This window comes from Rhizobium sp. BK418, from assembly GCF_004341105.1.
Taxonomy (GTDB): domain Bacteria; phylum Pseudomonadota; class Alphaproteobacteria; order Rhizobiales; family Rhizobiaceae; genus Rhizobium.
Map to the genome: position 1 here is coordinate 704177 of NZ_SLZK01000002.1, position 56426 is coordinate 760602.

Annotated in this window: 56 protein-coding genes and 1 pseudogene (2 of these 57 running past the window's edge); 35 read left to right on the top strand and 22 right to left on the bottom strand. The window is 59.5% G+C overall.

Features of this window, described 5'->3' with window-relative positions:
* Window positions 1-1358: the 5' portion of a methyl-accepting chemotaxis protein gene (locus EV281_RS09475; RefSeq protein WP_132652828.1), read on the bottom strand. It extends 634 nt beyond the left edge of the window; 1358 of the gene's 1992 nt are visible here — the first part of the coding sequence; its start codon is at window positions 1356-1358; its stop codon lies off the left edge, out of view.
* A gap of 453 nt (window positions 1359-1811) precedes the next feature.
* Between EV281_RS09475 and rpmH the strand changes: the two genes are divergently transcribed.
* From rpmH to yihA, 4 genes are all read left to right on the top strand, one after another.
* Window positions 1812-1946 carry a 50S ribosomal protein L34 gene (rpmH, locus tag EV281_RS09480; protein WP_016552555.1) on the top strand — a complete coding sequence of 45 codons (135 nt, stop codon included), beginning with the start codon at window positions 1812-1814 and terminating at the stop codon, window positions 1944-1946.
* Window positions 1947-1964: 18 nt separating this feature from the next.
* Window positions 1965-2366, top strand: a complete 402-nt coding sequence (gene rnpA / locus EV281_RS09485; protein WP_132652829.1) for a ribonuclease P protein component — start codon at window positions 1965-1967, stop codon at window positions 2364-2366.
* Window positions 2366-4156, top strand: coding sequence for a membrane protein insertase YidC (yidC, locus tag EV281_RS09490; protein ID WP_132653226.1), 1791 nt, complete (start codon window positions 2366-2368; stop codon window positions 4154-4156). Before rnpA ends, yidC begins: the two co-directional genes overlap by 1 nt.
* Window positions 4157-4286: 130 nt before the next feature.
* Window positions 4287-4940: a ribosome biogenesis GTP-binding protein YihA/YsxC gene (gene yihA, locus EV281_RS09495; RefSeq protein ID WP_132652830.1), complete on the top strand. Its 654-nt coding sequence runs from the start codon at window positions 4287-4289 to the stop codon at window positions 4938-4940.
* A 45-nt stretch (window positions 4941-4985) separates the two neighbouring features.
* Here the strand turns inward: yihA and EV281_RS09500 are convergent, their stop codons facing one another.
* The 3 genes from EV281_RS09500 to EV281_RS09510 form a co-directional block, all read right to left on the bottom strand.
* On the bottom strand, window positions 4986-5543 hold the full coding sequence (locus EV281_RS09500) for a fasciclin domain-containing protein (RefSeq protein WP_132652831.1): 558 nt from the start codon (window positions 5541-5543) through the stop codon (window positions 4986-4988).
* 108 nt (window positions 5544-5651) lie between these two features.
* On the bottom strand, window positions 5652-6371 hold the full coding sequence (locus EV281_RS09505; RefSeq protein WP_132652832.1) for an anti-sigma factor: 720 nt from the start codon (window positions 6369-6371) through the stop codon (window positions 5652-5654).
* Window positions 6368-6904, bottom strand: a complete 537-nt coding sequence (locus EV281_RS09510; protein WP_132652833.1) for a sigma-70 family RNA polymerase sigma factor — start codon at window positions 6902-6904, stop codon at window positions 6368-6370. The genes EV281_RS09505 and EV281_RS09510 overlap by 4 nt, the downstream gene beginning before the upstream one ends.
* A gap of 154 nt (window positions 6905-7058) precedes the next feature.
* Here EV281_RS09510 and argB point away from each other — a divergent pair, with 154 nt between their 5' ends.
* A complete protein-coding gene (gene argB / locus EV281_RS09515) occupies window positions 7059-7946 on the top strand; it encodes an acetylglutamate kinase (protein ID WP_037100983.1) in 888 nt (295 codons plus the stop codon).
* Here the strand turns inward: argB and EV281_RS09520 are convergent, their stop codons facing one another.
* Together EV281_RS09520 and EV281_RS09525 are read right to left on the bottom strand one after the other, a co-directional pair.
* Entirely contained in the window at window positions 7947-8720 is a 774-nt protein-coding gene (locus EV281_RS09520; protein WP_132652834.1) for an isocitrate lyase/phosphoenolpyruvate mutase family protein, read from the bottom strand.
* Window positions 8717-9787, bottom strand: a complete 1071-nt coding sequence (locus EV281_RS09525) for a trifunctional transcriptional activator/DNA repair protein Ada/methylated-DNA--[protein]-cysteine S-methyltransferase (protein ID WP_132652835.1) — start codon at window positions 9785-9787, stop codon at window positions 8717-8719. Before EV281_RS09525 ends, EV281_RS09520 begins: the two co-directional genes overlap by 4 nt.
* A 104-nt stretch (window positions 9788-9891) precedes the next feature.
* On the opposite strand from EV281_RS09525, the gene EV281_RS09530 reads away from it, so the two are divergent.
* Complete coding sequence (locus EV281_RS09530; RefSeq protein WP_132652836.1) at window positions 9892-10599, top strand: pyrimidine 5'-nucleotidase; 708 nt, start codon at window positions 9892-9894, stop codon at window positions 10597-10599.
* A gap of 102 nt (window positions 10600-10701) precedes the next feature.
* Entirely contained in the window at window positions 10702-11328 is a 627-nt protein-coding gene (locus EV281_RS09535; protein ID WP_132652837.1) for an EF-hand domain-containing protein, read from the top strand.
* A gap of 133 nt (window positions 11329-11461) precedes the next feature.
* On the opposite strand, the gene EV281_RS09540 is transcribed toward EV281_RS09535, so the two are convergent.
* Complete coding sequence (locus EV281_RS09540) at window positions 11462-12343, bottom strand: LOG family protein (protein ID WP_132652838.1); 882 nt, start codon at window positions 12341-12343, stop codon at window positions 11462-11464.
* Between the two features lie 195 nt (window positions 12344-12538).
* On the opposite strand from EV281_RS09540, the gene dapD reads away from it, so the two are divergent.
* The 3 genes from dapD (at window position 12539) to EV281_RS09555 (ending at window position 15291) form a co-directional block, all read left to right on the top strand.
* Window positions 12539-13396, top strand: coding sequence for a 2,3,4,5-tetrahydropyridine-2,6-dicarboxylate N-succinyltransferase (gene dapD, locus EV281_RS09545; RefSeq protein ID WP_132652839.1), 858 nt, complete (start codon window positions 12539-12541; stop codon window positions 13394-13396).
* Between the two features lie 102 nt (window positions 13397-13498).
* Window positions 13499-14692 carry a succinyl-diaminopimelate desuccinylase gene (gene dapE / locus EV281_RS09550; RefSeq protein ID WP_132652840.1) on the top strand — a complete coding sequence of 398 codons (1194 nt, stop codon included), beginning with the start codon at window positions 13499-13501 and terminating at the stop codon, window positions 14690-14692.
* A gap of 2 nt (window positions 14693-14694) precedes the next feature.
* A complete protein-coding gene (locus EV281_RS09555) occupies window positions 14695-15291 on the top strand; it encodes a hypothetical protein (protein ID WP_132652841.1) in 597 nt (198 codons plus the stop codon).
* Window positions 15292-15429: 138 nt separating this feature from the next.
* Here EV281_RS09555 and EV281_RS31580 read toward each other — a convergent pair.
* The 5 genes and pseudogenes from EV281_RS31580 to EV281_RS09580 form a co-directional block, all read right to left on the bottom strand.
* A pseudogene (locus EV281_RS31580) lies at window positions 15430-15495 on the bottom strand (arsenate reductase (glutaredoxin)); the annotation flags it as partial.
* Window positions 15473-16279, bottom strand: coding sequence for a tRNA pseudouridine(38-40) synthase TruA (gene truA, locus EV281_RS09565; RefSeq protein ID WP_132652842.1), 807 nt, complete (start codon window positions 16277-16279; stop codon window positions 15473-15475). The gene truA and the pseudogene EV281_RS31580, both read right to left, overlap by 23 nt.
* On the bottom strand, window positions 16279-17214 hold the full coding sequence (gene fmt / locus EV281_RS09570; protein ID WP_132652843.1) for a methionyl-tRNA formyltransferase: 936 nt from the start codon (window positions 17212-17214) through the stop codon (window positions 16279-16281). The genes truA and fmt overlap by 1 nt, the downstream gene beginning before the upstream one ends.
* 96 nt (window positions 17215-17310) lie before the next feature.
* Complete coding sequence (def, locus tag EV281_RS09575; RefSeq protein WP_132652844.1) at window positions 17311-17826, bottom strand: peptide deformylase; 516 nt, start codon at window positions 17824-17826, stop codon at window positions 17311-17313.
* Window positions 17827-17923: 97 nt separating this feature from the next.
* Window positions 17924-19423, bottom strand: coding sequence for a globin-coupled sensor protein (locus EV281_RS09580; RefSeq protein WP_132652845.1), 1500 nt, complete (start codon window positions 19421-19423; stop codon window positions 17924-17926).
* 191 nt (window positions 19424-19614) lie between these two features.
* On the opposite strand from EV281_RS09580, the gene EV281_RS09585 reads away from it, so the two are divergent.
* The 3 genes from EV281_RS09585 to EV281_RS09595 all read left to right on the top strand — a co-directional run bounded on the left by EV281_RS09585 (window position 19615) and on the right by EV281_RS09595 (window position 24361).
* Window positions 19615-20838, top strand: coding sequence for a DNA recombination protein RmuC (locus tag EV281_RS09585; RefSeq protein ID WP_132652846.1), 1224 nt, complete (start codon window positions 19615-19617; stop codon window positions 20836-20838).
* Window positions 20839-20881: 43 nt separating this feature from the next.
* The gene (locus tag EV281_RS09590; RefSeq protein WP_132652847.1) at window positions 20882-21781 is read left to right on the top strand and encodes a ribokinase; all 900 of its coding nucleotides are present in this window, start codon (window positions 20882-20884) and stop codon (window positions 21779-21781) included.
* Window positions 21782-22021: 240 nt separating this feature from the next.
* Complete coding sequence (locus EV281_RS09595; RefSeq protein ID WP_132652848.1) at window positions 22022-24361, top strand: methyl-accepting chemotaxis protein; 2340 nt, start codon at window positions 22022-22024, stop codon at window positions 24359-24361.
* A gap of 74 nt (window positions 24362-24435) precedes the next feature.
* On the opposite strand, the gene ptsN is transcribed toward EV281_RS09595, so the two are convergent.
* The 6 genes from ptsN to lptC all read right to left on the bottom strand — a co-directional run bounded on the left by ptsN (window position 24436) and on the right by lptC (window position 29714).
* Entirely contained in the window at window positions 24436-24900 is a 465-nt protein-coding gene (gene ptsN / locus EV281_RS09600) for a PTS IIA-like nitrogen regulatory protein PtsN (RefSeq protein WP_132652849.1), read from the bottom strand.
* A 72-nt stretch (window positions 24901-24972) separates the two neighbouring features.
* Window positions 24973-25554: a ribosome-associated translation inhibitor RaiA gene (raiA, locus tag EV281_RS09605; RefSeq protein ID WP_132652850.1), complete on the bottom strand. Its 582-nt coding sequence runs from the start codon at window positions 25552-25554 to the stop codon at window positions 24973-24975.
* Window positions 25555-25872: 318 nt separating this feature from the next.
* The gene (rpoN, locus tag EV281_RS09610; RefSeq protein WP_132652851.1) at window positions 25873-27417 is read right to left on the bottom strand and encodes an RNA polymerase factor sigma-54; all 1545 of its coding nucleotides are present in this window, start codon (window positions 27415-27417) and stop codon (window positions 25873-25875) included.
* Between the two features lie 156 nt (window positions 27418-27573).
* Entirely contained in the window at window positions 27574-28287 is a 714-nt protein-coding gene (gene lptB / locus EV281_RS09620; RefSeq protein ID WP_210288308.1) for an LPS export ABC transporter ATP-binding protein, read from the bottom strand.
* Window positions 28288-28393: 106 nt separating this feature from the next.
* Complete coding sequence (locus EV281_RS09625) at window positions 28394-29035, bottom strand: LptA/OstA family protein (protein ID WP_132652854.1); 642 nt, start codon at window positions 29033-29035, stop codon at window positions 28394-28396.
* 13 nt (window positions 29036-29048) lie between these two features.
* Window positions 29049-29714, bottom strand: a complete 666-nt coding sequence (gene lptC, locus EV281_RS09630) for an LPS export ABC transporter periplasmic protein LptC (RefSeq protein WP_132652855.1) — start codon at window positions 29712-29714, stop codon at window positions 29049-29051.
* A 223-nt stretch (window positions 29715-29937) separates the two neighbouring features.
* On the opposite strand from lptC, the gene sppA reads away from it, so the two are divergent.
* The 3 genes from sppA (at window position 29938) to EV281_RS09645 (ending at window position 31651) form a co-directional block, all read left to right on the top strand.
* Window positions 29938-30888 (top strand): signal peptide peptidase SppA, encoded by a 951-nt coding sequence (gene sppA / locus EV281_RS09635; RefSeq protein ID WP_132652856.1) that lies wholly within the window; start codon window positions 29938-29940, stop codon window positions 30886-30888.
* A gap of 30 nt (window positions 30889-30918) precedes the next feature.
* The gene (locus EV281_RS09640; protein WP_003544934.1) at window positions 30919-31218 is read left to right on the top strand and encodes an integration host factor subunit beta; all 300 of its coding nucleotides are present in this window, start codon (window positions 30919-30921) and stop codon (window positions 31216-31218) included.
* Between the two features lie 100 nt (window positions 31219-31318).
* Window positions 31319-31651: a LapA family protein gene (locus EV281_RS09645; protein WP_132652857.1), complete on the top strand. Its 333-nt coding sequence runs from the start codon at window positions 31319-31321 to the stop codon at window positions 31649-31651.
* Window positions 31652-31657: 6 nt separating this feature from the next.
* Here the strand turns inward: EV281_RS09645 and EV281_RS09650 are convergent, their stop codons facing one another.
* Entirely contained in the window at window positions 31658-32101 is a 444-nt protein-coding gene (locus tag EV281_RS09650; protein ID WP_132652858.1) for a GNAT family N-acetyltransferase, read from the bottom strand.
* 57 nt (window positions 32102-32158) lie between these two features.
* A complete protein-coding gene (locus EV281_RS09655) occupies window positions 32159-32611 on the bottom strand; it encodes a carbon monoxide dehydrogenase subunit G (protein WP_132652859.1) in 453 nt (150 codons plus the stop codon).
* Window positions 32612-32726: 115 nt separating this feature from the next.
* On the opposite strand from EV281_RS09655, the gene EV281_RS09660 reads away from it, so the two are divergent.
* The 5 genes from EV281_RS09660 to EV281_RS09680 all read left to right on the top strand — a co-directional run bounded on the left by EV281_RS09660 (window position 32727) and on the right by EV281_RS09680 (window position 38455).
* Entirely contained in the window at window positions 32727-33824 is a 1098-nt protein-coding gene (locus EV281_RS09660; RefSeq protein ID WP_132652860.1) for a class I SAM-dependent methyltransferase, read from the top strand.
* On the top strand, window positions 33821-34678 hold the full coding sequence (locus tag EV281_RS09665; RefSeq protein WP_132652861.1) for an RNA methyltransferase: 858 nt from the start codon (window positions 33821-33823) through the stop codon (window positions 34676-34678). Before EV281_RS09660 ends, EV281_RS09665 begins: the two co-directional genes overlap by 4 nt.
* Window positions 34675-35181, top strand: a complete 507-nt coding sequence (lspA, locus tag EV281_RS09670) for a signal peptidase II (RefSeq protein WP_132652862.1) — start codon at window positions 34675-34677, stop codon at window positions 35179-35181. Before EV281_RS09665 ends, lspA begins: the two co-directional genes overlap by 4 nt.
* A 55-nt stretch (window positions 35182-35236) precedes the next feature.
* On the top strand, window positions 35237-37471 hold the full coding sequence (locus EV281_RS09675) for an ATP-binding protein (protein WP_132652863.1): 2235 nt from the start codon (window positions 35237-35239) through the stop codon (window positions 37469-37471).
* Window positions 37472-37579: 108 nt separating this feature from the next.
* The gene (locus EV281_RS09680) at window positions 37580-38455 is read left to right on the top strand and encodes a GNAT family N-acetyltransferase (RefSeq protein ID WP_132652864.1); all 876 of its coding nucleotides are present in this window, start codon (window positions 37580-37582) and stop codon (window positions 38453-38455) included.
* A gap of 81 nt (window positions 38456-38536) precedes the next feature.
* On the opposite strand, the gene EV281_RS09685 is transcribed toward EV281_RS09680, so the two are convergent.
* Window positions 38537-40822, bottom strand: a complete 2286-nt coding sequence (locus tag EV281_RS09685) for an NADP-dependent malic enzyme (RefSeq protein WP_132652865.1) — start codon at window positions 40820-40822, stop codon at window positions 38537-38539.
* A 113-nt stretch (window positions 40823-40935) separates the two neighbouring features.
* On the opposite strand from EV281_RS09685, the gene mutS reads away from it, so the two are divergent.
* The 4 genes from mutS to murJ all read left to right on the top strand — a co-directional run bounded on the left by mutS (window position 40936) and on the right by murJ (window position 48534).
* Entirely contained in the window at window positions 40936-43662 is a 2727-nt protein-coding gene (mutS, locus tag EV281_RS09690) for a DNA mismatch repair protein MutS (RefSeq protein WP_132652866.1), read from the top strand.
* Between the two features lie 13 nt (window positions 43663-43675).
* The gene (locus EV281_RS09695) at window positions 43676-43951 is read left to right on the top strand and encodes a hypothetical protein (protein ID WP_132652867.1); all 276 of its coding nucleotides are present in this window, start codon (window positions 43676-43678) and stop codon (window positions 43949-43951) included.
* A 114-nt stretch (window positions 43952-44065) separates the two neighbouring features.
* Window positions 44066-46957, top strand: coding sequence for a [protein-PII] uridylyltransferase (locus EV281_RS09700; RefSeq protein WP_132652868.1), 2892 nt, complete (start codon window positions 44066-44068; stop codon window positions 46955-46957).
* A complete protein-coding gene (murJ, locus tag EV281_RS09705; RefSeq protein WP_132652869.1) occupies window positions 46954-48534 on the top strand; it encodes a murein biosynthesis integral membrane protein MurJ in 1581 nt (526 codons plus the stop codon). The genes EV281_RS09700 and murJ overlap by 4 nt, the downstream gene beginning before the upstream one ends.
* 42 nt (window positions 48535-48576) lie before the next feature.
* On the opposite strand, the gene EV281_RS09710 is transcribed toward murJ, so the two are convergent.
* The gene (locus tag EV281_RS09710; RefSeq protein ID WP_132652870.1) at window positions 48577-49005 is read right to left on the bottom strand and encodes a DUF882 domain-containing protein; all 429 of its coding nucleotides are present in this window, start codon (window positions 49003-49005) and stop codon (window positions 48577-48579) included.
* 187 nt (window positions 49006-49192) lie between these two features.
* Here EV281_RS09710 and EV281_RS09715 point away from each other — a divergent pair, with 187 nt between their 5' ends.
* From EV281_RS09715 to EV281_RS09760, 10 genes are all read left to right on the top strand, one after another.
* Window positions 49193-49588 carry a VOC family protein gene (locus tag EV281_RS09715; protein ID WP_132652871.1) on the top strand — a complete coding sequence of 132 codons (396 nt, stop codon included), beginning with the start codon at window positions 49193-49195 and terminating at the stop codon, window positions 49586-49588.
* 100 nt (window positions 49589-49688) lie between these two features.
* The gene (gene trpS / locus EV281_RS09720; protein ID WP_132652872.1) at window positions 49689-50753 is read left to right on the top strand and encodes a tryptophan--tRNA ligase; all 1065 of its coding nucleotides are present in this window, start codon (window positions 49689-49691) and stop codon (window positions 50751-50753) included.
* A 75-nt stretch (window positions 50754-50828) separates the two neighbouring features.
* A complete protein-coding gene (locus EV281_RS09725; protein ID WP_132652873.1) occupies window positions 50829-51320 on the top strand; it encodes a universal stress protein in 492 nt (163 codons plus the stop codon).
* Window positions 51321-51427: 107 nt separating this feature from the next.
* Window positions 51428-51994: a NifU family protein gene (locus EV281_RS09730; protein ID WP_112541816.1), complete on the top strand. Its 567-nt coding sequence runs from the start codon at window positions 51428-51430 to the stop codon at window positions 51992-51994.
* Window positions 51995-52081: 87 nt separating this feature from the next.
* Complete coding sequence (tsaB, locus tag EV281_RS09735; RefSeq protein ID WP_132652874.1) at window positions 52082-52741, top strand: tRNA (adenosine(37)-N6)-threonylcarbamoyltransferase complex dimerization subunit type 1 TsaB; 660 nt, start codon at window positions 52082-52084, stop codon at window positions 52739-52741.
* Window positions 52738-53238: an N-acetyltransferase gene (locus tag EV281_RS09740; protein WP_184327293.1), complete on the top strand. Its 501-nt coding sequence runs from the start codon at window positions 52738-52740 to the stop codon at window positions 53236-53238. Before tsaB ends, EV281_RS09740 begins: the two co-directional genes overlap by 4 nt.
* Window positions 53239-53272: 34 nt before the next feature.
* Entirely contained in the window at window positions 53273-53701 is a 429-nt protein-coding gene (locus tag EV281_RS09745; protein ID WP_132652876.1) for a Fur family transcriptional regulator, read from the top strand.
* A 27-nt stretch (window positions 53702-53728) separates the two neighbouring features.
* Complete coding sequence (locus tag EV281_RS09750; protein WP_132652877.1) at window positions 53729-54526, top strand: 1-acyl-sn-glycerol-3-phosphate acyltransferase; 798 nt, start codon at window positions 53729-53731, stop codon at window positions 54524-54526.
* A 48-nt stretch (window positions 54527-54574) separates the two neighbouring features.
* Window positions 54575-55984 (top strand): tRNA (N6-isopentenyl adenosine(37)-C2)-methylthiotransferase MiaB, encoded by a 1410-nt coding sequence (gene miaB, locus EV281_RS09755; RefSeq protein ID WP_132652878.1) that lies wholly within the window; start codon window positions 54575-54577, stop codon window positions 55982-55984.
* 18 nt (window positions 55985-56002) lie between these two features.
* A protein-coding gene (locus EV281_RS09760) for a PhoH family protein (protein ID WP_132652879.1) crosses the window boundary here: on the top strand, window positions 56003-56426 show its beginning. The gene runs 629 nt beyond the window's last position; 424 of the gene's 1053 nt are visible here — the first part of the coding sequence; the start codon lies at window positions 56003-56005; its stop codon lies beyond the right edge, outside the window.

A 56426-nucleotide genomic window follows, 5' to 3' on the forward strand; every position in this document is an offset into this window, starting at 1 on the left:
CGGCCCATGGCATCGACTGCGTTGCGCACGACGACGCCGGAGCGCCCAGCGTTTTCCTTTGCCTCCGAAACCATGACGGTCGCTTCCTGGGCACGTTCGGTAGAGTTCTGCACGACGGCAGTGATCTCGTCGAGAGCGGCGGAAGTCTCCTCGAGTGCCGCAGCCTGCTGTTCCGTGCGCTTGGAGAGATCGTCGCTGGCATTCCTCAGCTCGTTGGTGTTGCCGTTGATCGCTTCCGTCGTCTCGCGCACTTCGCGCATGGTCGTCTGCAGCGTTGCCAGCGTGTTGTTGACGTTTTTCTGCAGTTCGGCGAAGGCGCCCTGGAACTGGCCACGCATGGTCTGCGTAAGATCACCTTCGGCAAGGCTTGCGATAACACGGCGGGTTTCGTTGATACCGGAATCGACGCTCGACAGCAGCGTGTTGATGTTGCCGGCGAACTGATTGAGGCTCTCGTCCTCATAGTCCTTGTTGATACGATGGCTGAAATCACCGGCAGCAGCGGCGGCAACGACGACGGACATACTGGACTGCAAGTCGTCGCTCTTGGCGCGCATCGCCGCCTCCTGGGCGTTCATGCGCTTGATGACGAGACCGTTTTCCTTGAAGACGGCAACGGCAGCCGCCATTTCGCCAATCTCATCCTTGCGGCCGGCAAAAGGCACCTCGGCCTGGAAATTGCCGTTTGCGACTTCCTTGATCGCGTGTGTCACCTTCTTGATCGGCCGGCTCAGGTGGCTCGTGCCGATATAGAAGCCCATGCCGACGCCGGCTGCGATGCCGATACCGGTGATGCTGAGCACCAGCATCAGGATCCAGCTGCGGAAATCCTCGATCTCATCGTTGACCGCCGTCAACTCTGCCTTGTCGGTGTTGACGATGGCATCGATCTCGGCCTGGAAGGCCTTGCGGTTGGCGCGGTTGGCGTCGTTGTTGCCCTGCTCGTTAGCCGCCTGCGGGCCCACTTGCGTGCCGAGGCGAGCCGTCTCGGTGCGGAAGGTGCGGAATTCCCTGGCGCGGTCCACAAGCTTGGCGAAGGAAGCCTTCTGGCTGTCGGGCACCAGCGGCGCCCAGCCGGCGATGACCTTGTCGATCTCATCCAGATCGGCCATCAGGCCCTTGGCGAAGGCCGGCGTTTCCTGAAGGGTCTTTGCGGCGTAGATGCCGCGCGATTCCATGACGACAGCGGTGACGAATCGGTTGAGGCGCTCGCCAGCATAGGCGCGGGCCGCCGCATGTTCGTAAGCGGTCAGGTTTTCATTGTATTTGTGCATCGCAGAAAGGGCGGTAGCACCAATCAGAAGCGCAACGCCGCCCATGACGGAAACAAGAAGATTGATTTTGCCACGGATTTTCAACGAACGCTCCCTCGCTTTGCACAACGCCTGGAAAGAAAATTCCCAGCCGATAGGCAGAAGATCAGGTAAATTCGTTAATGTTGTATTTCGAATATTAATGATGACAGCTACAGAAAATTACCCCTATTTACTCTGATGAACGGTTTTGGCCCGTCCAAAATCGAGCACCTTCAAGGAATAAAAGCGACGGCTGGAAGCGTACGGACGGCTGGAGGCGAAATTCACAACCAGATCGTGAAACGCCACATTCGTTAATACCGCAGTGCGAAATCTTGCTTTCCGCCGCTGAGATCCAGTGAATCCGACAGCGTTAATTGACTTTGGAAAGCTTCATCCGTATAAGCCGCCGCACGTCCGGTCATTCAAGGTCTTTCGTGACCTCGCCCGTTCGAAAACCACGCTCCTTGCATTATGCAAATTCAAGAAGGGCCGCACTCCGCGGTGTTTAAATAAATGAAGCGTACCTATCAGCCCTCGAAGCTTGTTCGCAAGCGCCGCCACGGTTTCCGTGCGCGTATGGCCACTAAGGGCGGCCGCAAGGTCATCGTTGCTCGCCGCGCTCGCGGCCGCAAGCGTCTTTCGGCCTAAGGCCGGAATTGCCCGATAATGGCGGGCGACTTGAAGACCAAAGAAGACAAAAAGATTGTCGGGCGGCTGAAGAGCCGCCCGCAATTTCTTGCAGTCCGCGAAGGCGAAAAGCGCCGCGGCAGTCTCTTCCTTCTCGAGGTCTTGAACCGCAAGGAAGAAGACAGCGAAGCCCGTGTCGGCTTCACGGTTACCAAAAAACACGGCAATTCGGTCGAAAGAAACCGCATGCGACGGCGCCTGAAAGAGGCGGTGCGGCTTCATGCAGGGTTTGCAATGCAGCCCGGACACGACTATGTGGTTGTCGCGCGCAGGGACGTTTTGACAGCGTCCTTCGACGAACTGGCCGCGGAATTGAAAAACCGCGTGAAAACCAGGCCTAAACATAGGCGCTCGAAAGACGAGCGCCCCAGGAACGTATGATGGAAAACAACCGCAATTACTTCATTGCGATCGCTCTCTCGGTGCTGATCGTCCTTGGCTGGCAGTTCCTCTATATGAACCCACGCATCGAGGCTCAGCGTAAGGCCCAGGAAGCCCAAAAGGCGCAGCAGCAGACCGAGCAGACGCAGCAGCCGGCAGCCCGCAGCCAGGGCACCCAGCCGAATGGCGCCGCCCCGACTGGCCAAGCCGCCGCGACCGCGACCCGTGAAGAAGCACTTGCAAAATCCCCGCGCGTTGCCATTGAAACAGCCGCCCTTTCCGGTTCCGTCAACCTCGTCGGCGCTCGCCTCGACGACCTGAGGCTCAAGGGCTATCACGAGACCGTCGACGACTCGAGCCCGATCATCACGCTCTTCTCGCCGGCTGATACCAAGGACGGCTACTTTACCGAACTCGGCTTTGTCGGCAGCGACGCGACAGGCACCGTTCCCGGCCCCTCCACACTGTGGGCCGCACCGGAGGGCGCAAAGCTCACGGAAAAGACACCGCTGACGCTGACTTATACCAATGACCGAGGCATTACCTTCGCTCGTACGATCTCCGTCGACGAACGCTATATGTTTACGGTGACGGACAAGATTCAGAATACCGGCGAGACGCCGATTTCCCTCTCTTCTTATGGCCGCGTAACACGCTATAACAAGCCGACGACGCCATCGGTATACGTTCTTCATGAGGGCTTTATCGGCGTCATCGGCGATGACGGCCTGATCGAGAGCAAGTATACGGCCGTTGAGAAGGAAGCCGTCACGCCTGCAAAATCCACTGGCGGCTGGCTCGGGATCACCGACAAATACTGGGCGGCCACGATCATCCCGCCGCAGCAGACAGCCTATGACGCCCGCTTTTCGCATTTCACCGATGGTCAGCCACGCTATCAGGCAGATTACAAGGGTGATGCCTTCACGATTGCGCCCGGTCAGTCGATCGAACTCCGGAATATGGTATTTGCCGGCGCAAAGGAAGTTCCCGTCATCGACGGCTACGAAGCGACCTACAACATCCCGCGCTTCGACCGCCTGATCGACTGGGGTTGGTTCTATTTCATCACCAAGCCGATGTTCAAGCTGATGGACTTCTTCTTCCGCTACTTCGGCAATTTCGGCGTGGCGATCCTCTGCACGACCATCGTCGTCAAGGCGCTGTTTTTCCCGCTCGCCAGCAAGCAGTATGCTTCGATGGCGAACATGAAGCGCGTGCAGCCGAAGATGGAAGAACTGAAGGCCAAGTTCGGCGACGACCGTATGGGCCTGCAGCAGGCGACGATGCAGCTTTACAAGGAGGAGAAGATCAACCCGATCGCCGGCTGCTGGCCGGTGGCGCTGCAGATCCCGATCTTCTTCTCACTCTACAAGGTGATCTACATCACCATCGAAATGCGTCACGCGCCGTTCTTCGGCTGGATCAAGGACCTTTCGGCGCCCGATCCGACGTCGATCGTCAATCTCTTCGGCTTGCTGCCGTTCGAGGCTCCGACCCTCCTGCATCTCGGCGTCTGGCCGCTGATCATGGGTATCACCATGTTTTTCCAGATGCGCATGAACCCGACCCCGCCCGATCCGACGCAGGCGATGATCTTCAACTGGATGCCGCTGGTCTTCATGTTCATGCTGGCAAGCTTCCCGGCCGGCCTCGTCATCTACTGGGCCTGGAACAACACGCTCTCGGTGATCCAGCAGTCGGTCATCATGAAGCGCCACGGCGTGAAGATCGAACTCTTCGACAACTTGAAGGGCATGTTCAAACGAAAACCGGCGCCATCGAAATAGTCCGAAAGCCCCGCTCCGGCGGGGCTTTTTGTTTCGGGCCTCATGATCGCCAGACCGCGCGAACCTTGACAATCCCCCTTAAAAACACGAAGCCGGTTTCCTTCCCGAACCCGGAGATTGCAGAATTCATATGACTGAAATCGCAAAGCCGCTCTTCGGCCACCCCTGGATCTTCATCCGCGGCGTGCCCTCCATGCAGTTCCTGCCGCCGGAGGGACCGCTGGAAGTGGCTTTCGCCGGCCGCTCGAATGTCGGTAAATCCTCGCTGATCAACGCTCTCGTCGGTCAGAAGGGTCTGGCGCGGACCTCCAATACGCCCGGACGTACGCAGGAGCTCAACTATTTCGTCCCCGACGGCTATTCCGGCGAGGGCGGCGATCTGCCGCCGATGGCGCTGGTCGATATGCCGGGCTACGGTTATGCGCAGGCACCGAAGGAGCAGGTGGATAGCTGGACGAAGCTCGTTTTCGACTATCTGCGCGGCCGCGCAACGCTGAAGCGTGTCTATGTACTGATCGACAGCCGCCACGGCATCAAGAAGAATGACGATGACGTCCTGACGCTGCTCGACAAAGCCGCCGTTTCCTACCAGATCGTGCTGACCAAGACGGACAAGATCAAGGCGCCTGCCGTGCCGAAACTGATTGCCGAAACGTCGGAAAAGATCCGCAAGCGGCCGGCCGCCTATCCCGCCGTGCTCTCTACCTCCTCGGAAAAGAATGAGGGGCTGGACGAGCTGCGACAGGCGATCGCCGAGACCGTCGGCATCAGCAACTGGAAATAAAAGAGGCGCCAGAAAAGCGCCTCCAGTCGCGGCTGGTACCAGGCTTTACATCTTAGGCAGCAGCACCTTGTCTATGACGTGGATCACGCCGTTCGACTGTTTGACGTCGGCAATGGTGACGTGGGCGACACTGCCATTTTCATCCGTCAGCGTAATCTTGCCCATGCTTTCCTTTGCCTTGAGCACGCAGCCGCCGACCGTCTTGATGTCGTGCTCGCCGCCGTCATCCTTGATCATCTTGGCGACGGTCGTAGACATCGCATCGGCAGCAACGACATGGCAGGTCAGGATTTTGACGAGCTTATCCTTGTTTTCCGGCTTCAGCAGCGTGTCGACGGTGCCTTTCGGCAGGGCAGCGAAGGCTTCATTGGTCGGAGCGAAGACGGTAAAAGGGCCTTTACCTTCCAGCGTGCCGACAAGGCCGGCGGCCTTCACGGCAGCAACCAGCGTGGTGTGATCCTTGGATTTGACTGCGTTATCGACGATATTCTTGTTCGCATACATCGCAGCACCGCCGACCATCGGGTTCTTGGCTTCAACGGCGAAAGCGACTGCGGAAAAGGCGGCCGCGAGTGCTATGGCACGCAATAAGGACTTGATCATGATTTTCTCCTCTGCACCCGGCGCAGTCGCCGGCCCAATGCCCTGCGCCGCCCGGATATCAGCAACTACGGAAGACGCTGCAGAAGAGTTTCAGGAAAAGATCTTTATCTACGGCCGATGGAGCGCACCGCTGGCAAGAACAGGACCGGTCGGCTGATGAGTGGGGGAGCCGCCGAATGGCTCCAGGCTGACGGCAAGTGTCGCGCCATCGGAAATCTGGCCGCGCAAATCCGTCGGGATCACTAGTTCACCATCCATTCCCGGCTGGAAAACGCCAAGGGAACGAGGCGTGCCGCTGCCAGGTACCAGCCAAAGCTCAAGAGATTTCTCCTCGGGCTTGCCGGCCGCAACCGGGACGATCTTCAGCCGGCCGCTCTGGATTTGATAAGATGCTGCCAAATTGACCTGATTGTTCTGCCCTGAAAGTTCCGCGATCAGCGGCCGCGCTGCCGGAGGCTGCGGCACAAGGCCCGAGGCAAAGGCGATCACGCCGAGCGTGACGGCAAGCGAGGCAAATGCCAGCGATCGCCAGAAAACGGCGGAATTCCAGAGGCCATGCGAAAAGCGCGGCACACTTTCTGCGTCGGCGAAAAGGCGCGCTTCGATCTGCTTGAAGGTCTCACGGCCGGGTGCGGCCGTGCCGTATTCGTCATTGAAGCTGGAGAGATTGACCTCCCAGCGGCTGACGATGGCGGCAAACTGTCGATCGCGGCGCATGCGCTCCTCGACGATCCTGCGATCTTGAAGAGAGAGGACGCCAAGCACATATTCGCCGGCGAGAACCTCATCCCGGGAGCGGTCTCCCTTGCTTCTGTCGGGCGATGTCATCGTTCCATGCACTCTCTCAGTTTCAGCAGGCTGCGTCTTAGCCATGTCCGCATCGTATTCAGCGGGATACCAAACTGATCGGCCAGTTCCCGATAGCTTAGTCCTTCGACATATGCTCGCTTCACCGCGACCGCACGATCAGCTTCCAACTCTTCCATGCAGGTGTCAATCCGCCTTCCTTCATCCCCTATCACGACTTGCGCTTCGGGATCGGGACCGGCATCGGCAAGATCAAGCATGCTGTCGACTTCGTCGGCAACTGGCTTGCGCGCCCTGATCGCATCGATCGACTGATTGCGGGCGATTGCCGCGAGCCAGGCGGCCGATGTCAAAGAGCCGGCCGTAAACGCACCTGCGCGCTGCCATATCTTGATATAGACTTCCTGCAGCACCTCCTCAGCCTCGTTCCTGTTTCCAAGAATACGAAGGCAGATTGCCAGAAGTTTCGGACTGGTCTGGTTATAGAGAGCGGCGAAAGCCTTGCGGTCGCCGAGCGCTACGCGGCCAATCAAATCTGCAAAATCGCCAGTCATGTCGCCCTCGAATGAACGATTTCAGGTTCAATAGTTTCAATACGAGCTGGCAGGTTCCCAGGCCGGCCATAGATACAAAAAACTATTGCATGCCGGATTATTCCCTCTGTCAAAAACTTGAGATAAAAGGCCGCCATCAATCCGCGGGGTCCCCATGAACGAGTCCGAAAGCGAAATCCAGGCACGTCTTCTCGCACAGGCGCTGCCCTTCATGCAACGTTACGAAAACAAGACGATCGTCGTGAAGTACGGCGGCCATGCCATGGGCAATCCCGAACTCGGCAAGGCCTTTGCCAGCGATATCGCGCTTCTGAAGCAGTCCGGCGTCAACCCGATCGTCGTGCATGGCGGCGGCCCGCAGATCGGCGCCATGCTGACGAAGATGGGCATCGAATCCAAATTCGAGGGCGGCCTGCGCGTTACCGACCAGAAGACGGTCGAGATCGTCGAAATGGTTCTCGCCGGCTCCATCAACAAGGAGATCGTCGCGCTCATCAACCAGACCGGCGAATGGGCGATCGGCCTCTGCGGCAAGGACGGCAACATGGTCTTTGCCGAAAAGGCGCGCAAAACCGTCAAGGACCCCGATTCCAACATCGAGCGTGTGCTCGATCTAGGCTTCGTCGGCGAAGTCGTGGAAGTGGACCGCACGCTGCTCGATCTTCTCGCCCGCTCCGAGATGATCCCGGTCATTGCGCCGGTTGCTCCGGGCCGCGACGGCGCGACCTATAATATCAACGCCGACACGTTTGCCGGTGCGATTGCCGGCGCGCTGAACGCCACCCGACTGCTGTTCCTGACGGATGTGCCCGGCGTGCTCGACAAGCAGGGCAAGCTCATCAAGGAACTTTCCGTTGCAGAAGCACATGCGCTAATTGCCGACGGCACGATTTCTGGCGGCATGATCCCGAAGGTCGAAACCTGCATCGACGCGATCAAGGCCGGCGTGCAGGGCGTCGTCATCCTGAATGGCAAGACCGCCCATTCCGTGCTGCTCGAAATCTTCACCGAACATGGCGTCGGTACGCTGATCGTTCCCTGATTACCCAGCGGCGGCGTAGATCGCTGCCGCTGCTTCCTTCAGCTTTTCCATCATGGCCCGGTATGGCCCTGGACCGTAGCTGATGCGCGAGACGCCGAGCCTAGCGAGATCAGCCGGATCGGGGGCGCCTGCCTTCATCATGATATTGACCGGCAGCGTGGAAGCCGCGCAGACTTTCTCGATCAAAGCCGGCTCGATGAGACCAGGTACGAAGAAACCGCTGGCGCCTGCCGCAGCATAGGCCTTGCCGCGCTCAATCGCCGCATCGACCAGACCGGCATGCCTGGACCCATCGCCCTCCTGCAGGAAAAGATCGGTGCGCGCATTGATGAAGAAATCAATGCCCCTTCCCTTCGCCATTTCCCTGATGGCGCGAATGCGCGCTGTCTGGGCCTCGACTGCATGAAGACCGGTTTCGCCTACCTTTTGATCCTCGAAATTGATACCGACGACGCCAGTATCAAGCAGCTTTGCGACATTGGCCGCTGCACCAGCTGGCTCCGTCGAATAGCCGCCTTCGAAATCGACAGAAAGCGGCAGATCGTTGACGGCGGTGATTGACCGTGCCGTCTCGATGAGCACGTCCATCGGCAGCTTCTGGCCATCGCCATAACCATGGGCGGCTGCAACGGACCAGCTGCCGGTCGCAAGCGCCTTTGCGCCGGCTTCCGTCACGGCTTTGGCCGTTCCAGCATCCCAGATGTTGTATAGAATGACGGGGCTGCCCTTGCGATGCAGCTTGCCGAAAATCTCGGCCTTCTCAGCCTGATTCATGCCGTCCTCTCCATCTTGTGTGTACTGATCTTTTCCTCGTGCCGCAGCAGCCATTGCTTGCGCCAGAGCCCGCCGCCATAACCTGTCAACGATCCATCCGCACCCAAGATGCGATGGCAGGGCACGATAATGGCGAGCTGGTTGGCGCCGTTGGCGCGGCCGACGGCACGCACGACTTCGGGCCGCTCCATTTCCCTCGCGAGATCGCCGTAGGCACGTGTCTGACCGACCGGGATTTCTATGAGCTTTGCCCAGACATGTTTTTCGAAGGGCGTGCCTCCAAGAGCCAGCGGCGTCTTGAAGACGGTCAGCCGCCCCTCGAAATAATTCCTGATTTCAGCCTCGATCTGATCTATCGGCGACGTGCGGCCGATTGCGACAGAGGAACGGACGCGCTTCTGCAGCGCGTCGAGTTCAGTCGGCAGCGCCCTACGGTCGTGAAATTCGAGAAGGTGCAGATGCGTCTTGTCGGCAACCGCGATCATCGGCCCGAGGGGCGTGTCGAACCAGTCGGCAAAGAGCAGTTCGCGGTTCTGCGAGAGCGCTGGTGCCTGGCCGACGAGGCGCTGGAAGGCTACCCGGAAGCCACTCGGCGACTCATATCCCGCGTCGAACTGCGCATCGATGACACGTGCGCCATCGGCCAATTGCCGGGCAGCTTCGCCAAGCCGGCGATAACGGACGATATCGTGGAATGTCATGCCAAGCGCCCGCTTGAAGGCACGGCGCACAGTCGAAGGATGATGGCCCCGGCGAATGAGCTCATCTTCGGTCCAGCGCACGTGCGGCTCGTTGTCGAGCCGCGCCAGCAGTTCGTCGACGATCGGCTCCCGGCCGGGCTGTTCCAGCGGCCTGCAGCGTTGGCAAGGGCGAAACCCGGAATGGATGCAGGCGGCGATCGTATCGAAGAAGATCGTGTTTTCGCGCTTCGGCTTGCGCGCGGGGCAGGTCAGACGGCAGAAAATGCCTGTCGTCTTCACGCAGACGTAGGCCTGGCCCTCATAATCGGCGCTGCGAGCGATCAGGGCGTCATAAAGCGTATCATCATTGGGGCGTTCGAAAAGCATGTCCGCTTTCTAGCATCCCGAACCTCAACCGTCCGCCGAAAATCGGGCGTCTATTTTTCTCTTCGTGATTTTCTTAGTGCGGCAGCCATGCCATAAGGGCAGCCATGACAAAGATTGACCGCACGCCCAGCAAGAACGATTTCGAGCATGTAACCGAATGGGTCTTCGACCTCGACAACACGCTCTACCCGCATCACATCAATCTTTTCGCCCAGATCGACAAGAACATGACAGCCTATGTCTCGGCCCTCCTGCAAATGGAGCATGACGAGGCCCGCAAACTGCAGAAGCAATACTATCTTGAACATGGGACAACGCTGCAAGGCCTGATGATCCATCACGGGATCGATCCTAACGATTTTCTCGAAAAGGCCCATGCCATCGACTATTCCGCGCTGACCCCACAGCCGGAACTTGCCGAAGCCATCAAGGCCCTGCCGGGGCGCAAGTTCATCTTCACCAATGGCAGTGTCAGGCATGCGCAGGCGACGGCCAGCGCGCTCGGCATTCTCGATCATTTCGACGATATTTTCGATATCGTTGCGGCCGACTACCTGCCAAAGCCGGCACAGGCGACCTATGACAAATTCACGGCGCTCGAGAAACTCGAAACCGGCAAGGCGGCGATGTTTGAGGATCTGCCGCGCAATTTGACGGTGCCGAAGGCGCTCGGCATGCAAACCGTTCTGCTCGTGCCGCGCAATCTGGAAGAGACTGTCGTCGAATGGTGGGAGCGGACGAGCGGCGAGGACGATCACATCGACTTCGTCACCGACGATCTCGCTGATTTCCTGAAGAAGATTACTGCCTGACTTACCAAAATTTCATCCATCTTACAGATGTTTAATTGGGCCGTGACGCGGTTCGGTCCTACCTTTCGTAGCGAGGGACATTCTACGAAAGGACGCACTGATATGTATCGCAACAAGCTTATCCTGACGGCGCTTTCTTCTGTTCTTCTACTCGGCGGAGCCGCCGGGGCCAGCTTCGCAGCAGCGGGCGATCAGCCTAATCGTCCGCCTCACCAGGGGAAGATGGAGCATGGCATGATGGGCGGACCGCGCGGCGCCGCCTTCCGCGAAATCGCCTTTGTACGCATGCTGAAGCAGTTCGACGCCAATAAGGACGGACAGGTCTCCAAGCAGGAGGCAACCGACGGCATGGAGAAGATCTTTGCCGCCATTGACACGAACCATGACGGATCCCTAACTCCGGGGGAAATCCGCGAATACCGTCAGGCCCAGTTCAAGGCTCGCCGCGAAGCTGCCTCGGCCAAACAAGGCGATGCGGACGCGGATGCAACAGCTCCGAAGATGGCCGATAACAATGACCGTGGCCGGCCCGATCGCGACGGTCGTCATGGAAGGCACATGCGGATCATGAGCGCTTCACTGATGATGCATCGCATCGATACGGATGAAAACGGCCAGATCAGCAAACAAGAGGCGGAAACCGCCTTCAACAAGTTCTTCGATCGCATGGACCGTAACAAGGACGGTGTGATTTCGATCGACGATATGCCGGACCAGCCTTTTCTCTAAGAGGAAGTGATTGTCTCTTCCTTAATATCGCGAGGGGTTTGCCCCTTACCCAGAGCCCTCTTCCCTTCTACGGGGAGAGGGTTTTTCGTGGCAGTTTCTCGAAGGTGAAGCTCACGAAGCAAATGCCACCGGCCTATGTGGCACTGCTCTGCTCCCGGTGCTCGTAAGCGCCCTGCACGATCTCCCAGGCCTCGTCGGCCGTGTCGACGAAGCTGATCAGGTTCACGTCTTCAGGCGCGATCGTACCGAATTCGGCAAGCGCTTCGAAATTGATGATACTACGCCAGAATTTCGAGCCAAAGAGCAGCAGCGGGATGCGCTCCATGCGGCCGGTCTGGATCAGCGTCAGGCACTCGAAGAATTCATCCAGCGTGCCGAAACCTCCGGGAAAGACTGCAACCGCCTTGGCGCGTAGCATGAAATGCATCTTACGGATCGCGAAATAGTGGAAATTGAAGCTGAGCTCCGGTGTCACATAGGCATTCGGCGCCTGCTCATGCGGCAACACGATGTTGAGGCCGATAGAAGGGGCACCCTCATCAGCCGCGCCGCGGTTACCAGCTTCCATGACGCCGGGGCCGCCGCCGGTGACGACGACATATTCGTGGAAATCGAAGCCGGCCGAGTAACGTGAGCACAAACGGGCGAATTTGCGGGCCTCATCGTAATAAACCGATGCTGCTTCGAGGTTTGCACGCTGGGTCTCGTTGCGGGCTGCCCAGGCGCTCTGGCCGGGGGCCGGAATACGGGCGCCGCCGAACATGACGACGGTTGACGTGATGCCGCGCTCGGCCATCATCATCTCCACCTTCAGCAGTTCAAGCTGCAGGCGGATCGGGCGAAGCTCCTCACGGCAGAGGAAATCCTCGTCCACATAGGCCAGGCGATAGGCCGGCGAGAGCGTCTGTGGCGTTTTTGGAACCGCTTCCGCACGCTGCTTGTCGCTCGAACTGCTCTTCAGCGGATCCCAGACGCTGTCCTTGCGCCCCGCGCCGCCGTTTCTTGCCTTCGCCATGTCGAAATGCCTTTCAGTATCACCGGTCACAAGTGATCGGATATGTCGCTATAACGCCTTGAATCCAGATATGATCTTGTCCGAAAAATCATTCCATTTTACGGGCGCATGCTGTAGATCGGGTGACAGCCCGCCAACCGCAATTCCGGAGACTCCGTCGTCTCCACGATAAAGATCGAAGTTTAAGGAATTCTCATGAGCGCCACTGACCTCGCATCCCTCGAAAAGACCATCGAAACCGCCTTCGACAATCGCGATAATGTGAACACGTCGACCAAAGGCGAAGTCCGCGATGCGGTCGAGGCTGCTCTCAATCTGCTCGACGGGGGCAAGGCACGTGTGGCCGAACGCGGTGCCGATGGCGCCTGGAAAGTCAATCAATGGCTGAAGAAAGCCGTACTGCTCTCTTTCCGCCTCAATGATATGGAAGTGGTCAAGGGCGGTCCCGGCCAGTCAACCTGGTGGGATAAGGTTCCGTCGAAGTTCGAAGGCTGGGGCGAAAACCAGTTCCGCGCCGCCGGCTTCCGCGCCGTGCCGAACGCCGTCGTGCGTCGCTCTGCTTACATCGCTCCGAATGCGATCCTGATGCCATCCTTCGTCAACCTCGGCGCCTATGTCGGCGAAGGCACGATGGTCGACACCTGGGCGACAGTCGGTTCCTGCGCACAAATCGGCAAGCATGTGCATCTTTCCGGCGGCGTCGGCATCGGCGGCGTTCTGGAGCCGATGCAGGCTGGCCCGACCATCATCGAGGACAATTGCTTCATCGGCGCCCGCTCGGAAGTCGTTGAAGGCTGCATCGTGCGTGAAGGCTCGGTACTCGGCATGGGTGTCTTCATCGGCAAGTCCACCAAGATCGTTGACCGCGCCACCGGCGAAATCACCTATGGTGAAGTACCGCCCTATTCCGTCGTCGTCGCAGGCTCGCTGCCGTCGGACAAGACGATGGCGAATGGCCAGCCCGCACCGAGCCTCTATTGCGCTGTCATCGTCAAGCGCGTCGATAAACAGACCCGTTCGAAGACGGGCATCAATGAACTGCTCAGGGATTGATGACAGTCCGGAATTGATCCGGTAAACAGTCGGCGTCTTTTTGGGCAAGACGGCCCGCGCCTTGCCACGTCTTTGCCATTCCCACCGGATAATTCCACCGCCATGACCGCCACGAATCCTGTTGCCAATCTTCAGACGTTGATCCGCTGCCCGTCCGTGACGCCGGCGGAAGGTGGAGCGCTTTCGGCGCTGGAAGCTATGCTTTCGCCGCTCGGCTTCAAGGTCGAGCGAATGGTTGCGGCGGAAGCTGGCACGCCCGATGTCGAAAACCTCTATGCCCGTTTCGGGACGGATGGCCCGCATTTGATGTTCGCAGGCCACACCGACGTCGTGCCCGTCGGCGACGAAGGTGCCTGGACGCATCCGCCCTTTGCCGCCGAGATCGCTAATGGTGAGCTTTTCGGCCGCGGCGCGGTCGACATGAAGGGCGGCATTGCCTGCTTTGCAGCAGCCGTTGCCCGTCATATCGAAAAGTATGGTGCGCCGAAGGGTTCGATTTCCTTCCTGATCACCGGCGACGAGGAAGGCCCATCGATCAACGGTACGGTCAAGGTTCTGCAATGGGCGGCTGAACGCGGCGAGACCTGGGATGCCTGCCTCGTCGGCGAACCGACCAATCCGAACAAGCTCGGCGACATGATCAAGATCGGCCGGCGCGGCTCGCTCTCCGGCAAGATCGTCGTGCATGGCGTGCAGGGCCATGCCGCCTACCCGCACCTCGCCGACAATCCGGTGCGCGGCATGCTGCAGCTGACCCAGGCGTTGATGGATCCACCCTTCGACGCCGGCACCGATAATTTCCAGCCCTCCAACCTCGAAGTGACGACCATCGATGTCGGCAATCCGGCGACGAACGTCATACCGGCCAGGGCTCTGGCAAGCTTCAACATTCGATTCAACGACAGCTGGACGGCGGATACGTTGCGGGCCGAGATCATCCGGCGCCTTGATGCGGCCGCCGCAGATGGCGCATTGAGGCCGAGCCGCGAGCCGGTGAAATACGAGATCATTTGGGCCGATCGGCCGAGCCACGTTTTCCTGACGCGTAACAATGCGCTGATCGCCTCATTGTCCTCGGCGGTTGAGAGCGTCACAGGTGCATCGCCTGTTCTGTCGACCACGGGCGGCACCTCGGATGCGCGCTTCATCAAGGATTATTGCCCGGTCGTGGAATTCGGTCTTGTCGGCAAGACCATGCACATGGTCGATGAACGGGTCGCCGTTGCGGATCTGGAGACGCTGACAGCGATCTACGAGACCTTCGTCGAGCGTTGGTTTGAGAATGCCGGGGTTTGAGAATGCCGGGCTTTAGAGAGGTTCAATATTATCTCGCCGGCATCTGGTTGCTAATCAAGCTCGATCCGCGCGGTTTTCGCTTCCTCGATATATCGGACCGCGGCGTCAACCGTTCCTTCTGGGCAATCGTCTGGTGCTTGCCACCGACAGGAATTTCCTGGCTCGCGTTGCGTAACGGCTATCTCAGATCGATGCCGCCGGAGGCTGATGTAAGCTATCCCTTCTATTTTCGGCTAGGGCTTATCGAACTTAGCAACTGGATCGTGCCGCTGATCTTTGTTGGCCTGCTGCTGCTTGCTTTGCGCATGGGGGAGCGTTTCGCGCCTGTCGTCGTCGGCGTCAACTGGCTCAACGTGCCGCTCGCCTACATCAACGGATTGTTGCTGGCACTTGTCTTCTTCATCCCGAGCTTGATCGACATCGTGCGATTGCTGCTGCTCGTTTTGGTGCTGGCTCAAATTTTCGTGCTGACACGCGTTCTAAGAATGATCTGCCACGGGCAAGTCCTGATGGTCAGCGCGCTAACTCTGGCGCTGATAGTGCCGTCGATGATCGTGTCGGATTATCTGTTCAACTTCCTCAGCATATCCTCAGGGTAATCAGCGCGGATTGACGACTTCACCGTCCTCCTTGATGAATATTCCGACATCGGGATTGGGAAAAATCTCCGGCACGGCTTTGGGCGGGTGGCAGGCTCACGCCCCTCTCCATCACCACGATCGGTCGGTTTATCGGATGCGGGTCATCGCCAACCTATTGCGCGACGTGCCGCATGCGGGATTATGATAGATCGTCACCGTCATCGTTTTCATCCCCCTCTTTGCGGCGATCGGTAATCACCTCGGGATAGTCAACCTGCATGAAATAGAGCCCGTCCGGCGGCGCCACAGGTCCGCAGGCCTTGCGATCGCGTGCGTCGAGGGCCGCCCGCACATCGTCAGGCGTCCACTTGCCCTCGCCGGCGAGCTTCAGAGTTCCGGCGAAGGAGCGAATCTGATTGTGCAGGAAGCTCTGAGCGGTGGCGCGGATCTCGACCAGTTCGCCGTTACGCGTCACATCCAGCCGGTCGAGCGTGCGCAGCGGGCTGCTTGCCTGACAGTGCGCTGAGCGGAAGGTGGAAAAATCGTGCCTGCCGACGAGCGTCTGGGCTGCAGCATGCATGGCCTCGTGATCGAGCACCTTCGGCACCCACCAAGCCTTGCCTGCTTCCAACGCCAGCGGCGCCCGGCGACTGATGATGCGATAGAGATAATGCCGGCGAAGCGCGGAAAAGCGGGCGTCGAAGAATTCGCTCGCAACTTCTACATTCAGGATCGCCACCGTTTCGCCAGCGAGCTTCAGATGGGCGTTCAGCGCATTCTGCAGCTTGAAGGGTGACCAGTCCTTCGAGAGGTCGGCGTGGATGACTTGCCCCATAGCATGAACGCCGGAATCGGTGCGCCCGGCGCCACGGACGGAAACGGTATCGCCTGATGCCGAGAAAATCGCCCGTTCAATCGCGCCCTGCACGGACGGTCCATTGTCCTGTCGCTGCCAGCCGACATAGGGGCCGCCGTCATATTCGACGATCATGCGGTATCGCGGCATCAGGCGAGCCTCGTACCCGCAGCAAGCGGCGTACCGCGCAGGAAGTCGGCAGCGGCGAGCGGCTTGCCACCGGCTTTCTGAAGCTTTGTGAGGCGGACGGCGCCTGCGCCGCAGGCGATCACAAGATCGTCCGTCAGAAGCGTGCCGGCTGCCCCCTCACCCGTCGCGAGTTCTGAGCCGAGCACCTTGACGCGTTCCATCTTGCCGTTGCTCTCAAGTTCGAACCAGGCACCTGGGGACGGTGCGAGACCGCGAATATGATTGTGGACGTCCTTGGCGTCGCGGCTAAAATCGATGCGCGTTTCCGACTTATCGATCTTGGCGGCATAGAGCACGCCTTCGGCCGGTTGGGGGGTGAGCGGCAGGTCGTTCATCTCCAGCTTGACCATGGCTTCAGCCATCGCCTTCGCGCCTGTTTGCATAAGCCTGTCATGCAGTTCGCCGGCTGTCATATTGGGACCGATCTCGACTTCGCGCGTCAGCGCCACGTCGCCGGTATCGAGACCCTTGTCCATCTTCATGATCATCATACCGGTCTTTGTATCGCCGGCCATGATCGCCCGCTGGATGGGAGCGGCACCGCGCCAGCGCGGCAGTAGTGAGGCATGGCCGTTGTAGCAGCCATACCGCGTGCCATTGAGGATGGCTTCGGGCAACAGTAGACCATAGGCGACGACGACGCCGACGTCAGCGCTCAGCGCACGGAAGCGCTCACGCTCCACGGAGTCTTTGAAATTAACCGGCGTGAAGACCGGCAGGCCGAGCAGTTCGGCCGCCTGATGCACCGGCGATTTCTGAAGATCGAGCCCCCGTCGTCCGCCGGGTCGCGGTGGCTGGGTATAGACGGCGACGATCTGGTGGCCGGCTTCGACGAGCAGGCGCAGCGTCGAGACGGAAAAATCGGGCGTGCCCATGAAAACGATACGAAGAGACATTCTATCTCGCCAATTGAGGATCAACCGTCTTCAAACGGTTTGCCGGCTTACAATCAAGCCCGCTCGAAATCTATCGTATCACCGCTGCTATTCGGTTCAGAGCGCCTTGGATTTTGCAGCCTTGGTGAACTTCTTGATCACCATGTCGCGCTTCAGCCGCGAAATGTGATCGATGAAGAGCACACCGTTCAAGTGATCGATCTCATGCTGCAGGCAGGTCGCCAGAAGGCCATCCGCCTCTACGCTCTGTTCCTTGCCTTCACGGTTCAGATATTTGACCGTGACCTTCGCAGGGCGCTCGACTTCCGCATAATAGTCGGGAATGGACAGGCAGCCTTCCTCATAGACGGAGCGGTCTTCCGAGGAACTGACGATCTCCGGATTGATGAAGACGAGCGGCTGCTTCTCCTCACCTTCCTTTGCGAGGTCGATGACCAGCATGCGGCGCGGCAGACCGATCTGGATCGCGGCAAGGCCAATGCCTGGCGCGTCATACATAGTTTCCAGCATGTCGTCGGCCAGACGCTGGAGATCGGCGTCGACCCGTTCGATCGGCTTGGAAACCTGACGGAGGACGGGATCGGGAAGAATGATGAGTGGCTTGATGGTCATGGCGTTCCCATAACGCATCTTTTCACGCTAGGGAATCATCCGCCGGGCAGGGATTGCGGTTTTTTGCAGCACCTGCCCGAATTTTTCTCTCGATTACTCAGGCCGCGCGGCGAGCGGCAGTGGTACCCTGCCGGCTTTCGGCGCGCGCGCGGAAACGCTGCAGCAGTTCGACGAGGTTTTCGACCTCATCTTTCAGCCTGCGGGTTTCGGCCGAGGTACGCTCCACCATGCTGGAATTCTGCTGGGTGATCGTATCCATGTTGCGGATCGCGATGCTCACCTCGTTCACGCCCGTCGCCTGATCGCGGGCAGCGGCGGCGATATCGGCGACGAAGCGATTGATGATATCGATGCGGCTGATCATGTCACTCAGCGCCTCCCCGGTGCTGCTGACGATGTTCACACCTTCGTTCACCTGCGTCGAGCTTTCCGAAATCAGGTTCTTGATCTCCTTGGCAGCATCGGCCGTGCGCTGAGCGAGCTGGCGGACTTCCTGTGCGACGACGGCAAAGCCCTTGCCGGCATCACCGGCACGTGCGGCCTCGACACCGGCATTCAGCGCCAGCAGGTTCGTCTGGAAGGCGATCTCGTCGATGACGCCGATGATCTTGGCGATCTCGGTGGAAGACTTCTCGATGCCTGCCATGGCGGAAACGGCGCTGGTGACAAGCTCGCCAGAGTTCTTGGCCTTCTCCTGCGTTTCACGAACGGCACCGGATGCCTTCTCGGCATTGGCGGCGGTCTGGCTGACGCTGACGGAAAGCTGCTGCAGCGCCGCCGAGCTTTCCTCGACACCAGCTGCCTGCTGAGCAGTACGCAAGGCGAGATCGTCGCCGGCCTTGGAGATCACATCGGCGCCTTCGAGAATGTGACTGGAGGTCGTACGAACAGAGGTGAAGCCCTCACGGAGCGCGCTGACAGCCCTGTTGTAGTCTTCGGCCATTCCACGGAAATTGCCCGGCAAGTCGGAAGGAATCGTTGCTTCGAGGTCCCCACGCGACAGAGCTTCGAGACCACGGCGCAGATGCTCTAACGCTAAGGCCTGATCGGCTTCGGCACGAACCCGCTCATCCTCCAGCAAACGACGCTTTTCGTCGAGCGCATCCAGATAGACCGAGATCGAATAATCCATGTCGAGCATTGCTGCCTTAATGACTGCCGTCAGCTTTTCGGCAAGCGCCTTTCCCTGTTGGCGGGCAAAGAGAGAGGGCCATTGCCTTTCCATCAGACCGCGGACGAGATCCGACATGACCAGCGCATAGCCGCCAATATACCAGCGCGGCTCCAGGCCGATACGGGCATGGGTGCGGCCGACAGCTGTGACGCCGTTCACATAGCTCTGGTCGAAATTGCCGCCTGAAAGATTGCCCCAATGTTCCTGCTGGCGCTTTTTGGCGTGGCCCATATGCGCTCTGTCTGAAAAGAAGCCAGAGACAGCCGGCGTTTTAGCAAGCTTGTTGTAAAACTTGTCCAGGGCACCGCCGAGGAGCTCCGAGATCGTCGGGCGCAGTTCCCGCAGGTTCTTGCGTGCCTCGTCGTCGAGCTCAATGAAGTCAAGGCGCTGCCGGAGGGCATTGTCGGTCTGCTGGGAAGTCATGGGGGATCTCTATCTGGCGCGAATGCGGAGGGATAACGGCGCCAGATTTGGCGAATATGGTTGAGCAATCGTTAAACGCATCGCTAATTTTTCTTCTGTTACAGCGAAGTAGCCGAAAGCAGGCGAAAATGCCAACGTGGATTGTTCACGTTTTGATCTGGATATCGCTGGGCATTTTGTTATGGTGCGATATGACCATGACACCCGACTCACTCACCATTTCCTTGCCCATGCTGAGCCCTGGCGTGCTTGCGATCGCCGGCGGCGCGCTCGCCGTCATCATTCTCGTGACGATTGTGTTTGCGCTGCGCAATGCCGGCATTCGTCGCGAGGAAGCAGAAGAGGCCAATCTTCGCGCTATGGAAAGCGAAGCGCGCATGGCCGAGCTTCTGAAGATCCAGGCCGAGATGCAGGGGCGCATCTCGACGATGGCCGAGGTCTTCGGCTCGAGGCAGGCCGAACTCAATCAGGCAATCAACCTGCGGCTCGACGGCATGTCGCAGCGCATGAACTCAACGTTGACCGAGCAAACGAAATCGACGCATGATAACCTGCAAAAGCTGCAGGAGCGTCTGGCTGTCATCGATGCGGCCCAAAGCAATATCCAGACGCTCGCCAAGGATGTCGTCGGGCTGCAGGCCATCCTCTCCAACAAGCAGACGCGTGGCGCCTTCGGTCAGTCGCGCATGGAGACTATTGTTGCCGACGGTCTGCCCATTGGCGCCTATGCCTTCCAGCAGACGCTTTCCAACGGCTCACGTCCGGACTGCACGATCCGGATGCCGAACGGCGCGCCGCCGCTGGTCATCGATGCGAAATTTCCGCTCGAAGCCTGGAACGCAATCCGCGATGCCGGTGGGCCTGACGACAGCAAGCTTGCCGCCCAGCAGTTTCGCCGCGACATGGAAGTGCACATAAAGGACATTTCCGACAAATATCTGATCCAAGGCGAAACGCAGGATACCGCTTTCCTCTTCGTTCCATCGGAATCGATCTTCGCCGAAATCCATGAGAATTTCGAAGCGATCGTGCAGAAGGCGCATCGTGCGCGCGTCGTCATCGTCTCGCCTTCGCTGCTGATGCTGTCGATCCAGGTCATCCAAGCCGTGCTGAAGGATCAGCGCATGCGGGCGCAGGCGCATGTCATCCAGGGCGAAGTCGCGCTTTTGATGGATGACCTCGGCCGGCTGGACGAGCGCGTCCGTAAGCTGCAGGGACACTTCTCTCAGACGCAGCGCGACGTGGACCAGATTATCACCTCTGCGGACAAGCTCACGAAGCGTGGCGCAAAGATCGAAGCACTGGAATTCGAGGCGGGTGGCGACGGCAAGCCGGTGCGCGAGAATGAGCCGCCACCAAAATCAGTCGAAAGCCGGACCGGCCTGCTCAAGCTCAGAGTGGTTGACGAGGAGTAATCGCTTCGGCAGTGTCGCGACCCAAACAAGGGACGGACATTTCATGATCACAGTTTTTGGCTCCATCAACATGGACCTTATCGCCACCACAGAGCGCCTGCCGAAGCCGGGCGAAACAGTTGCAGGTAACAGCTTTGCGACGGCTGCCGGCGGCAAGGGTGCCAATCAGGCGCTCGCCGCCCGGCGCGCAGGCCGTTACGTCCATATGGCGGGCGCTGTCGGCAAGGACGCATTTGCCGAGGGTGCGCTTGAACTTCTCGACAGCGCCGGCACCGATCTTTCCCGCGTCAGCCATGTCGAGGGGCCGACGGGCACCGCTCTCATTCTCGTCGGTGGCGATGGTGAGAACATGATCGCCGTCATCCCCGGCGCGAATGGCAAGGTCAGCGGTGACGATGCCGAGGCTACCGTCGGCGCCATGAATGAGGGCGATATCCTCATGCTGCAGCTCGAGATCCCGGTTGAAGCGGTCGAGCGCGCACTTGCCGTCTCTCGCGCCAAGGGTATCACCAGCATTCTCAATCTCGCTCCGCTCATCCCGGATGCGCCGCGTCTGGGGCGGCTGGCCGATATCGTCATTGCCAATGAGACCGAGTTCGAGCGTCTGGCTGGACAGGAGAATATGAGTGCCAGCGATCGTGAAGCGGCGTTGAAGCGGCTGCATGCGGAGACCGGCCAGACCCTGATCGTCACACTCGGGGGGGATGGTGTCATCGCGATCCGGGACAGTCAGATTTCCCGTGCTCAGGGCCTCGTCATCGAACCAGTCGATACAGTCGGCGCGGGCGATACGTTCTGCGGCTATTTCACCGCAAGCCTCGACGAGGGTCTGGATTTCAATTCGGCCCTGCGTCGCGCAGCAGTCGCCGGCTCGCTTGCCTGCCTGAAACCGGGCGCGCAGCCGTCGATCCCGCTCGCAGCCGAAGTCGCAGACAGAATATAATCCATTCCAGCTGCGAACATTCGAAGAAACACCACCCCCAGTTTTAGGGTGGTGGTCCGGTTTTGCTGTCAAAGCCCGGCAAATTTCATTCAAATTTAAGAGGTTTCTGACGATCCTTCTCAAGATCGCACCTCGTGCCTCTTCGAGGCGGTTCAACCCTATAGCTGCTCCATGACGGAGCGTGCCTTATCCGCTGTGCCGAAGAATGGCCGTTCGGCGCGTCCTTGCCCCGAGGAACACATGTTCGTTTTCAGAATGAAATCGCTTGCGGCGAAGCTCATTGTCATCACCGGTGCCGCCATCGCGCTGGTGCTCGTCGTTTCGAACCTTTTCCTGATCGATCAGACCCGTAACCGCGTCCAGACGCTCACGCTGGATCAGGCCAACTCGGAAGCCAAGTCGATCGCCAATGAGATCGCCGCCAATGTCGGCGAGCTTGCGAGCGCTGCCCGCACCATGTCGGGGGTCGTCGGACGCGGACATGAAGGCAAGATCCTCGACCGCAAGGGTATCATCAGCATTCTGAAAGCCAACCTCGAACAGAACGCCTTTGCCTTCGGCAGCTGGTTCTGCGAACAGCTTGGCGCTTTCGACGGCAAGACCACCGAGATCGCCAACAACAATGACGAGGGTACCAACAAGGCTGGCGCCTTCACGCCCTATTGGTCGAAGACCAAGACCGGCGATATCCAGTTTTCGACCTTCGACAATGACTATACTGCAGAATGGTGGAAGCTTGCCGCCGATAGCGGCAAAGGTGCTATCACGGCTCCTTATCTTGCCGAAGGTACGGACGTTCCGACGCTCTTGACCTCGATCGCCTATCCGGTCATGTCGGGCGGCAAGATGATCGGCGTGGAAGGTGTCGATATCTCGCTCAAATCACTGACCGACAAGGTTCAGGCACTGCGTCCTTTCGGCTCCGGCCGGGTGACGCTGATCGCCCAGAACGGCAACTGGATCGTCGCGCCGGTCCCGGACCTGATGTCGAAGCCTTATGGCGACAACCCGGGTGCTGCCGATGTGAAGGCTGCGCTTTCCTCCAAGCAGATCGGCCTCGTCAAGAACCTGAGCTTCGACGGTCTCGATCCCTTCGATCGCGTTATCTATCCCTTCTCGGTTCCCGGCCTGAACGCCACATGGGTCGTTCTGGTCGACGTTCCGCACACGGCAATGAATGCGCCGGTTCAGGACCAGACCTTCATGATGATCATCAACGGGATCATCGTACTCGGTGCTGTGCTGCTTGCCCTCTACTTCGCCGTCCGCACGCTGGTTCAGCGTCCGCTCGGCGGCCTCGTCACCAGCGTTAAGGCGCTCAGCGACGGCAGATATGATGAGGCGGTCGACGGTCAGAACCGTGCCGACGAAATCGGCTCAGTCGCCAAGGCTCTCGAAGGTTTCCGTTTTGCGCTCGCCGATACGCAGCGCCTCGAGGCCGAGGCCGACAGCCAGCGCCTTGCCGCCGAAGCCGAACGCGGTCGCTCGGAATTGGAACGCCAGCAATCAGTCAACCTGCAGCGTCACATCGTCTCGATCGTCGGCGCAGGCCTTTCGGAACTGTCGCAGGGCAATCTCGGTCATCGCATCACCGAGGATTTCCCTGGCGAATACGGCAAGTTGAAGCAGGACTTCAACGCCGCTCTGGCAAGCCTCGAAGAAACCATCAACACGATGAACCTCAGCGTCGTCAATATCGGCTCAGGCACCGGCGAAATCAGCAACAGCGCCTCCGATCTTGCCAAGCGTACCGAGCAGCAGGCGGCAAGCCTGGAGGAAACCGCAGCGGCCCTGAACGAGCTCACGGCCCAGGTCAATTCCAGCGCCGAGAACGCCCGTACGGCGGCCGACAATGTCAACCTCGCCTGCGAGGATGCAGAGAAGTCCGGCGAAGTGGTGCAAAAGGCAATTGCCTCCATGCACGGCATCGAGCAATCTTCGACGGAAGTCTCGCGCATCATCGGCGTCATCGACGAGATCGCCTTCCAGACCAATCTTCTCGCTCTGAACGCCGGTGTCGAAGCAGCACGCGCCGGCGAAGCCGGCAAGGGCTTTGCGGTTGTCGCACAGGAAGTCCGGGAACTCGCCCAGCGCTCGGCAAACGCTGCCAAGGAGATCAAGACACTCATCAATACCTCGGCCGTTCAGGTCAAGGAAGGCGTCGATCTCGTCGGACGCGCCGGAGACACGCTGCACAAGATCGCCGAACAGGTGATGGGCATCAACGGCCTCATCCGCCAGATTTCGGCCTCGGCCAGCGAACAGGCCATCGGCCTGAAGGAAATAAACCAGGCCATGAACCAGATGGACCAGGTCACCCAGCAGAACGCCGCGATGGTGGAAGAAACCACCGCGGCCAGCGTGACGCTGAACGACGAAGCTCAGACGCTGAAGGCACTGGTCGCCCGCTTCCGTATCTCCAGTCAGGGAAATGCCGCGGCACTGCGTTCCACAGCGCAGCAGATGCGCACACCGGCCTCTGCACCGGCACCACGTGCTCCGGCCCCGGCACCGCGCCGGGTCGCTGCACAGTCTTACGGCTCGGCCGCCGTTGCTCAGGACAATTGGGAAGAGTTCTGATTGCTGATTATCTGACAAGAAAAAGGCGCTCGATCACTCGGGCGCCTTTTGCGTTTCGGCTAAATCTCCAGCGATCAGGCGGCGTTCGACGTCTGCTCCTCATTCAGGAAGGCATAAATCGCCGACGCGGAGTCGGTCGCACGCAGCTTGGCAACCAGATCGTGGTCGCGGAGCACGCGAGCGATGCGTGAAAGCGCCTTCAGGTGATCGGCACCTGCACCTTCCGGCGCCAGAAGCAGGAACACCAGATCGACTGGCTGGTCATCCAGCGCTTCGAAATCGACCGGCTGTTCCAGCCGGGCAAAGATGCCGACGATAGAGTGGATGTTGGTGAGCTTGCCGTGAGGAATGGCGATACCGTTGCCGACGCCGGTCGAGCCCAGACGTTCGCGCTGCAGGATCACATCGAAGATTTCCCGCTCGGAAAGCCCCGTAATCTTGGAGGCTTTTGCTGCCAATTCCTGAAGCAACTGTTTCTTGGAATTTACCCTGAGGGCGGGAATGATCGCATCCTGGTGCAGCAAATCTGCCAATGCCATTTCTTTTTCCTTCTGTCGCCGAAACCAAGCGTCCGAGGGAACGGCGTCTTGCGCTGTTCCCCCGTCCTGGTCTCAGCCTTTGATATTGGCCGAATCGATCCAGCCAATATTTCCGTCGTGACGACGGTAAACGATGTTGAGCTGCTCCTTGCCGGGGCTGCGGAACAGGAGAAGCGGCTCGTCGGTCATGTCGAGCGCCATAACGGCGGTTGCGACGGACATCGTCTTGAGCTGCTTCGTGCTTTCAGCGACGATTGCCGGAGCAAAATCGTCCGGGACTTCGTCTTCGTGATCGGGAACCGCGTCCATGACGGTGTAGGCCACTTCTGCGAAGCCATTACCGTTCAGATGGTTTCCGGCATGGTGATCCTTGAGCTTCCGCTTGTAGCGGCGCAGGCGCTTCTCGATACGCTCGGATGCCGCATCAAAGGCAAGCTGCGGGTCCATGGCTTCGCCTGCCGCATGCAGCACGACGCCGCTATCGAGATGAAGCTTGCAATCAGCGGAAAAACGAGAGCTCGATTTTTCCACGATCACCTGACCGGAATACCCCCCGTCGAAGTATTTCGTGACGGCTACACCAATTTGGTCCTCGATCTTTTGACGGAACGAGTCACCAATTTCCATATGTTTACCGGATACACGCACACTCATGGAGTTTCCCTTCTTATGTAGTTTGCGAGTATCAGTTTACGCCAAGCCTCAAACTCATCCAAGCACTTCGCGCAATCTCAAGCAAGATGAGCTCAAGTCTGCGTGTCCCTGGCGCCCTGAGGATGATGGGGATAATGTCCGGATGCCGTTCTGCTCCGATTGCGGCGGGCTTCTAGCGACAGGCTCCCGGAAAGTCAAGAGCCCGGCAAAGCGAGGCCCAGTCCACGCGGAAAGCGTGCAGCGAAAATCCCAGGGAATGGGGCGTCTCTGCGGTCAACAGTTCGCAGCGGCGAACATTGGCTCTCCCCTAAGTTGCGGCTAGAAACTGGCCACCTTGGCCAACGCGCGCTTTTCCCTGCGGCGTTGGACGGAAGAGGCGATGTTCATAGCCTCGCGATATTTGGCAACCGTACGGCGGGCGAGATCGATGCCACCGCTCTTGAGCATATCGACGATGTCGTCGTCGGAAAGCACCGCATCGGGGCTTTCCTGCATGATCAGCGTGCGAATCTTGTGGCGAACCGCTTCAGCCGAATGGCTGTCACCACCCTCAACGGCGCCGATCGAAACCGTGAAGAAATATTTGAGCTCGAAGAGGCCACGCGGCGTCAGCATGTATTTGTTTGAGGTTACGCGGCTGACGGTCGATTCATGCATCTTGATCGCCTCGGCCACTGTCTTCAGGTTTAGCGGCCGCAGATGATCGACGCCGTGCAACAGGAAGGCATCCTGCTGACGCACGATTTCGCTCGCCACCTTCATGATGGTCTTGGCGCGCTGGTCGAGGCTGCGCGTGAGCCAGTTGGCGCTTTGCAGACATTCGGAGAGGAAGGCATAATCCTCACCGTTCTTCGCCACGCGTGAAAAATAGGACTGGTTGATGAGGACCCGCGGCAGCGTATCCGGATTGAGCTCCACCAGCCAGGCGCCATCCGAGGAGGGGCGAACCACGACGTCGGGCATTATCGCCTCGGAAACGCCAGCCTCGAAACCGCTGCCGGGCTTGGGATTGAGCTGACGGATTTCCGAGAGCATGTCGAGTAGGTCTTCCTCATCGACGCCACAGAGGCGTTTCAGGGTAACGAAGTCGCGCCTTGCCAAGAGCTCGAGATTTTCGACGAGCGCTTGCATAGCAGGATCGTAGCGATCCTTCTGACGAAGCTGAATCGCCAGGCATTCGGCGAGATTGCGGGCGAAGACACCAGGCGGATCAAGCGTCTGCAACGCGGCCAGCACACGCTCGATATCTTCGGCATCCGTCCCGAGACGTTCGCCCGCTTCCGCCATATCCGCCTGCAGATAGCCGGCATCGTCGAGCTGATCGACGAGATTTTGGGCGATCAGGCGATCGGCCATATCCGGCAATATGAAGGGGATCTGCTGAGCAAGGTGGTCTCGCAAAGAGACCTGACCGGCGACGAAATCATCGAGATCGTAATTGTCCGTGCCGTCGGTGCTGCCCGGCATCGACTTCCACTGGCTGACAAGTTCCGGCGCATCAAGCCGCTGTGGCGCGCCGTCATCCGGGAAGACATTGGTATAATTGGCGTCGAGTTCGTCGCTCAGCCGGCTCGAGCTGCCATTGTCGTACCAGTCGCCAGACAGGGTTTCGCCACGGTTCTCATACTCGCCATCGCCCGCATCATCCGCCTGCTGGGGATATGGTTCGTCCGCAGCCTCGCGTTCACCGGACTCCCCCTCGCTCGACGGAAATTCCAAAAGCGGGTTCTTCTCCACTTCCTGGGCGATGAACTGGGTGAGTTCCACATACGTCATCTGCAGCAACTGGATGGATTGCATCAGTTGCGGTGTCATCACCAGGGACTGGTTCTGTCTCAGAAAAAGATTAGCAGACAGGGCCATGGCGGACGCGAAACTCCCTCGACTCCTCCAGGAAACCGTGTCCGGCTAGGGCTTCGGGCCACGGAAATCCGAGTTGGCCCAAAAATTGCTTTTTTATCCTATTTGGTCAAGCGGAACCTATGACGCGACTGTAATTTCCTACCGCCCAGGACTGGTTTAGAGACTGAAATTGTCGCCCAGATAAAGCCGCCGCACTTCCGGATTGTTGACGATGTCGTTCGCACGCCCATGTGTCAGCACCTCGCCGGCATGGATGATATAGGCCCGGTCGATCAATCCAAGCGTCTCACGCACATTGTGGTCGGTCACCAAGACACCGATGCCGCGGGCCGTCAAATGGTGCACGAGGTTCTGAATATCCGCGACCGAAATCGGGTCGACGCCGGCAAAGGGCTCGTCGAGCAGCATGAAGGTCGGGTCGGTTGCAAGCGCACGGGCAATTTCGAGGCGACGCCGCTCGCCACCGGAGAGAGCCACGGCCGCACTCTTGCGCAGCTTCGAGATATGAAACTCCTCAAGCAATTCGTCGAGCTTGCGTTCCCGCGTCGCCTTGTCGTTTTCATGAACCTCGAGGACGGCGCGGATATTCTCCTCAACCGTCAATCCGCGAAAGATCGAGGCTTCCTGCGGCAGGTAGCCGACGCCAAGGCGCGAACGACGGTACATCGGCATCGTCGTCACGTCATTGCCGTCGATCTCTATGGTTCCCTCGTCGACAGGCACGAGGCCGGTAATCATGTAGAAGCAGGTGGTTTTACCGGCACCGTTCGGCCCCAGTAGACCGACTGCCTCACCGCGTCGCACTACGAGTGAAACGCCATTGACGACACGCCGGGTCGCGTAGGTCTTGGTCAGACCACGCGCGATCAGCGTGCCTTGATAACGGGCCCTGTCGACAGGAGCCGCGGCGACTTCCGGCGCGGCTCTGCCAGACTTGGTGGATAAGGAGAATAACTTCACGTGAAAGGCCGACTTCTCAATTCTGCTTTGGCTGCTGACTCGGCTGCGATTTTGGATCGAGCTGAATCTGGACACGGCCACCGCAGCTTTCAAGCTCTGCCTGACCAGTCGCCATGTGCACGGTCAACTGGCAGCCGGTAAAGACGTTCGGTCCATCGGTCAGCACGACCTTCTTGCCCGTCAGGATAAAGACCTGCGAAGTCATATCGAAATTGCCGTCATCCGCCGTCGCCGTCTGCGTACCCGAGGTGAGGTAGACCTTATCGGTCACCAGGATCTTGTCGATATCGGCGCTGCCCGAAGCAAGCGAGCTCGTCTGTTCCGCCGCGGTCTGGGCCGGCTGGGCGGCAGGTGCTGCAGCGCCGCCGGTTTGGGGCTGCTTCGCCTTGTCCTTGTAATAGACCGTCATCTTGCCGGCCTGCATCGTCGTGGTGCCCTGAACGACCTTGACGTCGCCGGTGAAGAGCGCCGTGTGTTCCTGATCATGGATTTCAAGCTTGTTGCTTTCAATCTGGATCGGCTGATCGCTCGAAAGCTTCATGCCCGGCATCGTCGTCGACTGGGCGGCCGCCCCCGCGACCGACAGGACGAGCGCAAACGCGCCAGTGATGAAAACTACGCCAGTCTTACGCGTTGAAATGCGACAATCTTTTGTCATTTGACCCGGCTCTTTAGGTGCCCTGTTTATGGATGGTGGATGATTCAACATTCATGCGAACATTCCCCTCGAATGTGATCACCCGCCCCTTATCTGTTATATTGAGGGTCTGCGCAACAATCGAAGTATTGTCCTTGGTAATTCTGACGGGATCGTCCGTCGACATGTTTCCGCCCTTGATATCAAGGTGAGCAGACTGAAAATTCGCAACGAGACCGCTGCTCAAAACGAGCGTGAAAGGCGCCGTCATGTGCAGCTTGTCGGTCGCACGATTGAAATCAGCGGTTGCCGCCGTAACGCGGGCGATCAGGCCGTCATTCATCGGCACGGCAGCCTTGATCGTCTCCAGCGTTATCAAGTCGGGATTCCGGATATCTTGCAGCGCGCGCTCGGCAAGCATGGAATAGTTGATGCCATCGGAATTGCGCCCGGCGATCGCCGGCTTTTCCATCACGACTTTGCCGTTTTCGATTTTGGCACCTTCGATCTTGATGGTTTCCGGCAGGTAGGTTCGGATCACCGATACGGCGATGAAGATAAGAGAAATAGCGAGGGCCGTGACCGGCAGCAAAAACTTCAGGCGGCGGACACGCATGGAATGGAACCGGGCAAGGCCATAGGCGCTGTCCTTAGGTCCCGCGTAGGCGGGCGTCCCATTGTTCCTGAGGGTATTGAGCATATGCCTGGTCCATGTGTGATGATCGTGCCGCTTATATAGCAATGCCGGGCGCCAATCACAGTTCGTTTCGCATTATTACATTGGCTTGCCAATATGGATTTTTTTCTGCAACAAGCAACTAAACCGAAAATAGCAGGTTTCCGGACATTTTCACGACGGAGCTCGCGCCTTATCTCCCCAGCGGCGGAAAACCGCCCGTTGGGTTTCGTCTTTGGAGGTTGAAATGGACAGCTCGATCATCGCAGACCGCCGGCTGCTGCGCCGCAGGCTTGGCTTTTGGCGCCTTGTCGCGGTCGTGCTGCTGGTTGCGCTCGGCTTTGCGCTTTATAATTTTGCCTTCAGCGAAAGCAGTACGGCGCGGCCCCATATCGCCCATGTCACGATCTCCGGCTTGATTACCGATGATGACGAGCTGCTCGAGCGGCTGGAAAAGATCAAGGACAATGACCAGGCGAAGGCAGTCGTGATCTCAATCTCCTCGCCGGGCGGAACGACCTATGGCGGCGAAAAGATATTCAAGGCGATCCGGGCGATCGCGGAGAAGAAGCCCGTCGTCTCGGACGTCAGGACACTCGCCGCGTCCGCGGGCTACATGATCGCAACGGCAGGCGACACCATCATCGCCGGCGAAAGCTCCATCACCGGTTCGATCGGCGTCATCTTTCAGTATCCGCAAGTCCAGCCGCTGCTCGAAAAGCTCGGAGTCTCGCTGCAGGAGATCAAATCCTCGCCGCTCAAGGCCGAGCCCTCGCCGTTCCACGACACCAGCGAGGAAGCCAAGACCATGATCCGCAGCATGGTTCTCGACAGCTATGACTGGTTCGTCAACCTTGTTGCCGACCGGCGCAAATTGCCGCACGACGAGGCGCTGAAGCTTGCCGACGGCACGATCTATACGGGCCGGCAGGCGCTCAAGGTGAAACTCATCGACGCCGTGGGTGGAGAACCGGAAATCCGCGCCTATCTGACCACGCGAAACGTCAGCAACAACCTGCCCATGGTCGATTGGGACAAGAAGAGCAACACGCCCTTCCTGCTCGCGGGGGCTGTTTCGCGGTTGATTACGATCCTCGGTTATGGTGATCTTGTCAAAGGCCAGGATCTGAACGGCATCCTGCCCCCAAAGTTGCTCCTTGACGGGCTGCTTTCAGTTTGGCAGGTTGGCCAGGATTGAATAAGAAATCAATAATTTAAGGGGGCGACCGTGATCAAGTCCGAATTGGTGCAGATTGTTGCGGCACGCAATCCGCATCTCTACCACCGCGATGTGGAAAATATCGTCAACGCGGTCCTCGACGAGATCACTGATGCGCTTGCCGCCGGCAACCGCGTCGAGCTGCGTGGCTTCGGCGCATTTTCGGTCAAGAACCGCCCGTCCCGTTCCGGCCGCAACCCGCGCACTGGTGATACGGTATTCGTCGAGGAGAAGTGGGTTCCCTTCTTCAAGACCGGCAAGGAACTGCGCGAGCGCCTGAACCCCGGACAGGCGGACGAAGAGGATTGATCCTCACAATCGGCTATCAAGCCACACTTGAACTTTGCCGCCGCGCTTCTATTCTGGCGTCCGTGAAGCTTGCCTTCGCCAAACCGGCGCGGAGAACGACATGACCACGAAGATCATCAACCTTTTGATTTTGCTGCCGCTTGGCGTCATCTTGATCATCTTCTGCGTCGCCAACCGGCAGAGTGTCACGCTCGCCTTCAATCCGTTTCGGCCGGAAGATCAGGTTCTATCCTTCGCCGCGCCCTTCTTCGTGTTCCTGCTGATCGCGTTCATCATCGGCATGCTCGTCGGTTCGGCTGTAACCTGGTTCAACCAGGGCAAGCACCGCAAACGTGCGCGTGTTGAAGCCAAGGAAGCGATTCGCTGGCAAGGCGAAGCAGACCGCCACAAGACGCGGGCGGAAGAGATCGCCGGCCAGCTGCCCTCGCGATAATCACTTCTATTCCGCTGAAGCCGGAGCAAAACTCAGCTCCTCATAATCGCCTTCGGTCGAAGCGCCCCTGCCGGTGACCTGAAAGCCATGCGCCAGATAGAAAGCTTTGGCGCGGCGGTTGTTGACGAGGCATTTCAGCCGATATCTGTGCTTTGGCCAGGCGGGCAGCGATTGCAGCAACGCCGTTCCCGCGCCCTTGCCTTGAAATTCAGGCAAGACGTAAAGCATATGGATGAAATCATCCGCCGCCCAGATCGAGATGAAGCCGGCTATTTTCCCATTGGGTGCCTCGCAGACGGAAACGACTTCGCCATTCGTATGGGCGGAAAAATCCTCGCGATGAAACTTGCCGGGATCGACCCAAGTGAACGCCTGGCGCCGAACGGTCAGATAGATGTCGGAAAGCTGCATCGCGTCTTCGGGGCGGTTTGGTCGTATTTTCCAGGTCATCGGTCTTGCGTAAAAGGGATTATCGGGGATGCCAAGTCTTCGAGACCAAGTCTCGAGCTAGCCTGCAGCCTTTTCGACGACCGCAGCATTGAAATTTCCCCAGAAGCGGCGCGCGAGCTTTTCCAGCGTGGCGCGGATCAACCGGCTGCCGAACTCGGCGATCCGCCCGCCCGTATCGCCGTCGGCTTCATAGCGCAGAAGGGTATGCAGGCCCTCATCGACCAAGATAACATCGGCCTCACCTTTGGCGAAGCCGGCTATGCCGCCCCGCCCTTCCGCCGCGATAGTGTAGCTGCGCGGGGCATCGACATTTGAAAGCCTGATTTCGCCGTTGAAGGTCACTGAAAACAGCCCGAAGCCGACCTTGACGGTTGCCAGGAATTGCGTGGGCGACAGCTTTTCCACGCTCTGGCAGCCCGGAATGCACTGCTTGATGATTTCCGGATCGTTCATCGCCGCCCACACGACATCCCGCGGCGCGGCGATGCGCTCCTCCCCGATCAGATCCATCGGCAGTTCCTCATTTCCATCACCGGACCATATCATAATTGGAAAGCGCTTTGCCAAGGTCGGACGGGATGCTATTTGCACTGGCTCAATTGAATTCAGGACGCGGAAGACCACGTTGAAACAAAGAGAACGCCGGCCCGGAGTAAAGACGGCCTCAGGTCCGTCCGGCGGGCGCCGCACCGATGCGCGGCCGGCAAAACCGGAAAAACCTGCAGCAAAGGCAACGCCTGCGCGGGAACAGCGCCCACCGGCAGCGGTTCCGGCCGCAATCGAACGTCCGTTGACGGTCCGTACGGGCGACCGGCCGGTCGAGCGCGTGCCTGTCATGCTCGAATCCACAGGCGCAGGCGATTTTCATCTGATCGACAGCGGCAACGGCCAGAAGCTTGAGCAATACGGCCCCTACCGGATCATCCGACCAGAGGGGCAGGCGCTGTGGCAGCCGTCGCTACCCACCCATGTCTGGGAAAAGGTCGATGCGGTCTTCACTGGTGATACGGATGAAGAAGGCACTGGTCGCTGGCGCTTTCCCAAAGAAGCGCTCGGAGAGACCTGGCCGCTCAACCTGCTCGGCGTCGATTTTTTCGGCCGTTTCACCTCCTTCCGGCACGTTGGTGTCTTTCCAGAGCAGATCATGCATTGGAGCTGGATGAAGCAACACATCGAAAGCGCCGGCCGGCCGTTGAAGGTGCTGAACCTCTTCGGCTACACCGGTGTTGCCTCGCTGGTTGCCGCGGCTGCCGGTGCAGAGGTGACCCATGTCGACGCCTCAAAGAAGGCGATCGGCTGGGCGCGCGAGAACCAGGCGCTGGGGCGTATGGAAAAACTGCCAATCCGCTGGATCTGCGAGGATGCGATGAAATTTATCCTGCGCGAGGAGCGTCGCGGCAGCCGGTACGACATCATCCTCACCGATCCGCCGAAATTCGGCCGCGGGCCGAATGGCGAGGTCTGGCACCTCTTTGAACATCTGCCTGTGATGCTCGACATCTGCCGGGAGATCCTGTCGCCGAAAGCGCTCGGCCTCGTGCTGACGGCCTATTCGATCCGGGCGAGCTTCTATTCCATTCACGAGCTGATGCGCGAGACGATGCGGGGCGCAGGCGGCGTGGTCGAATCGGGCGAGCTCGTGATCCGCGAGGCTGGGCTCGACGGCAAGACGCCGGGCCGAGCCCTCTCCACCTCCCTCTTTTCCCGCTGGGTACCGAAATGAACGAATTTCACGATCGCGGCCCCCGCAGGGTCGGGCAGGTGAAGGAAGTCACCTCGCTCGCCAATCCGATCATCAAAGACATCAAGGCGCTGACCAACAAGAAGTCGCGCGAGGAGAGCGGCACGTTCATGGCCGAAGGCCTGAAGCTCGTCATCGATGCGATCGAGCTCGGCTGGACGATCCGCACGCTCGTCTATGCCAAGGCGGCAAAAGGCAAGCCGCTGGTCGAACAGATGGCGGCGAAGACCGTTGCGTCAGGCGGGCTGGTCCTTGAAGTCAACGAGAAGGTGCTCTCTTCGATCACGCGGCGCGACAATCCGCAGATGGTGGTCGGCATATTCGAAACACGCTGGGCAAAGCTCAAGGATATCCGGCCGAAGGAAGGCGAAACCTGGGTGACACTGGACCGCGTGCGCGATCCCGGCAATCTCGGAACGATCATCCGTACTGCCGATGCGGCCGGCGCCTCCGGCGTCATCCTCGTCGGCGAGACAACCGATCCCTTCTCGCTGGAAACGGTGCGCGCCACGATGGGTTCGGTCTTTGCCGTTCCCGTCGCCCACGCAACGGCCGAGGAATTCATCGCCTGGAAGAAGCAGGCCGGCGTTTCGGTCGTTGCGACCCACCTTGCCGGCTCTGTCGACTATCGCACGATTGACTACAAGAAGAAGCCGGTCGTGCTGCTGATGGGCAACGAGCAATCCGGCCTGCCGGACCGGCTTGCCAAGGAAGCGGATGCGCTTGCCCGTATTCCCCAGCAAGGCCGCGCCGATTCTCTCAATCTGGCCGTTGCCACCGCCGTCATGCTTTTTGAGGCACGCCGCCATCTCCTCTCACTGTCCGAGGGCAAATGACCGACCAGACGACCGTGCGCCCGGCACTCTTCTCACGACCTCTGCCGATCCTGATCTTCATCGTGGTCGCCGTCATCCTCGATCAGATCGTCAAGATCGCCGTCGACCACTATTTGCCGCTGCAGGAAGCCGTGCCTGTCATTCCGATGCTGGCGCTCTACCGCACCTATAATCTCGGCGTCGCGTTCTCGATGCTGTCAGGCATGGATGGATGGTTCATTGTCGGCATGCGGCTGATCATCGTCGCCTTCGTACTCTATCTGTGGCATCGCACGGCCAAGGACCGGTGGCTCGCGCATCTCGGTTATGCGCTGATCATTGCCGGCGCAATCGGTAATCTGATCGATCGTTTCGCCTATGGACATGTGATCGACTACATCCTCTTCCATACGGAAACCTGGTCATTCGCCGTCTTCAATCTTGCCGACAGTTTCATCACCGTGGGGGCGGGATGTGTCATTGTCGACGAGATGCTGCAAAAGCCAAAAAAGGCGGATCGCTAAATTTTTAGCGGATTCCTGAAAACATTCGGAACGGGCGATATGTTAGCTGATCCGCATGCAGAGTATGGCGCAGTTTCAGGAACGATTGTCCGCTGCATTCGGCGGAGCCGCCGTCAGGTCTGATCGAGACCGGACGACGAGCCAGTCGGCGTCGCCAATTCCTCTTCACTCCCGTCACCCGCTGCTCTTTCACTGGCTTGGCGGGGCGGGCCTGCTGGCGGCGATCCTGCTATTGCTTCTCTCCCATTGGAGCGGATCGCTTCTGGCCAGCCTCGGTGTCATCCTGCTTGCCGCCATCGCCGGCTATCTTGCCGTTCTTTTCGGAAATGGACACAGACAGCGCGGCCGTGGTCCGGAATTATTGGAACACGCAGATGCAACGGGCCTTCTGGGGACTGTCCATGACGTGCTCGGCGATATTGTCGTCACCCGCATGATGGACAGGCGCATCATCGGCGCCAACGAAACCTTCCGTAACCTGACGGGTCGTGCAAAACCCGAAGGTCAGACCTGCGAAGAGATCGGCCTCGCCTTCCGCCCCGGTCCGCAGCCGCATCGTTACGACGTGGAGATTTCAACGCCCGCCGGACAGCGCATCTTCCTCTGGCATGATGTCGTGACTCGCGACCCCGCAACCGGGCGCTTGCTACTCCAGAGCATCGCGCGCGATGTGACCGAAGAACGACTTGCCGCCGAAAGCCGTGAGGAAGCCCGGCAAAAGGCCGAATATAACAGCGCCGCCAAGTCGCGGCTGCTCGCCACGGTCAGCCATGAAATCCGCACGCCTCTATCAGGCATCCTCGGCATGGCGCATCTGATTTCAGAGACGAAACTGACGCAGGAACAGCAGAACTATCTGACCAGTATCGGTCAGTCCGGCCATGCGCTGTCTCAGCTGGTCGAGGATCTGCTCGATTTCTCCACGATCGAGGTCGGCCGTTTCCAGCTCCGCCCGCGGTCGGAATCCCTGCGTAAACTGCTCGAGAGCGTGGTGGAAATGCTGGCTCATCGCGCTCATGAGAAGGGCATAGAGATCGGTGCGACCGTTTCTTCCGACGTGCCGGAATTTATGAGCTTCGATCCGGCGCGGCTGCGCCAAGTGCTCTTCAATGTCATCGGCAATGCCGTGAAATTCACACAGGCCGGCGGTGTCTTCATCCGTGTCTCGAGAGCCGCCAATGAATTGCTGATATCGGTGACTGATACCGGCCCCGGTATGACGGCGGAGGAGCAGGCTCGCATATTCGGAGAATTCGAGCAGGGCGGATCGCTTGCTCAAAAGAGCAACGGCACGGGCCTCGGCCTTGCGATCTCTGCCCGCATCCTGCGTGAGTTCGGCGGATCGCTGACCGTCGCAAGCGAAAGAGGCAGGGGTAGCCAGTTCACCATCCGCTTCCCGGTCGAGTTGCCGGAGGAAGACGCCACCAGCCGGAACACGCTGCTGGCTGGAAACAGCATCGTGCTGCTGGCTCCGGCGGGTGCGGCACGCACGGCGATCGCCGAGACGATTACGACGCTCGGCGGGCGCTGCCATCTGGTCGCCGGCGGCGAGGCAGCACGCGAAAGCCTGCTGTCGCTTGCCCGCGGCGGCGACCGGCCAACCGATATCATCGTCGACCACCGCATGTCCGAGGAATTCTCGCTGCATATTGCCGACCGCACGGAGATTGCGGCGCTCGGCCTGCGCAAGGTGCTGCTCGTCAATCCGGAAGAGCGCAATTCGCATTCGCTCGACCTCTTCGACGCATGGCTGATCCGGCCGCTGCGCGAACAGTCGCTGATCGACGTGCTGCGCGGGCGCATGCGTGGCATGGAGAAACGCGACGCGCTGAACGATAACCAGCCGGGCATCGGACTCTCCGTCGCCGAACGCACCGCGACAGGCGAAGGGCTCTCCATTCTGCTCGGCGAGGACGACCCGATCAACGCCATGCTGGTGCGTGTCATGCTGGAAAAGGGCGGCCATTCGGTCCGGCATGTCGAGGATTTCGAGTCTCTACTCGACCGCGCGCTCGGTGACGGCAGGCCCGACATCATCATCAGCGACCTTTCCATGCCCGGCGGCAACGGCATCGACATGCTCGGCCGCCTTCGCGGACACGAGCGGCGGCTCGATCTTCAGCCGGTTCCCGTCATCATCCTGACTGCGGACAAGAGAGACGAATCGCGGCGGCAGGTCTTGCTCAACGGTGCCAATCGCGTCATGGTAAAGCCGGTCGATCCAGTCAGGCTGCTTACCGAAGTACAGGCGGTTGTCGCTCTTTCAGCACGCCGAGCCGAGGCGCGTTGAAGCTGGGGAAACCGGCACGTTTCTTGCGTGCACGAAATTGGCATGTCACTTTCCTGTCGTATATAAGTGTTTTATGGCCTGTGATAAGCCGGAGACGGGAGAGTTGCCATGTCTGTTGACATCCTCAATTGTGACGCCACTGCCGAGGCCTCGCGGCCGTCGACGGCTGCTGCGCCGAAGGAAGGCGATGTTTTGGGCCGCATCGGCAATCTTGAGACACGCCTCGCCCGCACCGCACGCGAAATCGATGCCGCGCAGGCCGTGCGTTACCGCGTTTTTGTCGAGGAAATGAAGGCCCAGCTGCCACCGGACGCCATGCGCCGCGGACGGGACTTCGATGCCTATGACGCTTTCTGCGACCACCTTCTGGTTCTCGATCGTTCGATCGAAGGCGATGCAGAAGACCAGATCGTCGGCACCTACCGGCTGCTCAGGCAGGAAGTTGCCATGGCTAATGGCGGTTTTTACTCGGCTTCCGAATTTGCGATCGATGAGCTGATCGCACGCCATCCCGACAAGCGCTTCATGGAACTCGGCCGCTCCTGCGTGCTGCCGGAATATCGCACCAAGCGCACGGTAGAACTGCTCTGGCAGGGCAACTGGGCCTATGCACTGAAGCACGGCATGAGCGCCATGTTCGGCTGCGCCTCTTTTCCGGGTGTTCATCCGGAAAGCCACGCGCTGGCTCTTTCGTTCCTTTATCACAGCGTGCTCGCCAAGGGTGAATGGGCCGTCGGCGCCCTCCCGCATCTGGCCCGCGGCATGGACCTGATGCCGGCTGAAGGTGTCAATCCGAAGAAGGCGCTGATGGCGCTGCCGCCGCTGATCAAGGGTTACCTGCGCCTCGGCGCGATGGTTGGCTCCAGCGCGGTTGTTGATCAGGCCTTCAACACGACCGACGTGCTGATCGTGCTGCCGATCTCAAGCATTTCCGACCGCTATCTGAACTATTATGGCGCCGATGCAGGCCGTTTCGCCAGCTAATCATCCCGATGGGAATTTGATCGCTTTTGCGGGCTAGATGCGGAGCGGACCAGATGTGGTCCGCTCCGTTCTCTTGTCTTATCAGGATCCGGCAGAATAGGCCGCAATCGCGGCCATATTCACGATATCGCTATCCTTGGCACCCATCGAAGTGATCTGCACTGCCTTGTCGAAACCGACGAGGATGGGACCGATGACCGTCGAGCCACCGAGTTCCTGCAGCATCTTCGTGGAGATCGATGCCGAATGGAATGCCGGCATGACGAGGACGTTGGCAGGGCCGGAAAGGCGGCAGAAGGGATATTGCTCCATCGCCTTGCGGTTCAGGGCAACGTCAGCGGACATTTCGCCGTCATATTCAAAATCGATACGACGCCTGTCGAGGATCTTCACCGCCTCGCGGACACGCTCGGAACGTTCGCCCGAGGGGTGGCCGAAGGTGGAATAGGCGAGCATCGCCACGCGCGGCTGGTAGCCCATGCGCCGTGCAAGACCGGCTGCCTCCTCGGCAATATCGGCGAGCTCTTCGGCCGTCGGCATATCGTGAACCGCGGTATCGGCAACGAAGACGGTGCGGCCGCGGCAAAGCGCGATCGACACGCCGATCACACGATGGCCCGGTTTGTGATCGATGCAGCGGCGCACATCCTCCAGCGCAGTCGAATAGTTGCGGGTAATGCCTGTCACCATGCCGTCGGCATCGCCAAGCGCCACCATGGTCGCGGCGAAATGATTGCGGTCGTTGTGGATGAGGCGCTGCACGTCGCGATGCAGGTAGCCTTTCCGCTGCAGACGGGCATAGAGATAGTCGATATAGGCGTCGACCCTAGTCGAGATGCGGGCGTTGACGATCTCCAGACCCGGACGATTGAGATCGATACCGGCACGCTCCGCAGTCGCTCGGATCAGGTCCTCGCGGCCGAGCAGGATTGCGGTGCCGAGCTGCTGATTGGCGTAGGACATGGCAGCGCGCAGTACCTGCTCTTCCTCAGCCTCAGCAAAGACCACGCGCTTCGGATGACGGCGCACGCGCTCATAAAGGCTGGCAAGCGTGGAGGCGATCGGATCGCGGCGAGCCGAGAGCTCGCGCTTATAACCTGCCATATCGGAAATGATCTTGCGGGCGACGCCGCTTTCGATCGCTGCTTCGGCGACGGCGGCTGGAATGGCCGATATCAGGCGCGGATCGAAGGGGACTGGAATAATGTATTGAGCCCCGAAGCGCGGGCGGTTGCCCTGATAGGCGGCAGCGACATCATCGGGCACATCCTCGCGGGCGAGGCTCGCGAGCGCCTTCACGGCGGCGATCTTCATCGCGTCGTTAATGGTCGTGGCGCGGACATCGAGGGCGCCGCGGAAGATATAAGGAAAGCCCAGAACGTTATTGACTTGGTTCGGGTAATCCGAACGACCAGTCGCCATAATGGCATCGTCACGGATGCGGGAAACTTCCTCTGGCGTGATTTCCGGATCGGGATTGGCCATAGCAAAGATGATCGGCCGATCGGCCATGGAGCGGATCATCTCCTCCGAGAAGGCGCCCTTTTGCGACAGGCCGAAAACAACATCCGCACCTTTCATGGCTTCTTCCAGCGTCCGGGTATCGGTCTTTGCCGCGTGCGCCGATTTCCACTGGTTCATGCCCTCGGTGCGGCCCTGATAGATGACGCCCTTGGTATCGCAAAGGATGATGTTCTCAGGTGCAAAGCCCATCGACTTGATGAGCTCGACGCAGGCGATGGCGGCGGCGCCCGCCCCATTGCAGACGAGCTTAGTGGTCTTGAGATCGCGGCCGGTCAGTTCCAGCGCGTTGATCAGGCCGGCTGCGGCGATGATCGCCGTGCCGTGCTGGTCGTCGTGGAATACGGGAATATCCATCAACTCGCGCAAACGGCTCTCGATGACGAAGCAGTCAGGAGCCTTGATGTCTTCCAGATTGATGCCTCCAAAAGAGGGGCCGAGGAAGCGCACGCAGTTGATGAACTCGTCGACATTTTCGGTGTCGACTTCAAGGTCGATGGAATCGACATCGGCGAAACGTTTGAAGAGCACCGATTTGCCTTCCATGACCGGCTTGGAGGCAAGCGCGCCCAGATTACCGAGGCCGAGGATGGCCGTGCCGTTGGAAATGACGGCGACCATGTTGCCGCGCGTCGTATAGTCGTAGGCCGTTGCCGGATCGGTAGCGATGGCTTTGACCGGCACTGCGACACCAGGGGAATAGGCCAACGAGAGATCGCGCTGCGTCGCCATCGGCTTGGTGGGGTTGATCTCCAGCTTGCCGGGCCGGCCCATCGCGTGAAATTCAAGCGCTTCCGTGTCAGTAACAGACGTCGCCGGCCGTTCTTTCTTCTTCATATGGGACATGCCTCCTCCAAACGCCTGTGGGTGACGTTTTCCTCTTCCCCAATAGCTGTTGTCATCTATAGCGGCGCGCGGATAGGGTTGGCACCTGTTTTTTTGGGAAAAACTGCACCTCCGTGAACGCACGAATAGACAGCAGAAACGAAGCCTTCTCGGCAGCCGAGCTTGCGACTGAGGAAAGCCGCGCCTCGGCAACGCCGATGATGGAGCAATATATCGAGATCAAGGCGAACAATCCGGATTCGCTGCTCTTCTATCGTATGGGCGATTTTTACGAGCTGTTTTTCGAGGACGCGCTCGAGGCTTCGCGCGCGCTTGGTTTAACGCTGACCAAGCGCGGCCAGCATATGGGGCAGGACATTCCCATGTGCGGCGTGCCTGTGCATGCGGCCGACGACTACCTGCAGAAGCTGATCGCGCTTGGCTTTCGCGTCGCGGTCTGCGAACAGGTGGAGGATCCCGCGGAAGCCAAGAAGCGCGGCTCGAAATCGGTCGTCAAGCGCGACGTCATCCGCTTGGTCACACCAGGCACTATTACCGAGGAGAAGCTGCTTTCACCCTCGGAATCGAACTATCTGATGACGTTGGCGCGCATTCGCGGTTCCTCCGAGCCGGTGCTGGCGCTCGCCTGGATCGATATTTCCACCGGCGTTTTCCGAGTAGCGGAAACGGATGCCTCGCGGCTGCTCGCCGATATCCTGCGCATCGATCCGCGCGAGCTCATCGTGCCTGATACGATCTTTTATGACAGCGAGCTGAAACCGGTCTTCGACGTGCTCGGTCGCACAGCCGTTCCACAGCCGGCTGTGCTTTTCGACAGCGCGACGGCGGAGGGTCGCATAGCGCGCTATTTCGACGTTTCGACGCTTGACGGTTTCGGCAGCTTTTCACGCGCCGAGCTTGCTGCGGCGGCAGCGGCCATTGCCTATGTGGAAAAGACGCAGATTGCCGAGCGGCCGCCGCTCGGGCGCCCGGAGCGGGAAAGCGGCGCTTCGACGCTGTTCATTGATCCCGCCACCCGCGCCAACCTCGAGCTTGTGCGCACTCTGTCCGGCGATCGTAATGGCGCGTTGCTGAGGGCGATCGACCGCACGATCACCGGCGGCGGAGCCCGATTGCTCGCTGAACGGCTGATGTCGCCGCTCACTGATCCCGCCCGGATCAACGAGCGGCTGGATTCGATCGGCTTCCTGATGCAGGAACCGTCGCTCTGCGGCGAGCTGCGCGATGCGCTGAAGCATGTGCCCGACATGCCGCGAGCACTTTCCCGCCTGGCGCTCGATCGTGGTGGTCCGCGCGATCTCTGGGCGATCCGCCAGGGGCTCGGTGCAGCGGCGCAGCTCGTGGGCCAGCTGAACGGCGCCCTGCTGCCTGAGGAGCTGGAACGCGCCCGCATGGAACTGCGGGCGCTGCCATCGGCCCTTGAAACCCTGCTTGCGGAGACCCTCGCCGACGAGTTGCCGCTGCTGAAACGCGACGGCGGCTTCCTGCGTGACGGCGCCAACGCCGAGCTGGACGAGGTCCGGGCATTGCGCGACCAGTCGCGCCGCGTCATTGCCGGCTTGCAGCTGCAATATGCCGAAGAGACCGGCATTAAGTCGCTGAAGATCAAGCACAACAACATCCTCGGCTACTTCATTGAGGTTACGGCCGGCAATGCCGGCCCGATGACCGACACATCTGAGGCGAAGGCCCGCTTCATTCATCGCCAGACGATGGCGAACGCCATGCGCTTCACGACCACAGAGCTTGCGGATTTGGAAAGCCGCATCGCCAACGCCGCCGACCGCGCGCTGCAGATCGAGCTTGAAGCTTTCGACCGGATGACGGAAGCTGCGGTTGCCGAGGCGGAGGCGATCAAGGCCGGCGCACGCGCACTGGCCATTATCGACGTTGCGGCTGGTTTGGCACTGCTTGCCGAGGAGCAAGCCTATTGCCGGCCATTGGTCGACGGCTCAAAGATGTTTGCCATCGAAGGCGGCCGTCACCCTGTCGTCGAACAGGCGCTGCGACGGCAGTCCACAGGTCCCTTCGTCGCCAATAATTGCGATCTGTCCCCCGTCTCCGATGGCAAGGATGGGGCGATCTGGCTGCTGACAGGCCCGAACATGGGCGGTAAATCGACGTTTCTGCGCCAGAACGCGCTGATTGCCATCCTTGCCCAGATGGGATCCTTCGTGCCGGCAACATCGGCACATATCGGCATTGTCGACCGGCTGTTCTCGCGTGTCGGCGCATCTGACGATCTGGCGCGCGGGCGCTCCACCTTCATGGTGGAAATGGTCGAGACAGCGGCGATTCTCAACCAGGCGACCGATCGCTCCCTCGTCATTCTGGACGAAATCGGTCGCGGCACGGCAACCTTCGACGGTCTTTCCATCGCCTGGGCCGCTGTCGAACATCTGCATGAAGTCAATCGCTGCCGCGGGCTGTTCGCGACGCATTTCCATGAGCTGACGGTGCTGTCGGAAAAGCTCGCCCGGCTATCTAACGCAACGATGCGGGTGAAGGAATGGGACGGCGACGTCATCTTCCTGCATGAAGTCGGTCCGGGCGCTGCCGATCGCTCCTACGGCATTCAGGTCGCGCGGCTTGCCGGCCTGCCGGCGTCGGTCGTGGCTCGTGCACGCGATGTACTGACCCGTCTTGAAGATGCCGATCGCAAAAACCCGGCGAGCCAGCTGATCGACGATCTGCCGCTTTTCCAGGTCGCGGTGCGACGCGAGGAGACATCGCGCGGGCCCTCCAAGGTCGAGGAGGCCCTGAAGGCAATGAGCCTCGATGACATGACGCCGCGAGAGGCGCTCGATGCGCTTTACGACCTCAAAAAGAAGATGAAGTAGGAGCAGCGTCCCCGTGTTTATGGAAAAGCTGCTTCAGGAAACCCAGCGCCTCTCGGTCATCGTCTCGATGCTCGAAATCATGAAACAATCGGATGGTAATCTGGAGGCGCGCGGCTGGAATACACCGATCGGTATGGCGAAGATCACCGGTTCCTGCCTGAAAATCGGTGAACTGAGCGACGCGATCGTCGATACTGGTTATCGCGAATGCGACAAAGCGACCCTCGATAGCATCATGAGCGAGACACGGCAGGTCCTCGACACGCTGCTGACGCAACCGCTTCCCTGAGGCCTTGCGGCAAAGGGTCCTTCGCCGACGGCTTGCCAACACCATTTCGCCAAAATTAAAGGTTCATGCAATATGAACACCTGTATTATCAGGCGGCCAAAGAGGCTTTAGCGCATGCAGACGAAATCAGAGGCGCGCCACGAGCAAGCGGCCCGGCCCGGGCAGGAAGCCGCCCGGCCAATGGTGACGCACGACATCGATTTCTCGGAGATCTTCGATGTAGAACTGCTGCAGGGACAGTGCGACGCCATTGCCGAAGCCAACCGCAATCGTCCCGACGTACTGCGCAGCGATCTTCTTGCCGTTTTGAAGAAGGCGAGCATCGATGGGCGGCGGAAGGCACGTGAACTGCTGGATGCCGAGGGTAGCGGGCTTGATTGCGCGCACCGCATTTCCTGGCTGCAGGACCAGATCATCACCATTCTCTATAAGTTTGCCACTGCGCACATCTTTCCGAAGCAGAAGGATAAGTTTGCCGTCACGGCGGTCGGCGGTTATGGGCGCGACACCTTGGCGCCGGGCTCCGATATCGACCTGCTCTTCCTCTTCCTGCCAAAGCCGGCAGAAGAGACGCACAAGGCCGTCGAATTCATGCTCTACATACTGTGGGACATGGGCTTCAAGGTCGGGCACGCAACCCGCACCGTCGAGGAGTGCATTGCGCTTTCCAAGTCCGATATGACGATCCGCACTGCCATATTAGAGATGCGCTACATTTGCGGGCTAAAGTCACTGGGGACGGAGCTGGAAGCTCGTTTCGACAAGGAAATCGTTACCGGGACCGGGCCGGAATTCATCGCCGCCAAACTTGCCGAACGTGATGAACGCCACCGCAAGGCCGGTGACACGCGCTATCTCGTCGAGCCGAATGTCAAGGAAGGCAAAGGCGGCCTTCGCGACCTGAATACGCTCTTCTGGATTTCGAAATATTATTATCACGTCCGCGATCCAGCCGATCTGGTGCTGCTCGGGGTTCTGTCGAAGCAGGAATACCGGCTTCTCGAAAAGGCGGACGACTTTCTCTGGGCCGTGCGCTGCCATATGCACTTCCTGACCGGAAAAGCCGAGGAACGTCTTTCCTTCGATATCCAGCGCGAAATTGCCGAGGCGCTCGGTTATCATTCCCGCCCCGGCCTTTCGGCCGTCGAGCGCTTCATGAAGCACTATTTCCTGGTTGCCAAAGACGTGGGCGACCTGACGCGGATCCTCTGCGCCGCACTTGAAGACCAGCAGGCAAAGTCGATTCCCGGCCTTACGGGCGTGATCAGCCGCTTTACACACCGCAGTCGCAAGATCCCAGGCAGCGTCGAATTCGTGGAAGATCGCGGCCGTATCGCGCTTGCCAATCCCGATGTCTTCAAGCGCGATCCGATCAGCATCATCCGCTTGTTCCATGTGGCCGATATCAATGGCTTGGAATTTCACCCGGATGCGCTGAAGCGTGTCACGCGTTCGCTCGCTCTCATCAACAACGACCTCCGTGACAATGACGAGGCCAACCGGCTTTTCCTGTCGATCCTGACGTCCAAGCGCGATCCGGCATTGATCCTGCGGCGCATGAACGAGGCCGGCGTGCTTGGCCGTTTCATTCCCGAATTTGGCAAGATTGTCGCGATGATGCAGTTCAACATGTATCATCACTATACTGTCGACGAGCATCTGATCCGCGCCATCGACGTTCTCTCGGAAATCGACAAGGGCAAAGCTGAAGAACTGCATCCGCTGTCCAACAAGCTGATGCCACATATCGAGGACCGCGAAGCCCTTTATATCGCGGTTCTGCTGCATGACATCGCCAAAGGCCGGCAGGAAGACCATTCGGTCGCCGGCGCGCGCGTTGCCCGCAAGCTCTGCGCGCGCTTCGGCCTATCACAGAAGCAGACCGAGACCGTCGTCTGGTTGGTCGAGGAACACCTGACGATGTCGATGGTCGCCCAGACCCGCGACTTGACCGACCGCAAGACGATTACCGATTTTGCCGACCGTGTTCAATCGCTGGACCGGCTGAAGATGCTGCTGATCCTGACGATCTGTGACATTCGCGCTGTCGGACCGGGCGTCTGGAACGGCTGGAAGGGCCAGTTGCTGCGCACACTCTATTACGAGACGGAACTACTGCTCGCCGGCGGCTTTTCAGAAGTATCCCGCAAGGAACGCGCCCAGGCTGCCGCCGAGGCGCTTTATGGGGCGCTGTCCGACTGGCCCCAGAAAGATCGCCGAACCTACACGAAGCTGCATTACCAGCCTTATTTGCTTTCCGTGCCGCTGGAAGATCAGATCCGCCATGCGCATTTCATCCGGCAGGCGGATAAGGCTGGACAAGCCCTGGCAACCTCCGTGCGCACCGACAGCTTCCATGCCATTACCGAAATCACCGTTCTTTCGCCCGACCATCCCCGCCTGCTCGCCGTCATTGCCGGCGCGTGCGCGGCGGCCGGCGCCAATATCGTCAACGCGCAGATCTTCACGACGTCGGATGGCCGGGCGCTCGATACGATCCATGTCAGCCGCGAATTTCCGAACGATGAGGACGAACTTCGTCGCGCAGCCACGATCGGCAGGATGATCGAGGACGTGCTTTCCGGCCGCAAACGCCTGCCCGAGGTGATCGCGACCCGCGCGAAGAACCGCAAGAAGAGCAAGGCTTTCATCATCCCGCCATCGGTCACCATCACCAACAGCCTGTCGAACAAGTTCACGGTTATCGAGGTGGAGTGCCTCGACAGGCCGGGCCTGCTGTCAGAAATGACCGCGGTGCTCTCCGATCTGTCGCTCGACATTCAATCTGCCCGCATTACCACGTTCGGTGAAAAGGTCATCGATACCTTCTATGTCACCGATCTCGTCGGCCAGAAGATTTCGGGCGACAGCAAGCGGGCCAATATCACTGCCCGCATGAAAGCGGTCATGGCCGAAGAGCAGGACGAACTGCGCGAGCGCATGCCATCCGGCATCATCGCGCCTGCCGCTACCGCGGCCGAAAAGAAAGCCGGTTCCTCAGTATGAGTCTCGTCAAGAAATTCGCCACCGTCGGCGGCGCTACCCTCGGCAGTCGTATCTTCGGTTTTGCCCGCGAAACGCTGATGGCTGCAGCACTCGGCACCGGGCCGATGGCCGACGTCTTCTATGCCGCCTTCCGCTTTCCGAACCTCTTCCGCCGGCTCTTTGCCGAGGGCGCTTTCAACGCTGCCTTCGTACCGCTCTTCGCCAAGGAGATCGAGGAGAACGGCACCGACGGCGCCAAGCGCTTCTCAGAAGAAGTGTTCGGCGTTCTCTTCTCGGTTCTGCTGCTCATCACCATTGTGATGGAACTCTGCATGCCATTGCTGGTGCGCTTCGTCATTGCGCCAGGCTTTGCCGATGATCCCGAGAAATTCGGCATCACCATTCGCATGGCGGCGGTGATGTTCCCCTACCTCATGTGCATGTCGCTGACGGCGATGATGAGCGGTATGCTGAATTCGCTGCATCATTTCTTTGCCGCGGCCGTCGCACCCGTCTTCCTCAACGTGGTGATGATCGCTGCGCTGTTCTATGCGCTTTATACGGGCGCCGAACCGCTGGCGACGGCTTGGTATCTCTCCTGGGGCGTTCTTGTTGCCGGCATCCTGCAGCTTGCCGTCGTTTACGTCGGCGTTCTGCATGCCGGCATGAGCATCGGCTTCCGCTTTCCGAAGATGACATCGAACGTCAAGAGGCTGCTGATCCTTGCCGTTCCGGCCGCCGTCACCGGTGGCATCACGCAGATCAACCAGCTCATCGGCCAGGCGATCGCCTCCTCCCGGGAGGGCGCTATCGCCGCCCTGCAATACGCCGACCGCATCTACCAGCTGCCCCTCGGTGTCGTTGGAGTCGCCGTAGGCGTCGTGCTGCTGCCGGAACTTGCGCGCGCGCTGAAGGGCGGCGCGTTGCGCGAGGCAGCTTATCTGCAGAATCGATCGATCGAATTCGTGCTGTTCCTGACGATCCCTGCCGCCTTCGCACTCTGGATCCTCTCCGATGAGATCATTCGCGTACTTTATGAACGCGGCGCCTTCCACCAGGAAAACACCCTCATCGTCGGCTCGATCCTGGCGATCTACGGCATCGGTCTGCCGGCCTTTGTGCTGATCAAGGCGCTGCAGCCGGGCTTTTACGCCCGCGAGGATACCAGGACGCCGATGCGCTTTTCGGCAATCGCGGTTGCCACCAACTGCGCCACGGCGCTGACGCTGTTTCCTTATATGGGTGCTCCGGGCATCGCCGTCGCTGAAGCAACGGCCGGTTGGATCAGCACCGTGCTGCTCTTCACCACGCTTCTGCGCCGGGGCCATCTGACATGGGAATGGGCGCTAGCCAAACGCGCCGCTCTGCTAATCGTCGCTTCCGCCATCATGGGTGCCGTCATCATCTATCTCAAGCAGCATTGGGCATCCTTGCTTGCCTCGGGCACGCCACTATTGACCAAGGTTGGCACGCTTGGCCTTCTGATTGCGATTTCGATGGTCGTCTATTTCGCAACCGCTTTCCTGATCGGCGGAGCAGATCTCGGCATGATCCGGCGCAATCTCAACCGCAAACCGGCGCCGGCGAAGGACGTCTGAGTCCTTTCACGCAATTCCGGACGCCAAGCGGCTGCACAGTTTTTAGCAATCCACCCATCGCCTCTGCGGCCCGACATCGACGTGAACTATGCCGTTGCAATAGGTGCCAATCCCGCCAATTCCGGGCGCGGTTTTGGCTGCGGCGATAATGGTGCGCTCCGAAACGCCGGGAATCCGGATATCCGCCGCCAGGCATTTTCCATGCAATGAGCCATGGCGGCTTGGATGCGGCCGAAAGCCTGAGGTGATCATCGGGCGCCGTCCGGTCTTTGCCGCAATATGCGACAGGACCGCCCGCAATCGCGCCGGGAAGCAGCCGGCACGAACACTGACGGTCTGAACCGTGTAGGCAAGACGCATCTCATGTTTCGGGAGACTGTTGGTCTGTCGTCGGCCATCTTGACCGACGGCTGTGGTTGCTGATTGTAGGGCAAAGAGGCCCGCCAAAGCGAGCAAACTGGCGTTCTGCATGGTCCCTCCGATTGGCTCCCCCGACGGCTCAAGCGGCCGTCACGCCAGTCGAAGGATTCTCTGTTCAAAGAAAGCTTTTTTGTGGAATTTTATACTCAATTTTAGCTAAGTGTTGTGATCAATTTGACGTAAAATCAGCCATTTGTCTGCTCATAAACGGAAAAACTTACTAATCCCAGGAGATCACATGCCCCAATCCCTGTTCCTCGTCACCCTCGTCGTTGATGACTATGACCGCGCCAAAGCCTTCTATTGTGAGGCTCTCGGCTTCGAATGCCTTCAAGATGAATTGCAGCCGGAAGGCAAGCGCTGGGTCGTTGTCAAACCGAAGGACGGGGACGGGGCGGCCTTTCTGTTGGCACAAGCGGCAAACGAGGCGCAGCGGGCCGCCATTGGCAACCAGACCGGCGGACGCGTCGCCTTCTTCCTGAAGACCGACAATTTCGCACGCGACCACGCCGCGATTCTTGCCGCCGGCATTCGCTTTCAGGAAGAGCCGCGACACGAGGTTTACGGTACGGTTGCGGTCTTTGCGGATCCTTACGGCAACACCTTCGACCTGATCGAACATGCCGCGGGCTGAACCCCTTGATTGCAATCCTGAGCACGTGCATAAGCGCCCGCGTTAGCAACATGGGCCTTTGGCCCTGGGGCCCTCCACCAGCCTAATCGAGGACAACTTCATGGGTGAATTCAAGAAGCTCGTATTCTCCGGCGTTCAGCCGACGGGCAACCTGCATCTCGGCAACTATCTCGGCGCGATCCGTCGCTTCGTGCAGCTCCAGGACGGCAACGACTGCATCTATTGCGTTGTCGACCTGCATGCGCTGACCGCACAGCTCGTCCACGAGGACATGCTGTCGCAGACGCGCTCGATCGCAGCCGCTTTCATCGCTTCCGGCATCGACGCCGAAAAGCACATCGTTTTCAATCAATCCGCTGTACCGCAGCACGCCGAGCTCGCCTGGATCTTCAACTGTGTCGCCCGCATCGGCTGGATGAACCGCATGACGCAGTTCAAAGACAAGGCGGGCAAGGACCGCGAGCAGGCCTCACTCGGTCTCTACGCCTATCCGAGCCTGATGGCCGCCGACATTCTCGTCTACCGCGCCACGCATGTGCCCGTCGGCGAGGACCAGAAGCAGCACCTCGAGCTGACGCGCGACATCGCGATGAAGTTCAATCTCGATTACGCTTCGCACATCCGCAAGACGAATTACGGGATCGACATCACCGTCGGCGATGAGCCGGTACATGCCTATTTCCCGATGGTCGAACCATTGATCGGCGGACCGGCGCCACGCGTCATGTCGTTGCGCGACGGCACAAAGAAGATGTCAAAGTCCGATCCGTCGGACCTTTCGCGCATCAACCTGATGGACGACGAGGACGCGATCTCCAAGAAGATCCGCAAGGCCAAGACCGATCCGGATGGCTTGCCGAGCGAAGCCGCCGGCCTCGAAAGCCGGCCGGAAGCCGAAAACCTCGTCTCGATCTATGCGGCACTTGCCGACAAGACGAAGGATCAGGTGCTCTCGGAATTCGGCGGCCAGCAGTTCTCCGTGTTCAAACCGGCGCTGATCGATCTCGCCATCCAGGTTCTGTCGCCGATAACTGCTGAGATGCGTCGCCTGATGAACGATACGAGCCATATCGACGCGATCCTGCGAAATGGCAACGAGCGGGCAAGGGCGCGCGCCGACGTGACGATGCGCGAACTTCGCGAGATCATCGGCTTCCTCTATTAATCCCATCGACATGCAGAGCCCCCGTGCAAAACGGGGGCTTGCAAATTCTCCGCAGCAGGTGTCAGAGTCCGCGCCATGGTATCGAAGCGACTCTCACGGCTCGAAGGTCATCGCCGCAAATTCATGGCGGTGATCGATGCTACACCAGAATGCCAACGTGCCGTCCACTATGCCGGGCGGCGCGCCAAAAATTCCAATGGCGGTCTCGTTCTGCTCTACGTGATCCCTGCCGGCGATTTCCAGCAGTGGCTCGGCGTCGAGGAGATCATGCGGGCCGAAGCCCGCGAAGAGGCGGAAGCTACCGTCGCCAAGGCCGCTCAGATCGTGCGCGAAACGATCGGCATCGAGCCCGAGATCGTCATTCGCGAAGGCAATTCGGCCGAGCAGATCAATGCCGTCATCGAGGAAGACAGGGACGTCGCGATCCTCGTGCTTGCAGCAAGCTCTGCGAAGGAAGGACCGGGACCGCTGGTTTCCTCCGTTGCCGGACGCGGCGCGGCTTTCCCCATTCCGGTCACCGTGCTTCCAGACACACTGACCAACGAGGAAATAGACGCCCTTTGTTAGGTCATTTCTTGAGTATCAGTCTCTTGAATCGGCTGGAGAATGGGCTTATTTTCTTTTGAAGAATTCTAAAGACGGCAAAGGCTGAAGCCCGCCGCATGGAGAGCGAGATGTTCATTCAGACCGAAGCCACGCCGAACCCCGCCACGCAGAAGTTCCTTCCCGGCAAGGTCGTGATGGAAAACGGCACGGCCGAATTCCGCAATGCCGACGAGGCCCAGGCTTCGCCACTCGCTGCCCGCCTTTTCGAAATTCCCGGCGTCACCGGCGTCTATTTCGGATACGATTTCATCTCCGTCTCCAAGGACAATGCCGAGTGGCAGCATCTGAAGCCGGCCATTCTTGGCTCGATCATGGAGCATTTCATGTCCGGCAAGCCGGTCATGGGCGACGCCTCGATCCTCTCCGAAGATGTCGATGCCGGGGACGAATTTTTCGATGAAGGCGACGAGTCGATCGTGCTGACCATCAAGGAACTGCTGGAGACCCGGGTGCGTCCGGCCGTTGCCCAGGATGGCGGCGATATCACCTTCCGCGGCTTCAAGGACGGGAAGGTCTATCTGAACATGAAGGGATCCTGCTCCGGTTGCCCGTCCTCGACGGCAACACTGAAGCACGGCGTTCAGAATCTGCTGCGCCATTTCGTTCCGGAAGTGCAGGAAGTGATTGCCGCTTAAAAATCTGAAGTTCGTCGGGCGTTCATCTGCGGTTCGGCCCGACGGATTTATGGATAGGCAACAATAGTTTATTCGGAAATTGATGGCATGATCGTTCTGGCGCTCGACACGGCAGGTGTGGATTGCGCTGCCGCTGTTTACGATAGCGGCAGGAATACGATGCTGGGGGAGGCATCGGACATGATCGGCAAGGGACATGCTGAACATCTGATGGGTGTCATCGACCGCGCGCTGGAACAGGCGGGCGTCGCGCTATCGGATATCGACCGCCTTGCCGTCACCATCGGTCCCGGCTCTTTTACCGGTATCCGCGTCGGCGTTGCGGCAGCCCGTGGATTTGCGCTTTCCCTCAATATTCCCGCTGTCGGTATCACCACGCTAGAAGTCATGGCGGCGGCTCAGCGCGCAAAATTGCCCGGCCGCGCCGTTCTGGCAGCGATGGATGCCAAGCGGGATGAAATCTATCTACAGTCTTTTGCAGCTGATGGCGCGCCGCTCGATGAGGCCCGCGCGGTGAGTGTTGCGGAGGCCCAGGCCTTTGCATCTGACTTCGACGGCGAGATAACCGGTTCGGCGACGCCGCTCCTGAAGCCGGATGCAGCGGGCGACTACGCCAACTCCTTCCCGATCTCCATCGTAGCGCGTCTCGGCGCTGCCGCGAACCCGAATACCGGAAAGCCGAAGCCCCTTTATCTGCGTGGACCCGATGCCAAACCGCAGGCCGGTTACGCCATTGCAAGAGTATGACAATGCTAGAAGCCTATCTGACGCTTAAGCCGGAATTCGAAATCGTCGCCATGGAGCCGGAGGATTGCCTCGACGTTTCCGTCCTGCATGGCGAGCGCTTTGCCCGCCCCTGGGGTGACGGCGAATTCCACAGCCTGCTTACGCAGACCACCGTTTTCGGCTTCGTTGCCCGCCAAACCAATGCCATTCTGAAAAAGACCTTGCCCGGCTTCATCCTCGCCCGTCAGGTTGCGGGAGAGGCGGAAATCCTCACGATAGCCGTTCAGGCGAAGGTCGCGCGCTCAGGCCTCGGTTGGCGGCTGATGCAGGCGGCCATGCGCGAAGCGCGCCTGCGCGGCGGCGAGAGCATGTTCCTGGAAGTCGATAACGGCAATACCGCCGCTCTCGGCCTTTATCGCAAGCTCGGTTTCGAACAGGCGGGCGAACGCAAGGGCTATTATAAGGACGCCAATGGGGCTACTTCTACGGCGCTTGTCATGAAGCGCGTTCTTCGGTAGTTCCCTTCTCGACAGGAATAACGAGAAGACAGCCATGACTGAGGTAGCCAAGACCCTCGAGGAGCTTTGCGCTGAACGCGGCATGCGCATGACCGAGCAGCGCCGGGTGATTGCGCGCATTCTCGAAGATTCCGAAGACCATCCCGATGTCGAAGAGCTCTACCGCCGTTCGGTGAAGGTCGATGCCAAGATTTCCATTTCGACGGTCTATCGCACCGTCAAGCTGTTCGAAGATGCAGGCATCATCGCCCGGCATGATTTCCGCGACGGCCGTTCTCGCTACGAGACGGTTCCGGAAGAACATCACGATCACCTGATCGATCTGAAGAGCGGAATGGTCATTGAGTTCCGCTCTCCGGAAATCGAAGCACTGCAGGAGCGGATCGCCCGCGAGCATGGCTTCAAACTGGTGGATCACCGCCTGGAACTCTACGGCATCCCGCTGAAAAAAGACGAACTCTGATATCATGGCAGTCCGGGAGCGCCGCATTTGATCGTCTGGCTGCGCATCGCCTTCGCCTTTTTCGTCATCATTGTCGTCAGCATCCTGCTCATGCCGCTGCAGGTGCTGGCGCTCACTTTTGACTGGAAGCTGCGACGCACCCTGCCCCGGCGCTGGCATCGCATCGTCTGCTATTGTCTCGGCATCCGCATTCGGGTGCGAGGCAAACTCGAAAGCCGACGACCTCTTATGCTCTGTTCCAACCATTCCTCCTGGATGGACATCATGGTCATGTCGGCGGTCGCCGATGTCGCCTTCATTGCCAAGATAGAGGTACGCGATTGGCCGATCTTCGGCACGCTCGCCAAGCTGCAGAAGAGTGTTTTCGTGGTGCGCGAGGAAAAGCGCCGCACCGGCGATCAGGCGAGCGAGATTGCCGCCCGCATGGCGGACGGCGAAATCGTCGTGCTGTTTCCAGAGGGGACGACCTCCGACGGCAACCGCCTGCTGGAGGTCAAATCGTCGCTCTTCGGGGCAGCCGCAATGGCCGTACCGCATTCCCAGACGGGTGCCGTCATGGTGCAGCCGGTTGCGATTGCCTATACGCAAGTCCACGGCATCGCCATGGGACGTTATCATCGCCCGCTTGCTGCCTGGCCCGGCGATATCGAGCTTCTACCTCATCTGATCGACATCCTGAAATGTGGCGCGATCGATGCCGAAGTCTCCTTTGGCGAGGCGGTCGAATATGGCGAGAAGACAAATCGCAAGGCGGTCAGCACCACGATCTCGGCTCGCATCCGAAACCTGTTGAACAGCAGTCTGCGCGGCCGCGATATCGCCTAAGGCGACATGCCCTTTTCTCGCGCTTCAAAAACCACTAAATAGCGCGCCATGACCCAAGACAGCGCCCTTCTTCAGCCGCCGGAGACAATCCTCCGCGATGGCTCCAACAGCCGCAAGGTTTTCATCAAGACCTATGGTTGCCAGATGAACGTCTATGACTCAACGCGCATGAGCGATGCTCTTGCCCGCGATGGCTATGAGCCGACCGAGGACATGGAAGAGGCTGATCTCGTCCTGCTCAACACCTGCCACATCCGCGAGAAGGCAGCCGAGAAAGTCTATTCCGCACTTGGGCGCCTGCGCGAGATGAAAAAGCGCAAGGCTGCCGACGGCCGCGAGATGATGATCGGCGTCACCGGCTGCGTCGCGCAGGCTGAAGGCGAAGAGATCCTGCGTCGTGCTCCTGCTGTCGATGTCGTCATCGGCCCCCAGACCTATCACCGCCTGCCGGATGCGCTGCGCCGCGCCAAGGAAGGTCATCGCGTCGTCGATACGGAATATGCGATCGAGGACAAGTTCGAGCACCTGCCGATCGCCGAGGCGCCGAAGATCCGTGCCCGCGGCGTGACCTCCTTCCTGACAGTCCAGGAAGGCTGCGACAAGTTCTGCACCTTCTGCGTTGTGCCCTATACGCGTGGCTCGGAAGTCTCGCGGCCGGTCTCGCAGATCGTCGAAGAGGCGATGAAGCTCGTTGCCGCTGGCGTGCGTGAAATCACCTTGCTCGGCCAGAATGTCAATGCCTGGCACGGCGTCGGCCCGCAGGGCGAAGAGTGGAGCCTCGGCGATCTGCTCTACCGGCTTGCCGATATCCCCGGCCTTACGCGCCTTCGCTATACGACGAGCCACCCGCGCGACATGGATGACCGGCTGATCGAGGCACACCGCGACCTGCGCGCCTTGATGCCCTATCTGCATCTTCCGGTTCAGGCAGGTTCGGACCGTATTCTCAAGGCGATGAACCGTCGGCATACGGCCGCCGAATACCTATCCCTCATCGAGCGCATCCGCAAGGCGCGTCCCGATATCGCACTGTCGGGCGATTTCATCACCGGCTTTCCGGGGGAGACAGACAAGGAATTTGAGGATACACTAAAACTCGTTGAGGAGGTGCGTTACGCGCAGGCCTTCTCGTTCAAATATTCGACGCGGCCGGGTACGCCCGGAGCGGAATTGAAGGATCAGGTGCCGGAAGATATCAAGGCAGAACGGCTGGAACGCCTGCAGGCGCTGCTTCTCAAGCAGACGCAGGAATTCAACGAGTCCTGCATCGGCAAGGAAATCGACCTTCTCCTCGAAAAGCCCGGCCGGATGCCTGGCCAGCTCATTGGCCGGTCACCGTGGCTGCAGTCCGTGAATGTTGATGCAAAAGCATCGCAAATCGGTGACATTATTAAAGTGCGAATCACAGGAACCGGAACCAACAGCCTGTTTGCCGAACGCGCAGAGGCTGAGGTCTAACCCAGGGAGCTCGACCGCTTGAACGGACAGGAATTGGTTTCTACTTCACCGCGCCACCCACGCATAGCGAGCGACGCCAATCACTTCGTCCTGACGTTCGAGAACAACCGGTTCGCCAGCGAACTTTTCGGACAGTTCGACCAGAATTTGAAGCTCCTGGAACAGCGGCTCAATATCGATGCGCGGGCACGCGGCAACTCCGTTGTCATCACCGGCGATGTGCTGGCCACCAACCAGGCGCGACGCACGCTCGATTACCTCTATGAAAAACTCCAGAAAGGCGGCAGTGTGGAGCGTTCAGACGTGGAAGGCGCAATCCGTATGGCGGTTGCAGCCGACGACCAACTCACGCTGCCGACGATGGAAAGAAAAGCCAAATTGACGATGGCGCAGATTTCGACGCGCAAAAAGACGATCATCGCGCGAACGCCAACGCAGGATG

Excerpts from the sequence above, each read along its gene's own strand:
- EV281_RS09700 (WP_132652868.1), top strand. The coding sequence starts at position 44,066 with ATGCAGACGAAATCAGAGGCGCGCCACGAGCAAGCGGCCCGGCCCGGG.
- EV281_RS09555 (WP_132652841.1), top strand. The coding sequence starts at position 14,695 with ATGCCGGGCTTTAGAGAGGTTCAATATTATCTCGCCGGCATCTGGTTG.
- EV281_RS09665 (WP_132652861.1), top strand. The coding sequence starts at position 33,821 with ATGAACGAATTTCACGATCGCGGCCCCCGCAGGGTCGGGCAGGTGAAG.
- yihA (WP_132652830.1), top strand. The coding sequence starts at position 4,287 with ATGACTGAAATCGCAAAGCCGCTCTTCGGCCACCCCTGGATCTTCATC.
- EV281_RS09540 (WP_132652838.1), bottom strand. The coding sequence starts at position 12,343 with ATGGCGAAGGCAAGAAACGGCGGCGCGGGGCGCAAGGACAGCGTCTGG.
- dapD (WP_132652839.1), top strand. The coding sequence starts at position 12,539 with ATGAGCGCCACTGACCTCGCATCCCTCGAAAAGACCATCGAAACCGCC.
- lptC (WP_132652855.1), bottom strand. The coding sequence starts at position 29,714 with ATGCTCAATACCCTCAGGAACAATGGGACGCCCGCCTACGCGGGACCT.
- EV281_RS09655 (WP_132652859.1), bottom strand. The coding sequence starts at position 32,611 with ATGGATCTGATCGGGGAGGAGCGCATCGCCGCGCCGCGGGATGTCGTG.
- EV281_RS09685 (WP_132652865.1), bottom strand. The coding sequence starts at position 40,822 with ATGTCCCATATGAAGAAGAAAGAACGGCCGGCGACGTCTGTTACTGAC.
- EV281_RS09650 (WP_132652858.1), bottom strand. The coding sequence starts at position 32,101 with ATGACCTGGAAAATACGACCAAACCGCCCCGAAGACGCGATGCAGCTT.
- EV281_RS09530 (WP_132652836.1), top strand. The coding sequence starts at position 9,892 with ATGACAAAGATTGACCGCACGCCCAGCAAGAACGATTTCGAGCATGTA.
- rnpA (WP_132652829.1), top strand. The coding sequence starts at position 1,965 with ATGGCGGGCGACTTGAAGACCAAAGAAGACAAAAAGATTGTCGGGCGG.
- EV281_RS09525 (WP_132652835.1), bottom strand. The coding sequence starts at position 9,787 with ATGCTTTTCGAACGCCCCAATGATGATACGCTTTATGACGCCCTGATC.
- raiA (WP_132652850.1), bottom strand. The coding sequence starts at position 25,554 with ATGAGTGTGCGTGTATCCGGTAAACATATGGAAATTGGTGACTCGTTC.
- truA (WP_132652842.1), bottom strand. The coding sequence starts at position 16,279 with ATGCCGCGATACCGCATGATCGTCGAATATGACGGCGGCCCCTATGTC.
- EV281_RS09715 (WP_132652871.1), top strand. The coding sequence starts at position 49,193 with ATGCCCCAATCCCTGTTCCTCGTCACCCTCGTCGTTGATGACTATGAC.
- EV281_RS09680 (WP_132652864.1), top strand. The coding sequence starts at position 37,580 with ATGTCTGTTGACATCCTCAATTGTGACGCCACTGCCGAGGCCTCGCGG.
- EV281_RS09595 (WP_132652848.1), top strand. The coding sequence starts at position 22,022 with ATGTTCGTTTTCAGAATGAAATCGCTTGCGGCGAAGCTCATTGTCATC.
- EV281_RS09580 (WP_132652845.1), bottom strand. The coding sequence starts at position 19,423 with ATGACTTCCCAGCAGACCGACAATGCCCTCCGGCAGCGCCTTGACTTC.
- argB (WP_037100983.1), top strand. The coding sequence starts at position 7,059 with ATGAACGAGTCCGAAAGCGAAATCCAGGCACGTCTTCTCGCACAGGCG.
- EV281_RS09585 (WP_132652846.1), top strand. The coding sequence starts at position 19,615 with ATGACCATGACACCCGACTCACTCACCATTTCCTTGCCCATGCTGAGC.
- EV281_RS09535 (WP_132652837.1), top strand. The coding sequence starts at position 10,702 with ATGTATCGCAACAAGCTTATCCTGACGGCGCTTTCTTCTGTTCTTCTA.
- EV281_RS09725 (WP_132652873.1), top strand. The coding sequence starts at position 50,829 with ATGGTATCGAAGCGACTCTCACGGCTCGAAGGTCATCGCCGCAAATTC.
- EV281_RS09675 (WP_132652863.1), top strand. The coding sequence starts at position 35,237 with ATGCAGAGTATGGCGCAGTTTCAGGAACGATTGTCCGCTGCATTCGGC.
- EV281_RS09510 (WP_132652833.1), bottom strand. The coding sequence starts at position 6,904 with ATGACTGGCGATTTTGCAGATTTGATTGGCCGCGTAGCGCTCGGCGAC.
- EV281_RS09645 (WP_132652857.1), top strand. The coding sequence starts at position 31,319 with ATGACCACGAAGATCATCAACCTTTTGATTTTGCTGCCGCTTGGCGTC.
- lspA (WP_132652862.1), top strand. The coding sequence starts at position 34,675 with ATGACCGACCAGACGACCGTGCGCCCGGCACTCTTCTCACGACCTCTG.
- rpoN (WP_132652851.1), bottom strand. The coding sequence starts at position 27,417 with ATGGCCCTGTCTGCTAATCTTTTTCTGAGACAGAACCAGTCCCTGGTG.
- tsaB (WP_132652874.1), top strand. The coding sequence starts at position 52,082 with ATGATCGTTCTGGCGCTCGACACGGCAGGTGTGGATTGCGCTGCCGCT.
- def (WP_132652844.1), bottom strand. The coding sequence starts at position 17,826 with ATGACCATCAAGCCACTCATCATTCTTCCCGATCCCGTCCTCCGTCAG.
- EV281_RS09745 (WP_132652876.1), top strand. The coding sequence starts at position 53,273 with ATGACTGAGGTAGCCAAGACCCTCGAGGAGCTTTGCGCTGAACGCGGC.
- yidC (WP_132653226.1), top strand. The coding sequence starts at position 2,366 with ATGGAAAACAACCGCAATTACTTCATTGCGATCGCTCTCTCGGTGCTG.
- EV281_RS09520 (WP_132652834.1), bottom strand. The coding sequence starts at position 8,720 with ATGAATCAGGCTGAGAAGGCCGAGATTTTCGGCAAGCTGCATCGCAAG.
- dapE (WP_132652840.1), top strand. The coding sequence starts at position 13,499 with ATGACCGCCACGAATCCTGTTGCCAATCTTCAGACGTTGATCCGCTGC.
- trpS (WP_132652872.1), top strand. The coding sequence starts at position 49,689 with ATGGGTGAATTCAAGAAGCTCGTATTCTCCGGCGTTCAGCCGACGGGC.
- miaB (WP_132652878.1), top strand. The coding sequence starts at position 54,575 with ATGACCCAAGACAGCGCCCTTCTTCAGCCGCCGGAGACAATCCTCCGC.
- ptsN (WP_132652849.1), bottom strand. The coding sequence starts at position 24,900 with ATGGCATTGGCAGATTTGCTGCACCAGGATGCGATCATTCCCGCCCTC.
- EV281_RS09740 (WP_184327293.1), top strand. The coding sequence starts at position 52,738 with ATGACAATGCTAGAAGCCTATCTGACGCTTAAGCCGGAATTCGAAATC.
- fmt (WP_132652843.1), bottom strand. The coding sequence starts at position 17,214 with ATGTCTCTTCGTATCGTTTTCATGGGCACGCCCGATTTTTCCGTCTCG.
- EV281_RS09590 (WP_132652847.1), top strand. The coding sequence starts at position 20,882 with ATGATCACAGTTTTTGGCTCCATCAACATGGACCTTATCGCCACCACA.
- sppA (WP_132652856.1), top strand. The coding sequence starts at position 29,938 with ATGGACAGCTCGATCATCGCAGACCGCCGGCTGCTGCGCCGCAGGCTT.
- EV281_RS09505 (WP_132652832.1), bottom strand. The coding sequence starts at position 6,371 with ATGACATCGCCCGACAGAAGCAAGGGAGACCGCTCCCGGGATGAGGTT.
- EV281_RS09730 (WP_112541816.1), top strand. The coding sequence starts at position 51,428 with ATGTTCATTCAGACCGAAGCCACGCCGAACCCCGCCACGCAGAAGTTC.
- murJ (WP_132652869.1), top strand. The coding sequence starts at position 46,954 with ATGAGTCTCGTCAAGAAATTCGCCACCGTCGGCGGCGCTACCCTCGGC.
- EV281_RS09710 (WP_132652870.1), bottom strand. The coding sequence starts at position 49,005 with ATGCAGAACGCCAGTTTGCTCGCTTTGGCGGGCCTCTTTGCCCTACAA.
- rpmH (WP_016552555.1), top strand. The coding sequence starts at position 1,812 with ATGAAGCGTACCTATCAGCCCTCGAAGCTTGTTCGCAAGCGCCGCCAC.
- EV281_RS09500 (WP_132652831.1), bottom strand. The coding sequence starts at position 5,543 with ATGATCAAGTCCTTATTGCGTGCCATAGCACTCGCGGCCGCCTTTTCC.
- EV281_RS09625 (WP_132652854.1), bottom strand. The coding sequence starts at position 29,035 with ATGACAAAAGATTGTCGCATTTCAACGCGTAAGACTGGCGTAGTTTTC.